The following is a 44,324-nucleotide window of genomic DNA, read 5'->3' on the forward strand; positions in this document are numbered from 1 at the left end:
CTCGATAGCTCAGTTGGTAGAGCAATCGGCTGTTAACCGATCGGTCGTAGGTTCGAGTCCTACTCGAGGAGCCATATTTAGTTTTGGAGAATGATAATTAGGAAGTTCTTCGCTACCGCTCAGAACTAAGCGATTCACACAAGTTCTAGCGTCGCGATGCTCCTAATAGCTTGGTTCTTTGCTTATATCGCGGGATGGAGCAGTTGGTAGCTCGTCGGGCTCATAACCCGAAGGTCGTAGGTTCAAGTCCTACTCCCGCAACCAATTATGGTGGCTGTGGTGAAGTGGTTAACACGCCGGATTGTGGCTCCGGTATTCGAGGGTTCGATCCCCTCCAGTCACCCCATATAAGGAATGTGACACATAGAACATTTAATTTGCGTCATCCTTTAGGATGATGCAAATTTTTGCGTAAGCAAAAAGGTTTAAGACCTAAAATTAGAATGTATTTCAATACGCGGCCCAAACGCCCCCTGTTGTAGTTTCTATCCTACAACAGGGGGCGTTTTGTCATGAGAAGTCAGCCGAGGGTATTGGTTTAAAAAGAATCAGTTATACCTTTGATCAAGAAATACATAGCCGCGTTTTTTCATTGTTTTTATGTACTTTCGAGTATTATTTTTTTCCAGCTTTTTTCGCAAATTACTGACGTGAACCATAACGGTTCGTATATCTCCCAGACTTTCGCTCTGCCATACCTGTTGATAAAGCTCTTCGCATGAAATGGGTTTGCAGGGGTGCTTTAACATATATAGCAAAATATCAAATTCAATTGGAGAGAGCAGAAGCTCCTGCTGGTGTTTGTAAATGATTTTTTTTTCCATATTGACAACAAAATCTCCGGTGGATAATTCCGCTGCAGCAGTATTGAGGGTGCGGCGTTCCAGTTCCACCCGCCGTAGCATGGCTCTGACACGAGCGACCAGCTCCTTGGGATAAAAGGGCTTACGGATATAATCATCCCCGCCAACGGTAAGCGCGCGAAGGACTTGTTCTTCCTCATCAAGGCAACTGACGAACAGAATGGGGCAGGAGCGGGTTTTGCGTATGTGCAGACAAAGCTCAGTTCCGCTTTGATCGGGAAGCATGATATCCAGCAGTATCAAATCAATGTCAGTGCATTCCAGTTGGCGGATAGCCTCGGCTCCGTCAGCGGCAGCGCTTACGCAATAACCGGCATTGCCGAGGTATAGGCTGATAATTTCAACGATATCAGGATCGTCATCGACAACAAGTATAGCATTCGTTTTTACGCCGTTAGCCATGGCAACTGGTTACCACCCTTTCATGATTGTTATTTTTATTGTATCATGTTCATGTTGGTAAAAAAAGGTGGGCATGGGCCGTTTCTTCTGATATGGTATAAACAGTGAAAATGAGAGGAGCAGGAGCATGAAAAAACTGCTGATAATGATAGTCTTGTGCTTGTTGCTTGCCGTCAGTCTGGTCCCGGCATCGGCACTTGCGGCTGTCCAGGAGGTACAAAGCGATAAGATAGAATTGAAACTTTCACTGTTCACCCGTGAGGAGCAGGATTGGATCCGGGCTCAGCAGAACAAGGTATTTTATGTGGGAGTGGCCCAGGATTATATTCCGATTGAATACCTGGATGAACGGGGACGACCGCGCGGTATGGGAGTGGAATTGCTACGCAAGATACATCAGTTGACAGGGTTGAGGTTCAGGCTGTATCAAAACAGCGCGAAAGAAACCTGGGAGGAAATATTACAAAGCACGGTGGAAAAGCGGATAGACATACTTTCTACCGTATCGGTTACCCCGGAGCGTCAGGAATACCTGGAGTTCTCTGTTCCTTATATGGAGACAACTCAGGTTATCGTCGGTGATGTGGATACAAACCGGCTCTTTCGGGATGTTGCCCAGATTGAGGAAAACAGTACATTTGCCGTGCCCAGAGGCTATTGGTTTGTAGACATTATTAAGAAAGATATTCCCCAAGCAGGCATCATCTACGTGGATAATATGGAGGAAGCCCTGGAGTATGTGAGCAAAAAAAAGGCGGATTATACCATCTGTGAAATTCCGGTGTTTACCTATTACAAGGATCAGGGCATGTATCAAGAAATAAAAATAGTAGGTGAACTGAACGAAAAAAATCAAATATTTATTGGAACACGAAAAGATCTTAAAGAATTGATCCCCATTATAAATAAAGTCATACTACATATTAATTATGATGAAATATACGAAGCTTCCATGGTAATTCCGCGGAATGACAGGAAGGAAAGACGGCTTACGGCACTTGTCGTCTTACTGGGGATACTGCTCATCATTGTCATATATTATCTTTGGCGAACCATCCGGAAGCTGGTCCGGTCCAAGCAAGCAGCCGAAGAAGCTAACAATGATAAAACACGGCTAATGACCAATATTGCCCACGATTTGCGAACACCGCTGACGGTGATTCTGGGTTATGCGCAGGCTATGATGGAAGGGCAGGTGCAAAAGGAGGCTGATAAGGAGCGGTATATCCGGAAGATAAGTGAAAAGGTAACATATTTAAGTGCGGTCGTGGATGATTTTTTTCTTTTGGCAAGGCTGGAAGACAATAATCTGGCACTAAGGCAGGAACCGGTCAGACTGGACTGTTTCCTGCGTCAAATTGTCGAAGACGCGGAACTGAAGGCTCAGGCCAAACAAATACAAGTTTCACTGCACGTGGCGGACGGAGCCGCCGTCTTTAAAAATGTCGATGGAGTCAAACTGTATCGGGCTATTGAAAATATTATGACCAATGCGATTGCCTATACTGGGCGAGGGGGGCGGATTGAGGTATCCGCTATACCGACAGTGGAGGGAAAGGTGGAGATTGCAATCAAAGATAATGGGCAAGGCATTGTTCAGGAAGAGCTTCCTCATATTTTTGAACGGTATTATAAAGGCGGGCAGGCCAGAAAAGAGGCAATTGGCCTGGGTCTCTACATTGCACGGGAAATTATACATAGGCATCAGGGTGAAATCAGAGCGGAAAGCGAACTTGGCAGAGGTAGCGTATTTTATGTGGTGCTGTAACAGGACCGCTTAATCTTTAAGATTTCTTTAGGTTTGTTTCGCAAGATCCTTTGTATAATATAAAGATAGGAGTGTATCGTAACCCGTGTAAATGGAATAATCAACCAGATTATTTAGGAACTAAGGATGCATTTACTCATACTCAGGATAGTAGGGCAGTGCAGAGGTGCGGCCTGAGGAGGTATGCGGTTACGCGAAGCGGCGATACTTATTAGAGTGTCGCCTTTTTCATTGCCGTCTTGAAAAACCAAAACGATAAACCTTGTGGGTTGGGGCAGTGCCCCAATGACAGTTTAGGAAGCTTTGTTCTCAGGCATCAAAGGACTTATGGTAAAAGGAGCTATTGGTGCTATTATCGCATTGGCGCAATCGTCCGGGTTTGGTGCAATCGGCATGATTGACGTTCACATCTTTTAAGGAGGAGGATGCTGTGTCTGGTACAAAACCGTCAGAAAAGGATTCTTGTGTAGACATACTGTATAAACTGGCCGTTTCTTTAGCCGGTCAACTGGATTTGGACAAGTTGTTTTCAACCATTGTCAGTATCGGTTGTGAACTGGCAAAGACCTCCCATGTTTTTATCTACGCAGTTGACCGGGAAAAAGAAGTGCTTGAGCTGAGGGCCGGCACCGGTATCTATACCCATTATCAGGGCGTATTGCGCACCAAAGCCGAACCGTCTGTTTCCAGTGTTGTTTGGAATACGGGACAAATGCTGACAGTAAATAATCTGAGTCAATGGGCCGGCCGGGCTCAAGACCGGCCATACGGCTGGGACAGTGTCAAATCGATTTTGGGACTGCCGGTATATGCGGGGCATGAGGTCATTGCTGTCCTGGGGCTGGGTTTTGAGCAGGAAAAGCCGGAGCTTAGTGCTGGAAAAATTGAACTGTTACGCCATTTTGCCGTCCTGGCATCATTGGCGTTAAATAATGCCCGACTGTACGGTGAATTGAAAACACAGCTTTCGGTGCAAAAGCAGATCAACAAAGAGCAGCAGGCCGTTATTGAGCAACAACTTAAGCTGTATCCGCGTGTTATCCAGGAAATAAATTTGGTGGTGAAAAACACACAAGGACTGCTTGGGAATGTATTTAGGGGAGCGGAGCATTCCGGGTTGAATCACCGCCTGCGCCGGACTACACGGCACCATTTGACCGAAAATCGCCTTCAAGCCGACCGGGGGAAGGAGCAGAACCAACGGGTCAGACAGCAGGCGGAACCCCTTACCAGCCGTGAGCAAACCGTTCTTAGCCTGATCGCGGCCGGATTATCCAATCAAGAGATCGCCGCTGAGATGAAAGTTACGGTTAATACGGTTAAAACCCATGTCAGCCGAATTCTGGCAAAACTGGGTGTGAGAAGCCGGGTTCAAGCTTTGGCTAAGGCCAGGGAAACGGGCTTGCTATAGCGGGTGTGTGGCAAGTATATCGGAAATCGAGCGATGATGGCGCATACAAAAAATGCCTCCTTCCTGGTTGCGGAGGTATTTTTTGCCATACAGCAAAAATAACTGGAACCGGAGCACTGCTTAGTTGTTGCGCTGCCGGTATGAATCATAAAGCTGCAGTAAAACCAGGCTCATTTAGCCTGTTCATTGTAAAAAAGATACATTTTATCATTCTTTAGTGTGATGAAAAATTGCCAGCTTTTTGTCATACTGTAAATTATAGCAATAAAATATTTAAACCGGAGGCAGCTATGAAACAACGTATCCTACCAGTTATGGTTATTTTTATCGGATTTTCCCTGGCAAACTGCGCTTATGCCACATCCCTTGACAAGGGTAGTGATGCCGGCGTTATTCTCAATCAAAGCCGGGATTTTTTTCGCCGGCAGGAAATTAATCAGGAGTTGGAGGCGGAAAAAAATCGCCAGCGGGATGGAGCGGAGGTTGAAGACAGGAAGCCGGTTGAGGACAGCGGCGAGGAATTGCATTTTGAGTTAAAAGGCATTGAGTTCACGCCGTCAAAAATCCTGACATCCGAACAACTTACCGCCATCATTGAGCCCTATCTCGGAAAATCCATTTCCCTCAAAGACCTGTATGCCATTGTCGACGCGGTCAATGCCGTGTACCGGGATCAGGGCTATGTCACCTGCCGGGCAGGCTTGCCGCCGCAGACCGTTACCGGCGGCGTGGTCAAAATTGAACTCCTGGAAGGCAGTGTCGGCCAGGTGGAGATACAAAACAACGCCGATACTGCCGAACAATACATCAAAAACCGGCTGCCGCTGACGTCTGGCGACATTGTCAGCCTGCATGAGTTAAACCGGTCACTGCTGTGGTTTAACGGCACCAACGACGTGCAGCTGCGCATCCGGCTCAAGGCAGGCGCTGAACCGGGGACAACCGATTATGTCATTACCGCCTATGAACCGCGGCGCGAGCAAGTTTCCCTGTTTGCCGACAACGCCGGTTCTGAGACCAGCGGCCTGTGGCGTCAAGGCGCAAGCTACAGCAACCGGAGCGTAAGCGGTCAGCGCGATCAACTGGTTTTAGGCTATATGCGCAGTAAGGGAACCGATTCCGGCAGCTTCAGCTACAGCCTGCCTGTCAGCGACAAGGGAACCCGGCTGGGAGTAAGCTACAGCGCCAACAGCGTTAAAATAGTCAAAGGCGCATTACGTGAGCTGGATACGCGCGGCCACTCCAGCTTCTACGGTCTCAGCTTGAGCCAGCCCCTCAGCGTCAGCAAGGAACGCAAGGTGGAAGCAGGCCTGGACTGGAGCCGGCAAAACTCACAGACTGATTTTTTGGGACAGCGTTGGGTGGACGATGATATCGAGCGGTACAATCTCTCGCTGACGGTGACCGATTACGGTCAGCGCCAGGTGTTGTATCAACGGCATAACTACAGTTTCGGTACCTGGCGGGATATCAGCGATGCGGAGAAGCATTACGGGAAATATCAATTCAGCGGCATCGGCCAGATGGTGTATGGCGGCGGACAAATCCTGACAATCAGGCTCAGCGCCCAACTCAGCGGCTCTAATTATTTGCCGTCAGCCGAGCAGTTTTACCTTGGCGGCGTATACAGCGTCCGCGGCTACCGGGAAAATCTCATCGGCGCCGATAACGGTTATTCTTTGAGTCTGGAGTATGCTATACCGGAGCAGCGCAACCGGGAAATCTTTGTGTTTCTGGATGGCGGCCGGGTCAGCGGCGATAACGCTTTTGACGATCATATACTGGCTGCAGCAGGTTGCGGCTACCGGATTAATTTTGACAAAGACCTGTCGGCATCACTGACTCTGGGTCTGCCGCTTAGAAAAAGTATCAATGGCGAGCAGATTAGTAAAACCCGGCTGCATGTGATGATGAACGGACAGTTTAAATAGTACGGGAGAGGAGTGTGCGATATGAAATTTGCAAGAGCATTACTGCGGCTGGAGAAAAGAAAGGAAGCAGCGGAATTACGGCAAACTGAAACCAGGCAACGCCGGTTTTGGAGGAAAACGGCGGCTGTGACGACGGCTTTTACCTTTCTGGCCAATCCGTTGTCGGCGTTGGCAGCGGTTGTGTCGGGAGACGCCATTACGAAGGTTACCCAGAACGGCAACCGTTATGATGTGGAAACCAGCCGCCGCTACGGTCAGAATAATCAAAACGCTGTTAACGTATTCAATGAGTTCGGCCTGAACGCCAATGAAATCGCCAACCTCTACTTCGGCACGAAAGCTGATAACAGCGCCAATAATTTATTTAACTTTGTCAACGCCCGAATCGATGTCAACGGTACGGTCAATGCCATCAAAAACAATAAGATCGGCGGCAACCTGTACTTCCTCAGCAAGGAAGGCATGTTTGTCGGCGGCACGGGCGTCATCAACACCGGCTCGCTGTATGTCATGACACCGGCCGGCATGCTGGGCGATCCGCTGCATCCCGAGTATGGCTATAACTATGAAGCGCTGAAAGGCCAGTTTGCACAAGGGTTCGCGACAGAAGGCACGGAAGCCTATAAACGGGTTGTCGCCGCCAATATCCCACTGAATGCCGATGCTACCATCAGTGTGCTCGGCAAGATCAACGCGGTTAATAATATTGGTTTGTACGCGCCCAAAATCGCCGTTGGCAAAAATCTGCTCGATGCGAATGCCGCTATAGCAACCGGCGCGGCTTTAAAAACAGGTGTTATTGATTTTACGGGGCTGGTCAATACCAACGGTTCGTCCGGCCTGACAGGCTCTGCTTTAACAGCCAGCCGCGATGCGGACAGCGGCGACATTGTCCTGGCGGCCAAGGCCGAGTACGCCAATACCCTGGATCAGGTATTTAATAACCTGGGCAATGTTCTGGGAGTTCCTGATATTAACGTGCCTAAGACGATCACCGCTTCCGTGGAAACCCATGGAACGATAGACGCCGCCCGTCACGCCAGGTTGACGGCTGAAGCGACCAACGGCAACTGGGACCTGGCACAGGAAAAGACCGCAGGCAGTCCCGCGGCGGACGCGGGCAATTTTGCTCAGACTGTGGCGAAAGTAAACGTCGCGGGTGTGATAAAAAGCGGTGGTGACACCGTGTTAAAAGCCGGTGCGAACAATACCTATGTGGATCAGGGAGCGGCTCTGAATACCCTCCTGCCCGCCCTGGGATATGTTACGAGCCCGCTGGGCGCCACTGTCATGATCCTTGGCAGCGAGGCTGACGTCACTATCGGTGCCTCAGGCAGCGTGACAGCGGCTGGCAATGTCGACATCGCCGCCGAGTCCAAGCTGGACGGAACGGCGGGTCTGAGCATGGACGGGCTCCAGCTTGTCAGCATCAGCGGCAAGATCCCTTCAGCCGGCGTAGCTTATGCCAAAACCGAAAATAGAGCCGGTATCACCGTAGATGGCGCGGTAAAATCCACCGCCGGTGATGTCAGTATTGCCGCGACGGCGGAGGAACTGGTCCGTACAACCGGAGCAGTCGCCGCCAAAAAAGCCTTGTTTGTCGGCGATGCTCCCGGTCTGGTCACCGGCATTGCCATTACCGACAGTGAAAATCACGCTGTTGTCAACATTAACAACACCATCGATGCCGCCGGCGACGCAACGGTGACTGCCGACGCGCGCAATACGCTGGTTACCGCCGCTTCGGCGGGAGCCCCTGACGGCAGTATGGCGTCCGCGGCCGTTAATATCCTGTTGCACGACAGCTCGGCCCAGGTCAACGTCAACAAGACAATCACGGCCGGTAACGATCTGACCATCGACGCGACCAATACAATTCTTGAAAACACCGCGACGGCCAGCAACACCCATGGTGCGTCCAAGCTGAAGGCGGAAGTGATGCAAGCCGCCGATATTGGCGGCATTGGCAATGCCGCCAAAGGACTGATTCCGACCCCTATCATGGATTTTTTCGCGAACTTGAAAGGCGATAAGCCGCCGTCCGAACCGTCGCCGCTCGACAATCTGTTTTCAGCCGGGGCGGCTGCCGTCGTAGCTAAGGAGACGAACACAGCCGGTGTCAAAATTGCTAAAACCGCCGGCCTGCAAGCAACCGGCGATCTCAAGCTCAATGCCTCCGTATTGGTAGAGGATACGCACATGAGCTCCAGCGCCAAGACCAGCTCGTATAAGGAAGGCGCTACGAAGGATGTCGCCATTGCCGCCGCTGTGGTCTATGCGGGCATCGATAACAGCGCGACAGTGGAGATTGAAAGCCGTGACGCCAAAAGCGACGCGGTGAAGCTCAGTGGCAAAAATGTCAATATTACCAGCAGCACCCTGATGGAGTACAACCGGGTGGAACGGATGATACGGGATATAGAGCGGAGCGTTGACACCCTGGAAGAGGCCATTGCCGCGGTGAAAAAGATTGATTTAGACCAAATAGCGGAAGATAAAAAGCAGCAATGCCAGGCCCTGATCAGTGAGCTGGAAACGCTGAAGGACAGCCTATCAAGCTGTGCCGGTGCCTATACCGACGATTTTAAACAGGCGGTGAACAATCCTGATTCTGTCACTAAAGACAGTGTGATGGACGAAATCTTCAATACCGCAGCCGTTGGTCTGGGGGTTCTCAATCAGATCACCCAATTGCAGAACAGTTACACAGAACTGCTGAATGTGACCGACCCGGTTGTCGAGCCGTTCGCCAATGTCGTTAGCGGTGCTTTGGACATAGCGAGCAACGCGCTGGCCTTCGCCGAGCCCAATAACTATGCCAACTTTTCCGCCGGAGCCCGCGCCGCCGGCCAGACCGAGGCGTCAATCGCCGGTTCGGTCACCATTACCGACATTGGCCATACCAGCCGTGTCCTGATTGGCCGCAACGCCGAACTGCAAGCGACGAACAAGCTGGAGCTGGCGTCGGAAAACAAAATCGGCGATGTCAACATCACCGGCAAGACCCAGTTCTGGAAACCGGACGCTTCAGGCCCGGGCGTTGGTGTCGGCGGCAGTCTCAACTACCAGGACTTTGACACCAATTCGCTGGTGGCTGTAGCTGAAGGCGCATCGCTAAAAGGCGGTGATATCAAGCTAAGCTCCGACAATGAGATTTTCCATGTGGGCGCGATGCTGTCCGCCGGCAAGAGCGACGGCTCCGCCATTTCCGGCATGGTTTCCTTTACCAATGGAGAAAGCATCAACGTGGTATCGGTCGATGACGAGGCGACTATAACGGCGGTAAAAGATGCGGCTGCAGGTAATCAGGGTGCCGTTCAAATCGCCGCTAACAATAACACCAGCGTAACCAATGCCATTCTGTCCTTCAGCGCTGCCGGCGGCAGCGCCGGCGTAGGCATGGGCGTAGCCGTCAATGACCTGGATGTGCGCAATATTGCCGCTGTTGCCGACAACGACGCCAAAAAAGCCGGCGGCATCGAGGTTGGCGAGCTTTTCGGCAGCAATTGGAGCGATTCGCTGAATGAATCCGGCAAAATTACGGCACATAGCTTTTCCATTGGCGCTGAAACGACCGGCCTGATCAATGCCATCAGCGTGGCTGGCGGCATGACCTCAAGCGGCCAGGATGAACCCAAGGAAGAGCCCGGGTTTTTTGACAAGTTAAAAACGCCAATTACGAAGATAGGAAATCTAAAGGATAAGGCGCTGGGTGGTATCAACCAGGTATCCAACAAGCTGCAGGGCGCTCTGAACAGCTTCAGCGGCAACTCGGCTCAGGGCGGCGGCGCCACCCCGCCGGCAGGAGCGGCAGCCGGCGTGCCATCGTTTAGTGTGGCTGGAGCGGGCAGTGTATCGCTCAACTTTATTGACAGCCAAACCAAGGCTGTGGCCGATGGCGCCAATATCGAGCTGTCCGGCGGTACAGCCAGTATTGAGGCGCGGGATTCCGCCTTTATCGGTGCCTGGAGCGGTGCTGCCGCCATCTCAAACCGCAAGCCGGACCCGAATGCGGGTGGCGGCAGTACAACCAGCGTGGCGTTCGCCGGTGCGGTCGGCGTCAACGATATTACCAGCAATACCGAAGCCCTGCTGGCCAACAGTAAGGTTGACGGAGCCGGCGCTATTGACGTGACGGCTGTCAGTGGCGGCACGCAGGCGGCAGCCGGTATTGCCGCCACGGTGACTAAAAACTCTCAGGGCATGAATAACTCCAACTATCAGGGTGGCGCTGCCGTGTCGGTCAACCTGCTTGAGCGCAGCGTCAATGCTAATATGAATAATGTCGAGGTCAATCAGCAGGCGGCTTCCGGCGGCACGGACATCGATGTGACCGCCTATGCCAGCGATGTGCAGGTTACCGGCGGCGTGAACGCCAATCTGGCCTTAAGCGGCGGCCAGGTGGCCGGCGGTTCGGTGACGGTAGCCGATATTAAAAATACTCTGAACGCCGGTATCAGCGGCGGCAAGTATGCGCATAGTGATGATGTCCAGGTGCAGAGCCTGCTGGCCACTACTCAGGTAACGGCGGCAATTGCTGCCGGTGTGGCAGCCGGCGGCAGCCAGACAAATAATGTATTCAGCGGTGCCGTAGTCTACAATGGACTGCATAACAAAGCTGCCGCCGTTATTGACGGGGCGGAGATCACCGCGAACGGTTCTGTCAATGTTCTGGCGCATGACGCTAAAGCAAATTCACTTGCCGCGAAAAAATACCAGGATAAGCTGGGCAGCTATTCAGATCATCAGCAGACAGCCGCTGCCCGCGGCCTGGATACCGATGGCAGCAGCTACTATAAGGATTTAGACACCAGTGCTGCCGATTCGGCCTTGGATCTCAATAACAACAAGCAAGACGGCAGCATGATTGTGACGGCGGCGCTGACTGTAGCCGGTTCAAGCGACAACGCCGTGGGTGCGGCGGTCAATGTCGGCAATATCAATAATGATTTCGGTGCTTCGATTAAAAATGCGAACATTGCAGCCGAATCCGTCGGTGCGACTGCTAACGCGGATACGCTGACCGTCAGTGCGGTCGGCGGCGTGGCCGCAGGAGCCAAAAACTTTGGCGGTATGGGCAGTGTGTCCTGGCAGACACTGACAAATGACGTGAAAGCGACAATCGAGCAGGGGACGCTGACAGCGGATTCGGTGAAGGTTAACGCCCGCAACGGCGCGCTGGCGGTCAACGCCGCCGGTCAGGTAACTGTCGGCAAAGGTGCCGCCGTTGGTGCGACGCTGGTTTATACCGGCATGGACAATACCACAGGCGCCTATATTAAGGGTAGTCAACTGGCGGCAGCCGATGCCGCGCAGGGGATTGACGTGACCGTCAATGCCGCCGGTACGGCGGCAATCTATGGCGTGGGTGCCAGCGTGGCAGCTTCACCGGACACTGCCGCTATCAGCGGCACAGTAGTCATCAATAGCGGCGGCAACAATACCGAAGCCGCTATCGAAAAAGACGGCGATACGCGCACCACACTGACAAACGCGGACGACATTACCGTCCATGCGGCAGATAAAACGAATGTAATGGCGGTAGTGGCGAATGTGAACGCTGCTGGCAAGGTTGCGGTTGGTGCGGGCGTTGCCTACAACGACATCGGCGGCGCTTCGTCCAATCCCGCTTCAGCCAAGCAAAAGGTTTCGGCGCGTCTCGAGCATGCCGATATTACCACTGTGCCGGATAGTGTGATTAAGGTAACCGCAGATGACCAGTCTAAGCTGCTGACCATGGCTGTCGGCGTTGGCGGTAGCGGCAAGGTCGCGGTGCAGGGTGCGGCGGCTACGGCGCTTGTCAATAAGAGTCTCAGTGCCGCGATGACTGATGTCAATATCGACAAGGATGCCGACGGCGCCGACCGGGCGACGGTCAAGGTCGCAGCCGACAACCAAAGCGATATTACCACCGGCGCTTATGTCGTCGCAGCCGCCGGGACAGCGGCAGTCGGCGCGGGTGTCAGCGTCAGCCGTATCCTGCAGGATACCGAAGCCGAGGTGAGTGGCGGCAAGCAAAATATTGCCGATCTGCTGGTTAGTTCCAAAGCGGCGCCGTCCATTTTCACGGTGGGCGTGGGCGGAGGCGCAGCCGGCACCGCCGGCATTGCCGGTTCCGTGGCTGTCAATACGATTGAAAACAATAACCGGGCCAAAATTAGCGGCGATGCCGTGATTACGGCCCAGAACAATATCGGCCTGCTGGCTGAGAGCGATGAACTGATCAGCAACTACGCGGGCGTGCTGACCATCGGCGGCACTGCGGCTGTTGGCGCGGCCGTCAGCGTCAATGACATTCAGGGCGATACCGTGGCTATGATTGAAGGCAATGGTACGGGCAAAACCAGGATTACGGCTCTGGGCAAAGCCGGTTCTGTCGACACGTACAGCCAAATCAAGGACGACGCAATTGTCGACGCGGTAATCACGGGCGAAACCTTTGATCCGACCGACAACCTAAAAGGGAAACGGCAGAAGGAGAGCAAAACCGGCATTGTTGTCGATGCTTCCGCTGCCCGCAATATCCGTTCCGCTCTGGCTAACCTGTCCGGCGCCGGTAACGTGGCCGCGGCTGTCACCGCCAATGTGAACACGATCGGCGGCAGCACCAAAGCCGGCATCAGCGATACGCTGATCAACGGCGGCTCCGGCTCATCTGCGGGCGGAAACGTCAGCGTCAGAGCCAGCGACTATACCAACAGCACCGGCTTTGTCGGCACAGCGGCCGGCGCCGGCAATGTGGCGGCAGGACTTTCTTCCGATACGAACATCGTTGACCGCGAGACCGTGGCGAAAGTCAGCGGCAGCGACATCAAAGCCGTTGACCTGGAGCTTGCAGCGATTGGAAAACAGGGGATATCCTCCTTTGGCGCCGGCGTAGCTGTGGCCGGACAGGGTGCGGGTATTGCCGGCACGGTGGGAGTGAGCGCCCTCAATGCGCGGACTGCCGCCGAACTGGCGGACAGTACGGTGAAGGCAGGGGACGTGTCCGTCCGGGCCGAGCATCTGGGCCGCGTTAATCTGGGAACAGCGTCTGTCGGCGGCGCGGGCGTCGGGGCGGGTGTTGGCCTGGCGGTCGGCGTGACCAGCGATAAATCGGTCACTGAAGCCCTGGTCAGCAACAGCACAGTGACGAGCTCAGACAATATTGATGTCAGTGCTGACAACACTACTGAACTTAATACTTTAATCACCTCCTTCGGTGTGGCGGGACTGGGGGCCGGTGTGTCCGGCTCGGTATCGGTCAACAATATTGACAGCCAGGTGAAGGCTGGTGTAAACAATGCGTCTCTGACAGCGGCCAACGGTGACATTGATGTGGACGCTGACAATACGATTCGCATCGATGCCAACACCGGCGGTGTAGCCGCCGGCGCGGCAGGTGTCGGCGCCAGCGTCAGTGTCAACACCATCGACAGCCAGGTGGAGGCCATGACAAACAATGCCAGCCTGACTGCAACTAACGGCAATATCGGCATCACTGCCGATGAAACACGCGACATCAGCCAGTTCGCCGTCAACGCGGCGGCAGGTATCGGCGCTCTGTCTGCAAATATCATGGTTACTAACGTTGGTAAGCAGTTGTCCACCGCCGGCGGCAGTGATGATGCAGCCAAAGCGGAAAAAGACGCCGCCGGGCAGGTTGACCGGGCTAATTCGGTTTACGGCAGCGGTGATATTCTGGCAGGTGATTTCGGCGCCAGAAATACCGGCGGCTCTGCTGTAAAGCAGAGTGATCTCGCCGTCAACGCCGGCAAAGGAAAAGACAACGGTTCCATGATCAAGGCCGGGGTCAGCGGCGGTTCACTCACTGCCGGCGGCGACATTGTGGTCAAAGCAACAGAAACTGATGACATCGACATTAACAGCGGTAACATCGCAATCGGCGGCATCAGCGTCAACGCCTCTGTCGGCATTTTGAACGTGCACCGTAACACCCGGGTTGAAATCGATGACGCGGCGCTGACAGCGGCCCGAAATATCCATGCCCAGGCACTGGTACAGGATGGAGGCGCCGGCACCAGGATGAATATGCTTCAGGGTACGGCAGGCGTCTTTGGTGTGAGCGCCGGTTATGCGAAGCTGGCTACTCATGGCTCGGGCAGTGTCGACATCCGTAACAGCAGCCTGCAGGCTAACGGTCAGGACGGCATCACGGTGGAAGCAAAAGATCAGGGCAGCACCGAAATCAACGCTTTGGGCCTGACGGCCGGCCTGGTCGGCGCCGGTGTCATCATTACCGACGCTGCCAACGACAGTAGCGTAGCCGTCAATATTGACAAAAGCAGTTTTACCGCAAAAAATACGAGCGTTACCGCCGACAAAGCCAACTCCGTTACGGCCAACGCCGTCGGCGGCGTGGTCGGCTATACGGGCGCGCTGTCCGGCGTCGTCGCCATGGCTGATGATAAAGGTGTCAGCAGTGTAACCGTGAAGAACGGATCAGAATTTAGCGGCGGCTCGGTGGCGCTGACTGCGCAAAACGCGCCGGCGGTTAAGGCCAATGCCGGCAGTGCGGCTGTTTCTCTCGCCGGGGCGGGCGGTGCTTCTGTGGCTGTCGCCAAGGCGGCCGGCGGCGCCAATCTGCACGTCCTGGGCGCCAACAGCTTCCAAAATGATACAGTCAGCTTTAATGCCGGCATTGGCACCCAGACAGGCAAAGCCACAGCTCAGGCCGATGCGGCCGGTCTGGCGGCAGCCGGTCTCCTCGGCGTCGGTGTCAACAGCAGTTATGCCGGGAGCGCCATGAATGTCGAGGTAACGGTAGATAAGCAGGACTATAAAAACAATACGGTATTGACAATTTCCGGTCATAACGAAACCAAACAAAAGGCAGAGACCAAGGGTCTCACCATTGGCGGCGTGCTGGCTGCCGGCAGCAACAAGGCCGAGACTGTCAGTTCCGGTTTGACGGTGGTTAACGCCAAGGGTGCAACCGCCGGCAGTGTGACGGTGAACGCCTTCGGTACGGCCGACAACACCGCTGTTGCCGGCGGCAGCGGCGGCGGCTTGATCAGCGCGGGGGCAACATTCGCCGACAACACCATGACAAGCGATACTATTGTCAATCTGAGCGGCGACTGGACGGTTGCCGGCAGTCTGTCAGCCAACGCGGTACAGCAGGATAGAGCTAACCTCAACGCCGATTCGGTGCAGGCCGGCTTGGCGGCGATCAACGGCGCGCAAGCTACGAACACGATCGGCAACAAGAGCAAGGGGACCGCGGTTAACGTCCTGGACGGAGCGAAACTGACCGCCGGTGACATCAGCCTGACGGCCAGAAATAATATGACCGTTAATGACCGCTATGCGTATATGGTCGAGGGAGCGGGTTATGGCGGCATTGCCGTTCAGAACGCGACTGCTGAGAATACCATCACTAGAAGCGCGGCAGTCAATGTCGGCAGCGCCGCTCTCACGGCCCGGACCGGCGGCCTGACGCTTGCGGCGCTGACAGAAGGAAACGTCAACAGCAAGGCCAGCATGAAGACCGGCGGCCTGGTCGCTGTTGTTACGGCGAAGAATACCAATACCATGAACGTAGATAATGCGGTGAATCTGGCAGCCGGTTCTCAGACGGAAACCAAGAAATTTGGCGAGAGCGTAACACTGGCGGCCAGCGATTCATTAGACGTCACGGCTGCAGCCATTGCCGACAATGAAGGCGGAGCGGCCGGCGGCAGCGCCGCCAACATGACCAATACCCTCAAGCGGGCCAACACGGTTCAGGTGGCCGGTGCCATTCGCAGCATGGGCGACACCAACCTGTACGCCGGCACCCGGACGGACGGAACCAAGGGTGTGCTGAATCTGGACGTGGCAGCCGAGGCGTATAATAAGAGCGTTATTCCGGTCGCCGTACCCAGCCTCACGAACATAAACAGGCAGCAAAACCGTGTTCTGGTCACCGGCAGCGGTATAGTCGACAGTGTACGGCACATCAATCTGGCCGCCAATCAGGGCAAGGAATATGTGGCGGAAACGACAGCCACCTATACCTGGTATGAAGGTGAGGACACGGAAAAATCGTTTACCGGTACAGCGGCCGGCAAGGACAGCCGGAGCAAGCAGAGCGATAATTACGTCCAGCTCGACGGCAAGCTGACCGCCGGCACGCAGAACAAGCTGACCGTCACCGTTGATGGCAAGGTGGCACCGCCGGGCGGCACAATCAGCGGCGGTGATGTCGGTCTGACTATTACCGTAGACAGCGGCAACGCTGAACAGGATGCGGCGATTCAGGCGCAGATCAAACAAGGCACGCTTGATTACGGCAAGGAATTGTATGCGCGCTATCAAGCGCTAAGTCAGTTGATAACGGAATATGAAGGCAAGATCAATGGCGGCGGCGACGACCTTGCCGCATATGTCGGCTATACGGCGGAACAAACGCGCATTTTCAACCAAATGAAGGATTTAGGACTGGTCAGTAAGGAAACGGTCACGGCGAACGGCCAGACGGTAACAGTGGAAAAGGTCCGGGAGAATTTTACCGTTAATGCAGTGGAATTACCTGACCTGGCGGCTTCCGGCGGCAATATCGTGATCGACGCCGACAATATGACCGGCACCGGCAGTCTGGCGGCACAGGGATCGCCGCAAATCGATATTACCAATAATTCGACCTATTATATGAAGATCAATGATGTGGTCATCGGTGAAAAGGGCGGCGAAATCAAATTCAATAACAACAGTATTACTGCCAATGCCAACGCGTCGATCCAGGCTTTGAACAAAGACCGGACGAAACAGGTGGCTTATGGCGGCGTACATGCCGATGGTCCCAGCGGTGAGGCGGGTATCTCGATTAAGAGCAACTGGAACACTAATCTGAACGTTACTTATATCGATCCTGATGATCATACCAGCGAGACCATATCCGTAAAACCGCTGACAACAATCGAAGTCAACGGTGCGGTCGAGAATATGTACGGACGGGTTACGATTGATAACGCCGGCGGCGACATTCTGATTCAGGGCAAGACAGAAAAAGACAACGCATCGGTGCAGGGCAGGGAAATTGTGCTGTCCGCTGCCAACGGCTCGATCACACAGGGGTATATTGACGGTATCGTCAATATCGGCAGCTCGCCGGAAGCCGACTGGAAGAGCACCTATGAGGGCCTCCGGGCAAAATACCTGGCTGACGGCTATGACCTGACCAATCCAAAGCATGAGGTGCAAACGAACAACACTGCTAAAGGCGGCGGGGGAAGCTGGGTTGCGGGCGACGCAGTATATATCAATGCCGCCAGTATCAATGTGAACGGCACTATTCAAAGTGGTTATGACACCTATCAGGCGACGATTAATCAGGCAGAGCTGAACGCCGCTAAAAACGCCAGCCCGACCGGTTCCAAAGCGGTAGTCATCAACGGTGAGACCCTGATAAAGATCAATAACGGCAACCGCTCGGTCTATGACTCCGTCAGCGGCAAATATATCTATGAAGTGCAGGCATACTACAATCCCCGCACCGGCAAGATTGTCGTCGACGATATTGCGACCAAGGGCGGGCAGGTGCATCTGACCGGCCGCATTGCCAGTACCGGCAACGGCAAGATTACGGCGCTGGACGGCGGTGCAACAATCAATATCGTCAATAACGCCAATGCTGATCTGCAGGTAGGCAATGTCCTGAATAATAATATCGAAGGACTTATTAAGATCACCGATCTGAATACCAATAAGGTGACGGAATATACCCGGACACAAACCAAGGTCAGCGACCTGTTCGGCAAAAATTCTCAAACCAGCGGTGCGTCTTCCACCTACCAGGTCAAGAACGGGCTGCGCTACAACTGGACGGAAGGCTCGGCCACACAAACTGAAAAGACCTATCAGCGCGATATCAAAGCCGGCTTGTGGGGACTGGTGGAGGTCGGTGACTATACGGCATTGGCGGAATACGAAAAGGAATCGAATTTAAAAGCTGAAAAACCCGGCACCAAGCGGGATAAACTTACCGGCGCATTCATTGAGACCGTCCCGGAAGCAGGCAATACCGAATACGCGTTGATCTTTGACAATGTCATTACCAACCAGAGCCGTTCGAAAGTGGAATCGTGGAAGTCTAGCAGCGGTTTTTTGGGCTGGTTCAAATGGAACCACTACCGCTGGTCGGTAAAGACCGGTTCATCGCAGACGTACCTGAACAGTGTTAAAGCCGACAAGGCCATCAATATCGGCTTCATCGGGGAAACCGACGGCAAAATCAATATCACCGGCAAGCAGAACGTCGAACTGATGGGCGATATCCGCAATAACAGCTCTGCTGCTACGATGGAAATCATATCCGGCAAGAACAATGCGTTTGGCGCGATTACCCAGAGTAATGGCACCCTCTTTGGCGACAACATCAGGCTGGGTGCTGACAACGGTATTAACAACATACACATTACCTCGCTGAGCGACACGGTTCGGCTGGATGCGAATAATACCACAACCGGCAATATTGATATCCGCGTTGACGGCGGCTGGCTCAATAACCAGCAGTTTAAGGGCAATATCGATCTGGCGCGGGCCATCAACACCGGCAGCGGCGATGTCAGTCTGACAGCCCGCGGCGATATCACGCAGCAGGGCACAAACCTGACGGTGCAGGGCAATCGCATCGACTTGGCCAGCGACAACGGACAGATTGGCACAGACACCCGGGCGCTTGTCATCCGGGGCGGGCAGAACGCTCACGGCGGCGACAGCCTGTCAGCCAGCGTTAACGTGGCGGCCCAGGGGGACATCAATTTGATTCAGGATCAGGGCAACCTGCGTGTCGGTATCATCGACTCCACCGCAGGTGATGTGACGCTGACAGTCAATGACGGCAGCTTTGTCGACGCGCTGCCGTCCGGCGCGGCGGTCAGCCAGACGGCAGCCGACAAGAAGATTCAGAAATGGAAGGACCTTGGCCTGATCGCGGGCGACGGCGCCTTCACGGAGAAACGGGTACAGCAGGCTGCCGGGTATAAGAGCGGCGTTGAAGCTGATTACCGGACATACCAGGAGCAAAAAGCCTATTACGCCAGCCATGCGGACCAGCAAGCCGGCCCTGCCTATGCGGCGTATCTGGAACTGGATGCGAGATTTCAGGACTTCGCTTCCGCCGATGCGTATCTGGCGGCCGATGCCAAGTATCAGGATATGAGCAGAGCCTTGACCGCCGCCGATTATCAGTGGACGCAAGACCAACTGCTGTACGCGCTGCAGGACGCTATGATCAACAAGGAGGGCGGCAGTACCCAGACCGAAATCAAAGCCGCCAATATCAATGGCAACAATGTTACTCTGACGGCGCATCAGGGAGGCATCGGCATTGATACAGGCGCGGTAACGATCACGGATTTCACGAATGTCGATAATTTGAAACAGTTGGTCAACGCCGACGCCAGCGATGTGACCTGGACGAAAAATGCCGACGGCAAATTTACGTCAGCCACGATCAACGGCAAAAGCCCGCTGGGCGTCCACACCAGAAACAACGGTGTCCTCAACGCTGTCGCCAGTGATAATGTCTATCTGGCCGGCCGCACCGAAGGGCAGGACACTCCGCTCTTCATCGATAAGGTAACGACCGGCGGTAATATCCGTGTGCTGGGTAAAGCCGGTGTCTACAGCGTCAATACCGATCCGGCTTCGCCGAATTTCAACGGCAAGGATTTAATCCTGGAGGGTGGCACCGCTGACATTGGCATGGTTGACAACGCGATCCGGACGGTCTTGTCCGGCCAGCTCACGGCTCGCACCGACGGCTCGGCCTATATCCGTGATTTGTCCGGCGGCGGTTTTACCATCGGCTCTATATATACGGGCCAAAACTTATGGCTGCGTTCAAATGGTTCTATCACCAGCTTCTACAATACGCTTGATCCAAGCGATCCTCTGAACCTGGGGCGCATCACCGCGCAAAACATTGACATTATTTCAGGTGGTGATGTGGGTACGGCTGCGCACGGCCTGCGCATCACCAATTTCGCGGCTGATAAGGCTGATACGGCACAAATCAGTGTCACCGGCAGCAATGTATATCTGGAAGGCACTACCGCCCACGGCGAGGCGGACGGCGTACTTGTTCTGACTGACGTGACTGCTACCGCTGCCGATGGTGTTGTTAGTGCGACTAGCACGGACAATATCGTCCTTGCCGGCGATCTCACGGCAGATCATCAGGTTGTGCTGCAGGCAGGCCGCAAGGTGTCGCCGAATCTAGTTGTTACCCAGGGCGAAGGAGATATCCGGCAGACAGGCGGTACAGTGACAACAGACATTCTCGCTGCAACGGCGGGAACCGGCATTGATATTAGCGCTGCCGGCAATACGATGAACCGTTTGATTGCCGAAAATGACCGGAATGACATCTCTGTTCGCAATTCCGGTGCTAATGGCCTGACTGTTGATGTGAATAAAGCCAACGCCGGCTCGATCGTCATTGAAAATCAAACCGGTATGCTGAAGGTGAATACGGCGCTTGAGGCCACCGGCGCCGACAGCGATATCAGACTCGCCAACCGAAACGGCGGCATTGTGTTTGAGGATGTAACCGCCGACCGGAAAGTTGATATTCAGGTTACGCAAGAGGGCGATATTACCGGCAAGGATGTCAAGGCAGTCAATGATACGCTGACCGTTCATACGGTCAAGGGCGATATTGACCTTGGCAATGTCTACGCCGGCAAGACTGCCGCGGTTGGATCGGATGACGGTTCGGTTACCATGTTCAGCATTGACGGTGAAAACGTTGTGATCCGCGTGAAAAATAAAAACCAGAATCTGCATGTACCCAAGATTACTGCTGCCAAAGATATCATCATCAGCAGCAACGCGATTGATATTGACCAGCTTACCCAGCGCGAGGGCTATGACAATATGCTGCTGTTCCGGCCGCAGGCAGCTGATCCCAATTCGCCGATGGAATACTTTAATATCGGTGAGATCAGTACCCGCAACGGTCTGCAGATTGATCAGCTTTGGGCGAAGCGGGCTGATATGCATGTCGATTCCAACCGTTTTTATATTGACAAACTCAGCATCATCGATGTCGGGCATTTCAGTAATGCTAATACGACGGTCACAGTGTACGGCTCCAGACCGGTTTTCGACAACGCCAATGTCCATTTCTGGTACAATCCGGAGCGGCGTGATCCCTGGATGTATCTGAATTTTATGCGGGATAACCACACTCTGGAGAGCAATGGCGTTCTGCTTCGCGGTGACAATTCCTTTTATACCTACTGGCAGCGTCCCAGCGGTGTGGAAGAAATGACCGACCGGATGCAGCGGCAGATGAGCCGGGACAACTGGCTGCTGCTGCAGTATATGCGCGAACCGGCGTCAGTCTATGGGCATTTCGGGAGGTTTAACCTGCTGGATATCAACCTGAGCGGTTTGCAGCAAACGCGGCCGCTGACCCTGCAACCGGGCAGTGAAGACGGCGAAATTCAACTTAGCTTGTTCTAATTTATGGTCAAATGCCGGCTGCGGAATTTTTCTCAGCCGGCAAATCCTAATCATGAGAAAGAGAGGAAGAAAAATGAACAAACGGGCGCAGGCATTTCAAGAGTATTTGCAGGAAAATAACATCGACTGCTTTAACGCCGAAGACATTAACGATGAATTGAATACCACAGCTTTCCGTTCGCATATGGAGATCGCAGGCCAGAGAATTCCTCTTGTGGTCATCCTGGATGACAGCATTTACGGCATGCTGCGTCTCCAAATCGCGCCAAAGGCACTTAAAGAGACAAATAAACAGGCGATTTTGGAATACATTAATGAATTAAACCGTCAGTACAAGGTTTTTAAGTATTATGTGACAACCGATGGAGATTTGTGCCTGGATTGTTGTGTTTTGTGCGAGGCAGAACAGGCTAATGGATCGATGGTGTATACTATCATGAACGTAATCTTAACGCATTTGGCAGAAGAATATCCTGTCTTAATGCGCAAAGTATGGGCAGAATAAAATTTCAAGGCGGAAACCTATTGTCGAAGATAGGTTTCCGCCTTCTTGCTGGAATGATAGCAATTTGTTTCCCGGGATACTGTAAGTGTGATGTTAGTCACTGCATTTCTCCGCCGGTTATTTTATACTAATGCCAGAAGGTATGCGGCACATAGTATGGATACTGGGAGTTGATAGTATGTTATTTTGGCAATGGTTTTGCACATTAGGAAATAAGGCACCAAGGCAAGAAATATCTTTTTGGCGGGAAAGAAAAAAGGGTGGCAAAGCAGAGCCGGTGTCAGGCGTTGAGATTTGTACCCGCTTGTGTGGGCAAGCCGGCTGCCGCTGTGGTGCTACGATGCGCGGATTACATTGTGTCTGGTCTTATTACCGGGATAAATAAGGTTGGGAAATAGCAGGAAACTAGTATTGCAAATGGAATATGTACCTTATGGCAAACAATGCTATAAGGAGGCGGAAGATATGCAAAGCGCAGGCAGTGAAAAGCGTGTTTATTTTCTCGATAATTTGCGCTCATTTATAGTGCTGCTGGTGGTAGTATTCCATGCGGCTATGGCTTACATGCCTCATGCTCCGTGGTGGTGGTATGTTCTTGACTCGCAGCGGCATGCTTTCTTTAATTGGTTTGTGCTAGGGAATGATGTGTTTATAATGCCTGTTATGTTTTTTATTGCCGGGTATTTTGCCATTAAGTCGTTAGCTAAACGTAGTGTAGCTGAATTTGTCCGCGATAAAGTCATCCGGTTAATGATTCCCTGGGTCATCGGTGTTGTTTTTCTAGCTCCTGCAGTTACTTATTTTATTTATGTTACCCGCTCTCAGACGCCGCCAGCATATTTGTATTACTGGTTTAATTTGTTTTTTGGCAGTTCCTATCAGCAGGCGCATTACTGGTTCTTAGGAGCATTGACATTGTTTTGTCTGGTATTGGCTCTGATTTACAGCCGTGGCTGGATAAAGGCCACACCGCTTAAAGCCGCCAAGCCATCAGCCGCTTTTTTAGCATTATTTGTGCTTGGGGGTAGCGCCGGATTCTTTGCCATGAATACGGTGGTCAATGATTATGACTGGGTAAACGTTAAATACATTTTGATGATTCAGCCTACGAGATTTGTTTTGTACGTCCTGTATTTTATGCTGGGCATATATGCTTGCCGCCGTCAATGGTTTACTGCCGATGGCTATAGTCCCTGTCCGGTACGTTGGCCAGTGGCAGCAATAGTTGCCGGTGGGCTGTTTTTCGGCGGTAAAGTTGTGCTGGCAAACAATATGGCTTTACCAGGCTTGGCAGCAAATGCTTTTTTACACACCCTATTTTGTTTATGTGCTGTATTTGCACTCCTAGCTGTCTTTCAACGCTGGGTAAATAGCGGGAACTACCTCTGGCGGCGTTTGGCCGTTAATTCATATGCCATCTATTTTATCCATCAATTTCCGGTTTTTTCTCTAAATTATGCTTTACTTAATTTGCATACCGGCCCATTTGTAAAGTTTTTTCTGTCAGCCGGTCTGGCGGTAATCCTCAGCTATCTTATCTCCGAACTATTGCTAAGGCGAATTCCCGCCTTTGGCGGCAATGTCAGGCAGGATAGTAAGATTTCGTCTCCGAGATATTGACATTGCCTGAGTGTACTGATATTATAGACATATTCGAATAATGTTTTTCCGATAGAGGTGCGGCAGACCAAGAGTAAGTATCGAGAGCTGGCAGCAATGATGATACTGAAAGGGGCTGACCGCCGAAGTGAAAGTTTTGGCCGGGAACTTTTGCTGGTCTTGCATTTAAGAAATGCCTGACTGTCACCTGAATGTTTCAGGTGGAGTGCTATCTTGCACAGCTGACAAGAACAATGTCGTCTCTTTAGGCAGTTTGCGGGATTTAGCGCAGGCTGCCTTTTATGTCTTAACAGAGATTCTTAGGAACAGGCTAAGAGCAACATCGGTTTTCACCGTTGCCAAAGGCTTGGTGCAAAACCGTGTTTTCTTTATACTTTATTTATTGAAGGGTAGGCGAAACAATTGGCTGAAAAAAAATTACCGTTTACAAAAGAACAATTATCGGAAGTGATTAAGCAATATCCCACACCGTTTCACATTTATGATGAGGAGGCCATCAGGCAGAATGTCCGCACGCTGATAAAGGCGTTTGCCTGGGCGCCTGAATTTAAGGAATATTTTGCTGTAAAAGCTACTCCTAATCCTTATATCCTAAAAGTGCTGCGGGAAGAGGGGCTGGGGGCTGACTGCAGCTCACTGCCTGAACTCATTTTAGCGGAAAAGGCTGGAATGAAGGGTGAGGAGATTATATTAACTTCCAACGATACGCCGGCGACTGAGTTTAAAAAAGCACGCGAACTTGGCGCAATCATTAACCTTGATGATATTAGTCACATCGACTATTTAGATAAACATGCCGGTATTCCGGAAATGATTTCTTTCCGTTATAATCCCGGCCCGTTGCGTGAGGGTGGCAACTCCATCATTGGTAATCCCGAAGAATCCAAATATGGTTTAACCCGCAAGCAGCTCATGGATGCTTATCGCGTTATGAAGGCCCGGGGGGTAAAACGTTTTGGTATTCACACCATGATTATTTCCAATGAGCTGGATCCGCAATTTTTTATTGAAACTGCCAATATGATGTTTGACCTTATTCTTGAAATTCACCGTACCTTGGATATTAAGATCGAATTTGTTAACTTCGGTGGCGGTATCGGTATTCCTTACAAGCCTGAGCAGGAGCCTGTTGATCTTTTTGCCGTCAGCCAAGGTATTAAAAAGGCATATGAAACAAAAATCGCCGCCAATGGTCTGGCGCCGCTTAAAATTGCTATGGAATGCGGTCGGATGATTACCGGTCCTTACGGCTATCTGGTATCAACTGTTCTTCATAAAAAAGAAATTTATAAAAACTATGTCGGCTTGGATGCTTGTATGGCTAACCTGATGCGTCCTGCTTTATACGGAGCCTATCATCATATTACTGTGATGGGTAAGGAAGATTGGCCGGCAGGCTATATTTATGATGTTACCGGCTCACTGTGCGAGAATAATGACAAGTTTGCCGTTAACCGCAAGCTGCCGATGATTGACATTGGTGATGTCGTGGTTATCCATGATGCCGGGGCGCATGGTCATGCTATGGGCTTTAATTATAATGGCAAACTGCGTTCTGCAGAACTTATGCTGAAACAGGATGGCAGTGTAGAAATTATTCGTCGGGCTGAAACCATTGAGGATTATTTCGCTACCCTGGATTTTGCGGCATTGGAAAAATAGGAATTTATCTGACAAACTTCACTTGGCTATTGCCGGGTGAAGTTTTGTTTAAGCCTGTGTTGGCGGGGAGCATACTGTTACTATCCTTGGAGGTGATTGGTTTGGAACGTTTGTACACAGCAGTAGCTAGGCTTGAGAAGGAACTAGCTATATCTGCCATTTTACTGCAGGACATAGCTTCACGGTTTCAAGAAGCTATGTCCGAGGGATTGGCTGGCAGGTCCGGTTCTCTCAAGATGCTGCCGTCCTTTATCGGCAGTCCTACGGGTCAGGAACAGGGGCAGGTTATTGCCGTTGATTTTGGCGGGACTAATGTGCGTGTGTTGCTGGTTGAACTGGTTGGAACAGGCCGGAGCCGTATTGTTGCGAGACGCGCTTTTCCCCTCAAAGACAAGCTGGGCCATTATGACTATACGGCTGTGTCAGCGTCCGGGCCTGAGCTATTTGACTTTATCGCCGGCAAGATTAGTGAGATCGTATCAGACAGTGGTATATATCCGCTGGGATATACATTTTCTTTTCCCTGCCGTCAACAAGGGGTAGATAAAGCTGTATTGATCAATTGGACCAAAGAAATCAAGACAGCCGGAGTGGAAGGCCGGGATGTGGGGCAAATGCTGCAGGCTGCGTTAGAAAATAGGGGACTGGAGCGGGTTAGATTACAAGCTGTTATTAATGATACTACCGGTACGTTACTCACTGGGGCTTATAGTGATCCCGCCACTACGATTGGCGCTATTTGCGGTACCGGACACAATAGTTGTTATTTGGAGTCCTGCCATCCGCTGACCAAGCGTCCGATGATTGTTAATATGGAGTCAGGCAATTTTGACGGGGTGCAGCAAACAAAATATGATATTCTTTTGGACCAGGCCAGCGAAAAGCCGGGCGCCCAGCGATTGGAAAAAATGGTTTCAGGCCAGTATTTAGGGGAACTGGTGCGGCTTATTGTCGGTTCGCTCGCGGCAGATGGACATATTTCCAGCGGCTCTGAGAGATTGTCGGTTCCTTATTCACTGCCTACTGAGGATATTTCCGCAATACTTGGTGATACATCACCAGAGCTGGAGGTTGTAGCTGCTGTTGCAGCCGCCCGCTGGGGGATTACCCAGTTAAAGGTAAGTGGGTACAAGGCAATTCAGACGATTGCCAGGTTGGTGGCGATGCGTTCCGCCCGTTTAGTGACAGCCACCTGGGCAGGAATATTGACTAAAATCGACCCCGGTCTCGTCCGCCAGCATACGATTGCCGTTGATGGGGCTTTGTACGAAAAAATGCCTGGATATGCCGAGCAATTGGCTAATACCATGGTGGAGATGTTTGGCGACAAAGCCAAGCAAATTACTATCAGGCTTAGTAAAGACGGCTCAGGTATCGGCGCCGCCATTGCGGCCGCAACTGTATATAAGGGAAAGTATTGCAATGAGAGATAGGGTGTTATTGAAACATAAAAAAGTTACTTGCTGATGTTGACAATATTCGATTCGCGTAATATAATAGTCAAGTAGCAAGTTCACATGACTCCGTAGCTCAGCTGGATAGAGCGTTTGACTACGAATCAAAAGGTCGCAGGTTCGAATCCTGCCGGGGTCGCCATTAAGGATATAGATATGTCGCAGGTTAATAGCCTGCGACATTTTTTAATTTATATAACTGTCCCTTATGTTGCTCCTTGGTACGTTTTTAAAATTCTTTTTCCAGTCTGGAACATTATGCTATAATAAGCGTAACAGGCTGTCGGGGAACGGTTGGCTCCTTCCTTCCAGGAAGGGGGTGGTATGGTGTCAACATTTGAGGCAATGTACTTAATGGTCGCATTCGCAACACTTGTTGTGCTCATCATAAAACAGAAATAACCGCTCCCACGCCATGGTTTGCGGTTATTTCTCAATAACGTAATCCGGGCTAACCGTTCGGTTAGACAGTCTGTTGGACTGGCGTGTGTCGAGCACGTCAGTCCTTTTCTTATATTATACCCATAGATTGTAAAATATGCAATCAGTCAATAAAAAATCCTGGTCTGTCCGTCTCGCTTGACTTGCAATTCATTCAGAAAGGGCTATATTAGCAATAGGTGGAAATTAAAGAGTCGCCGTAACCTGAAAGTGTTGGAGCACTTCCAGGCTCGCGCAGGTGCCAGAACACCTACACGTAACAGCTTAGCTGTCCACGACGACATTTCTATTATACAATGACGCTCGCTGAAGTACAAGCGAGGTGCGGGTATAGTAGGGTGTTGGCATGAGAGCAGGCTGTGCGACTTGACGCAGCAGATGATTCAGCCTATTCCTGATCCCATCAACGGAAAGGCAAAGTTCGCGTACATATTTTACTGACAGCTTTTCTGTTGACAGCCGGTTTTGTTCCGGTTTATTGGGTTTGGGCTTTAGCAAACGACGAAGCAAAGCGCATGTGTAGGGTTAAAAACCTCGCATGCGCTTTTTAATTTCCCCCTATAAAAAGCAATGGCAGGGCCGGTCAAGCAGAAGGGGCTTGCTGCAGCTTGCGATAGGGGGTATAGATTTGTCCGGTGAAAGGGAAAGTTCACGCATTCTGACTGTCTACTATACATACCTCAATCAGGGGAAAGACAGGCGGCCGCTTATCCGGCTGCAGGGTAAATGGCTCCAGGACCTTGGTTTTTCAAGCGGGGCAAAAATCGAAGTAACCGAAAGTAATGGCGGTCTGTTCATTAAAGCCCGGCGGCGAGAAGCGGGAGAAGACAGTCATGATGGCCATTGAACAGATTAGGAAAAAGATAAAACGTGGTAAAGGGCTATGGGGCCGTCTGGTGACCAGCCCTGACGGCTCTGAATGGATATGGATGCAACTGACACCGGCTGCGCTGAAATATTACCAGGAACGGGTGACCTGTTACGGCTTCATCCCAGATGAAGGAATCGGGGCTTTAGGTGCGGCAATGACCGTATTCAGGAAAAGACGGTACTAGGCCTCCACGCCGCCGGTCTTCTCATGGTATCACACCGGTCAAGGCTGCGCCTGCTCCGCTTTCGCTGCGCCCCTCCGGGTGACGGCGGCGGGAGAGCCGCTGCTGACGAACGGAGGTGCAGCGGTATGTGGGACGAGATCGTAAGAGGGTGGCGGGTGGAGGCCGCACTGTGGGTTTGCTACTGGAACGCACTGGACCGGAAGGACCAGGCGAGTGTCCGGTACTGTGCCGATCACAGCTTGCTGCTGTCGGTGTTCTGGCTGGTGGTGCTGGCCGGCGGGGTATTGACGCTGGGGATGGTTGTTCAGTTTTTGCAGGGAGGCTGCCGGTGAATGCCGGCGGCTTTTTTTTATGGCAGTAATCTACAATTTATTCTTTTAAAGGACTTATAAATCTCTAGGTTCCTCTAATAAAGGAATATTATGGTATAATTAATCATAAATCTATTAGGTTTAGAGGAGCCTTACATGGTGAAGAATTAACTTTTATGACTAAAAATTAAAAGTCAGAGAGGCGGTAGTTAAAGTGGAATTAGAAAATCGTTTTAAAAATGTTATCCAAGACATGGATGAGCATTGTTTTGTACTGGAATTATCCACTCTAAGCAATCCGCTGAGAAGTTTGAGAGGTGAGGCTAATGCTGAGAAAAACAATAAAATTGTAGATTTACTTCAATACGAATTGGATGCTTTAGAGTTATATACACGAAGCTTTGTTATAAATCCACAGACATATAAACGGCGAATGCCCGATTTTATTGATGAATATTCACAAGAAAAGCTGGACTATTATGCAGAACGATTTTCAAAAAGTTTAAATCCACAATTGAAGAGCCGGTATGGCGATATATTGCTTGACTATCAAGGTGAAAAGAAGTTTAAAAATAAGTATGATATTTTTTGTAATCTAGTTCCGGCCTTATTGCAAGTTGCCAGACTGGCAACGAAAGAAAAGCGTGATGAATACCTTTACGCAATTGATCAATTATCTAGGGCTACCGAACTTTGTTTGCGCTATAAAAAAGAAGATTTGCTTAAACAATCTATCGAAGAAATAGCAGACTTTTTATCTGGAATAGGCTCAATCTATTCCTACCGATGGGTTATTGAGCCTTCAGATATTTTGCTTAAAGTTATGGATAATAGCAAAATGAACTTAATGATTGATAGGGAAATAACACAGTTAGCCTTAAAAAAATTAGATGAAGCGCGTGATTTTTGGTTAAAAGAAAAAAATCTCCAATTGCATCGCTGGGTGTGTTCCTGTTTGGTTGCCTGGAACAAGAAATTACAGCAGCCGATAAATGATCTGAATTTGGAGATTGGTTTGTCGTTTGAACTAGAAGCAGAGCATCAGCAAGGAAGAGTGGAAAAAACAGAAGGTGTCAAAGCTGGTTTTTTGCAAATGGCCCTCCGCCACTATCTCAACGTTGGCGCAACCAACAAAGTCAATGAATTGAAAGTTAAGTTAAAAAAAGCATATTTGGCGGAACAAGAAAATGAATTTAAAGCGGTTATGACACCTATGACTATACCGGAAGAGTTTCGGCAGCATATAGAACGAGTTCTCACTTGGTATCGAGAATTGGGAAGTGTAGAGAGAATATTAGAAGCTCTTGCACGTGACCCAAATTTAATTATTGATGTCTCTGAGTTATATTTAAATATCGAAGAAACTTTTAAAGAATTTATATTAGGGGCAAGAATACCTACTTCGGTTATAGCAGATGGTAGGAGGATCGCTCAAGCAACGGAGTATGAGGAACAGAAAGAACTGGAATTTAAGCGAAAGTACTGCTGGCGCTTAGAATTACAATCCATATTTCTTTTAATGCCGATTTTTGGCATCATGAAAGCAAAAGGCTTATCTGCGGGCTCATTGCTTCAGAAATACCTTGATTGGGATTTTTATGAACCGAAACGAGAAAACCTGATTAGAACCGGTTTTGAAAGATTTTTGGCAGAGGACTATATTAGTGCATTACATATTTTGATTCCACAATTCGAAGCATGTTTACGTGATATGTTTTTTGCAATTAATATTCCGACCACGGTTATTAAAGAGGGCGAGTTCCAGCATGAACAGGTTTTTGGGGAATTCTTAAGCCGGCCAGAAGTGAAGGAAACGCTAGGGATTGATATTCATAAGTACATAGAGACTGTCATGGTAGCACAAACCGGTTGGAACATAAGAAATGATATTGCCCATGGGCTAGCTTCATCAGTTATATTTACTCTTAAGTACGCTATGATTATCCTGCAGTTGTTTTGTATGCTCTTTAATTTCAAATTGGTTAAAGCTGATTTGGGTGAGAACAGTTAAGGCATTTTTAGGAAATGGAGAGTCCGACGGTATGAGAATGACAGAGTATGGTGTGAACATTCCTGATGATTTATTGAAGCAACTGGAAGAAGAGCAGGTAGTGTTGTTTCTTGGAGCTGGGATCTCTAAACTTGCCCCTTCAAATTTACCGGACTTCGTAAAACTAACAAAAGACATTTGTAAAGAAGCAGGTGTGCCTTTTTCAAATAAGCTGTCGCTAGACTACAATTTAAGTAAAGTTGTGAAAGCAGGCTATGATGTACACCAGCAAGTACTTGAAAAAATAAATCCACCAGATTCTAAGCCGAATGAATGGCATGAAAATCTCCTTCGTTGGTTTGGAAGCGACAATAGCGTGCGAATTGTTACAACAAATTTTGACCCCCATCTTAGTACTGTTGCTAAGCAATTAGGTTGGACAGTACCGGAGTATGTTGCTCCTGCCGTACCTTTAGGAGATAGGTTTCAGGGCATCGTATATTTACATGGCCGGGTTGATAATAAAGAAAGTATCGTTGTGACTGGTGAGGATTTCGGCAAAGCTTATTTGAATTATGCCTGGGCAGCACGATTTCTTCAAGCTATGTTTGCAAAATACACTGTCTTATTCATCGGCTATAGTAATCGCGATCCGTTGGTCCGTTATCTTACCAGCGGGTTATCGGTGTGTGCCAATAAACACTATGCCTTTACAGGAAACGATGCTCGCCGCGAATGGGACGAACTGGACATTGTACCCATATTATTTGAGCAATCTGGTAGCGAAAAATATAAAGCCATGTTGTATGTGGCTAAGGATATTGCTCAGCAATATTGCATGAGCGAATTGGAGCATGAAGTCCGCATGCGGGACCTTCTGACAACAAAGAAAGAAACATTGCTTACTCCTCAAGACCAGGACTATTTGTTAAGGAGTTTGTCAAAAGTAAATCGACAAAAACATTTTTGCCGTTACGCTGCGGGTGAATTATGGTTTGAATGGGCAATTAAGCATATTAAAGAAGTGCAATTGTTATTTGATCCTTTTACTAAGACTGAAGATTCCTCTAAGGAGTACATTACATGGATAGCTGGGCCATGCTTTGAAAATGCAAATAACTTGGTATTGCAGGAGCTTGCCAAACAAAAACTTAGCTATGGCTTATGGTACGAGATTGGTTGGGCCATTTGCTACCGAGAAATAGATTTTTCTACTGGGCGACTGGTTGCTTGGATTTATGTATTGCTGAGAGATGCAACACTGCCTGCGCATTGGGAAACATTGCAGAACATGTTAATGGATAAAAAAGTACCTACCCCTAGTTATTTGGAGTGGGCGATTTTTTCTCGGCTAATCAAACCAATGATTCAATTTAATAGAAATATATATACTGAAGAAGGCGAAAAAGAAAGGCCAGTGCTTGCGTCAATTGCTATCCGGTCAAATGATCCGAAAGAATTGTGTGAGTATTGGCAGAGAGTATTACGGAACCGATTGCCAGACATTCACGATCAAGTACAAAGCCTAGTTACCGCGTATCTAACGGAAGCTTATTATATGTTGATTGAGCAGGGTGGATGGTCACGCGAACTCGACGAAGTTTCTTGTAGGAGAGAGACCATTGTCAAAAAAATAAGCGATGATAATTTTACTCATATTAGGCCAATGGACCCACTGCTTGATGCTGCGGTTGATTTGATCCAATGGTATGCTGAGAATCACCAGGCATACTTAGAGCAGTTGATTGTCGCGTGGAATGATTCAAAAATACCGATGTTACAGCGTCTGTCGCTTTATGCAGTTTCCCTAGCCAACTGGAGTGAAGATAAAAAGTACCAATGGCTACTCCACAAACAAATATTGCATTGGACTGTTTTCTATAGGGAGTCATATCAATTACTTGGTTCAATTTTTATAAACTTGTCACCGGCAATAAAAGAAGAGGCGATCAGCACCTTATTACAGCTAGTATATCATGATCCAGATGATGGAAAATTAAATCATAATCGCAGCCTACGAACGTATTACTTATTAAAAAGTATGGCGGAGAAACATAGCGAAAGTAGACAGTTAGCTGCAGCAGTAGAGACCATTAAAACATTGTTAGAAGATGCTGGTATTGAATATCAAACAACAGATTCAGATAAAGAAACAGTAACAATAGATATTTCCGCACTTTTAGAAGGTAATGTTATATCGGCTTTACAGTGGTACGATGAGATTGCTCAACCTAATGATTTCTTTAACAAAAACAGCAATAAGGAAAAGTTCGAAATAGCTTTTAGGGAAAAAGTTGCAAAAGAGTTGGTGTGGGCAATATCTATCGCAGATATTCTTTGGCAGCAAGACAATAAGAATGCCCACCATTTAAGTAGAACCCTTTTGGGTATTTTGGGTGATGCAGAGTTAACCCATGAGCAACAGGAGTTATTATTCAAAAAAATACAGAACATTGTAATGCTAGAGCATTTAGGTAATGCAGTTGCTTCATTTCTAAAAAGCAGGTCTAAGAGGGGATTTGATGAGTACACGCATCAGGTAGTCGATGAACTACTAAATTGTGTTGATTACACATTATCTTGGGCTATAGCTGTTCCGTTTGGGAAAGATCCTTCACGACGCTGGTTAGATGCGGCAATTAATCATCCAGTAAGTGATCTTACCCTGGTGTTATTAGAAGTTCTCAGTACCCAAGGAAAAGATGAAAAATATATCGTTGCTGTTACAGAACGGTTATCAAAGTTGCTAGACGACAATAGAAACATAGCACAAATTACAGAAGTGATTTGTGCTAGTCAAGCCCACTTTTTATATGCAATGGCGCCAGACTGGGCAATAACGAAGATATTACCTCTTTTTGATTGGTGTAAATCAATAGAACAGGCGGAGCGTGCATGGGATGGCTTTTTATTTTGGGGGCAAATTTCTCGAAAACTTATCGCCCCGTTGTTGCGGCATTTTGTTACTTCCGTAGATTTCATAGACCAGATTGATGCAGAGCGATATTGTGAGTATTTGGCTTGGCTTACCATGAGCCGGTATATAGAAAAACCATTAGCAGCAAAAGCATTAGGGAAGGTAATACTGAAACTCAATGATCAACAGAGGGCGAGATATTTTAGTTATATACGTTTATCGGGTATAAAAGATAAGCGTTATAGTCACTGGGTATGGAATAATATATTGTTACCTTTGTTAGATATGCGAAGTCGCATGATCATAGAGTTAACAGCAGGAGAACTCTTAGCAATGCTGCGGTGGATAGTTGAATTTACGGATTATAGTGCTCAGTTAATTGAGAAAATTATTGGCTTTTCAACAAATAAAATTAAAGAATGCTACCAGCTTAATCGTTTTGAAAGAGTTGACATTTGTGAGAAATATCCGGAGGATGCGGCAAAGTTATGGATTTGGTTAGCGAATAGTCTCACAACAGGCGAATTATCCAATGGTATATATGGCAAAATTGCTGAGAAGTTATTAGGTGATAAAAATATATCGGATAAGTCCAAACAGCAGTTGAAAGAAGCGCTCAGTAGATTAGGATTATCTGTAACCTGAAGTAGTGGGGCGAGTAAAGGTTAACTAACTAATGGACTACTAGGGAAAGGAGTGGAAATATGAAAAGAATACAGATATTCGCTGCTGGCAAGAAAGATACCTTTGACAATGTTTTTACTTTAATAAGGAGTGTTGATGAAATATATCAACAGGAAATGTGGAAACAGATTTCAGGTTCAAAGAGCTTGAAGTTGTTTGAAGCATACCTTACTGATGACAGGTTTGCAGTCTTTATTGATACTATTGAGACAAAAGGAGAATACAGTATTGATATTGGTGAGGTGCCAAAGTTAATTAAATTCGGCCAGTTTCGAAAGAGACCAGAGGTATTTTTGCCACATATACCGGCTTCTTCTACAGGAAGCGAATGGTGGCCGGGAACATTGAACCATGGTTTTTCTTTAAAACAATGGTATCGTAACGGCTTTAAAGTATTGACGGCTAATGAGGAAGCTTTGGACAAGTTGTTTACGTTTATTAGAAGTCGTACAGGCATCACCATTGAAAAGCTCCAAGATTTTTTAGGGTGCATGATTTCTCTGTCCTCTTCTTTTGATACACAACCTAGAATTTGTTATAATCCCGATAACGGTAAAATAGTGTTCTATTTGCCGGATGGTGTGGCGCCAAGTAAACGTAGAGTAGTCATCGAAGCCTGGGAAGGCAAGGAATGTTGTTATAAGCAAATGATTGATCTGACAGAGGAAAAAGACTGGGTAGCTATTGATATACCATTTAAATCGGTGCAACTAGGATATGAACTATATGAGAAAAATCAGGATGAAAACTGGGTAATTATTGCCGCTAATCGGAATTATCTAATGCGAAGAATACAAATCGACATGGGCCTTGTGGTGGGGAAGTTGAACGTGAAAAAAGAAGCTGACGAGGAAGAACTAGATATCGTTGTGCGCGATAATACTATAAACATAGGACATGAAGACGGTGAACAGCCCTGGATGGACGCAGAACAAACGCGGTATAAAATCAATCGTGGACAGGAACTCAGATCTCTGGGGAGTATATTTACTCGTTTTGCCGAAAAAACCAGCAAAGAAAAACTGCGGCAAATTATTAATGATCATATATATAAAAACGCTGTCAAAGAACTGTGGATTTGGGATCCTTATATTGATATATCAATTCTGTCTCCATTACTTGTACTAGGTTTAACAAATCCTAGTCTTGACGTAAGGCTATTATTAAGTGAATGCTCAGGTGAAAGGCTTAACCCTGCAGATGAGGCATCTTCTAGTAGCAATGCTCCTTCAACAGGGCGTGGTGGGCAAATTGAAGACATATTGGACACAATGACACGATGCAGCGCCATTTACAAGAAGCTTCATACGCGAGAGGCAGGGATGCAGAGACTCAAGGAGACAAAAAACTTTAGTGTACGTAACTGGTTTCGTTCAGGCAAGCATGCATTCCATGACCGCTTTATTATTACTGAGAACGCAGTTTGGCAAATCGGCAGTTCACTCAAAGATTTAGGTGATTACCATAGTACAGTTTATCGGTTGGAAGGTGATATTGCCGATGCTATTCGTGGTGAGTTTGAAAGGGCTTGGAACGGAAACTTTGATCCGATGAATCCGGATGGGATGGAAGTATTTCCAGAACTGCACTGGATTAAGCGGAAGGAGGGGACGGTGAATGTCTGAACCACTACAGCAAGAACGGCAAAATCGAGCTGAAATCCTCGCGGAACAGGTGCTAAGCCTGGTAGAGGAATTCCAGTGTATAGGAGAAAGAGAGTATGAAACCATTTGGCGAAAGGAACGTTACCGGGAATGTACTGACTTTGTTTCAGGGTATGAGACGTATCATTTATATCAGCCGCCTACGCTATTATTTGAAACAGAGCGGGTACTATCCGAGCGTCTTATGCAATGTCTTGATGCCTTACTAGAAAGTGATATTGCCGTATTTGGACGTGTATGTCATCAGTCGGGTAGCACCACCTGGCCACTCAGGATTATTGACCGTTTTGGATATAAGCATTGGGATGATAAGGGATATAGTGACATAGTAGAATTGATGGGCTTGCTTCATCCAGGTCAGCAAGGAGTATTAATGGCTCATGTCTGGGACAGGTTGACAGATGGTACAGAGACAAAAGACAGATATTTATTAAACAACCTCTGGGCAAGGCTTCCGATTGCGACTACGTTAACGATATCAGCCCTAATCATATCTGATATGATACCTGGAGCATTCTTGTCTAGCTTTAGTAATAATGCGCGATGGCAAGAAAGACAGGTGCGAATCCACTGGGTATTGGATTGGTTGGTTTCCTGGATGCAAATAGTTAGGCCTTCAGCAGATGACGTTGTCGGCAAGTTTGTGGATTATCTATATACTCCGGTCAATAAAGAGCCGCTATGGGCCGGATATATACTGGCAAAAAAGCTAGAGGAAAATCCCGATCCGGTTATACGCCAAATCTCAGAGAAAGTTCAGCTTTATTTGATGAACCTGTATCCGACATATTGGGTTACTGATTCAGGCGGTTTACATTTCTGCGGTAGTCTGACTGTCGAGCTAATAGAGGAAACGGCATTAGCTGCGGCAAAACTTCCGCAAAGCGAGTTGACTGCTATCTTTGAGCATGCTGATATTCCTTCTCCGCAAAGACTGTGGCGGCTAAGGGACGTACATGATTATCAGACATATTTTAATGATGTCCGGAAAGCGTTGTTTCATGAGTTGCTGAAAATTAGTGTTTTAAACAGAGTAGATGAGACATGCAGGCGGGGTTATATAGATAAAGTTCTCTTTGCGCTTATACAATATGGTCGTCAGGCGCGTTATGAGCATCTTTCTTACGACGATAAAGTATTATGGAGAACGCTGTTCAAAGAGATTAGCTTGTTTTTAGTTATTCTAAATGAAGATAAGCAACAAGAATTTGTCAACGCATTTACTTTGTATATTGATGATTTATGGCTATTAATTGAACTAGAAAGAAATATGCAAGAGGCAGGCTTGGCAATCAAAAACAACAGAATACTATCAAAGCAGGTAAGCAAGCGACAATACCTATTAAATAATTTAGAGTTAACTGAAGTAGGCGAATTACTTTACAGCATTGGCGAATATCAGTTAGCCATTCAACTTTTAGATATGGTGGATCTATGTGAATTCGACGGATGGCAAATTGCATATTGGAAGAGGAATAAAGCACTTTGTCATATTCAATGTGCGATGCTTTCTCAAGATAATGCCGGCCAAATTAATGAATTACGAAGTGCCTCAAGCATTCTTCAAAAAGCATATCAACAAGAACATAGTGCAAGTAAAAATAGGTACACACCACTTTTGCTTCACGTTATTGGAATGCTCTTTGACCGAGATGCGTTTGAATCAACTCGGTTAGCTCATATTTTTCAGTCATTGCGTACACTTGAAAACATGTCCCAAGAGCATTGGATTGCAAATGCTGTTACTTTGTTGCGTTTAGCTAAAGCCGATGACCAGAGAACGTCTTCTTGGTATCAGGAATTAGACATGTTATGTAAAAATAGAGGAATTCATAAAGATATTAATTTTACACAAAATTTACTTATGGCTTGGTATTTTACGAACAGGGCTAATCGAGCTTTAACATTTGAGGAAAAGGCAGTACTTAGTGCGTGTTGGGAGAAGGAGACGCAAGAGAAACAGTGGTTACCATACCAGTTGGTCAGTTATATTGAAGGACATACAAAATAGCTATTTACTGCAGTACTCGTCGATACGTTACTCCGTATATCATGTGGATTTGCAACAAAGAAATGGTGGGAGTCCCGAAATACAATGTATATAGGTAATGCTTACCCATGTTTTAAACACGTGGGTAATTTTTTTAATTTTTTACCCGCGTTATATTGATATGGGAAGGTATTACCCATATAATGGAATGAAAGGGGGCGATACGATGCAAGATAGCATGTTAAAATCTTTACCGCCTGATATTGACCTTGAGACTAAGAAAGTTTTAAAACAGCTGGCCAGATCCCACAGAGCACTGGCGGAGTTAAAAGGCTTTGCCGACACGATGCCTAATAAGAATATTCTGCTCAATGCAGTGACCATCAATGAGGCGAAGGATAGTTCCGAAATAGAAAATATCATAACCACTCACGATGAACTGTTTAAGGCTATGTCCCAAGCAAATTATCATAACCCTGCGGCCAAGGAAGTTGTAAACTATCGGACGGCTCTCTGGAAAGGGTATGAACTCGTCAAAGCAAAAAAGATGATGACCACGAATATGATTGTTGAAATCCAACAAGACATTGAGAAAAATCGGGCCGGTATCAGAAAGTTACCCGGAACGGTTTTGCAAAACCAGACGACGGGTGAAGTGATTTATACACCACCCAGTAGTGAACAAGAAATTCTTGCACTCATGTCAAACCTGGAAAGATATATCAATGATGATTATGATGCGATTGACCCGTTGATCAAACTGGCAGTCATTCATTACCAGTTTGAATCGATTCACCCATTTTATGATGGGAATGGACGCACCGGGAGAATTATAAACGTTTTATACCTGGTTCTTAAAGAACTGTTAGACAGTCCCATTCTATATCTTAGTAAATACATCATACGCAACAAAAGCGCCTATTATCGGCTGCTACAGGAAGTACGGACAAAAGAGGCTTGGGAGGAATGGGTTCTTTTTATCCTGGATGGCATTGAGCAAACCGCCGAAGAGACATTGTTATTGGTGAAAAAAATTAATGCAGTGGTGGACAAGACCGCGGAAGACATAAAAAATAAGCTGCCAAGGGTTTATTCAAAAGAACTGGTGGAACTGTTATTTTATGAGTTTTATACCAAAACGGCTTACATGGAAGCAGGTCTCGGTGTCTCACGCAAGACAGCGGCCGGTTATTTGTCGGCGCTAGAAGAAGCTGGTTTCCTTGTATCGCAGAAAATTGGCAAGGAGCGAATTTATCTCAACAAGCAATTGTTTGAAGTGGTTCAGGCGGCAGGGTCCTGAAGAACGCTCAGGTAATTTTGCAATTCGGAATGATGGACTGTAGTACTGGATAAAAATTCTCAATTTACTTGAGATATAAACAGAGATGGCAGAAAAAGATACAGGAGACGTTCTTAGCTTTGCAACTCTTATTTATATGATAGTTGATAGGTAACACTTATTCCTTCTGCCCGTCAAGTTATAAAAATACTTGGACTAAAGGACATAAGCACATGGATGAAACCAAATATTTAATCTTGATTAGAGGACAAGATGAAACTTCAAATGTTTTATCGTATACCCGTCATGGTACAAAAGTGAATGTCATGTTTAAAAGCTTAAAGTCGTTTCCATATAGCCGCCAAAACGTAGTGATTGAAGAAAACCCAGCAGTGACCAGTATCATAGATCAAGTGGTATATTACAACAATATTCCTTTATCCGGCGTAAAGCAAATATTACAGTTTAACGGAAGAGTAAAAGTGATATTTGAGAAACGGAAAAGTAAAGTATGTAATTCAGACGCTATACGGGTAGATGGTAATTGTTTAAATCATGATGCTACGCAAGATATTTTAAAGTATTGGAAGGAAATAGCACAGTACACCAAAATCGACGGTGCCGAAAATGAATTCTTGCAACGCGAATATAATCGCTTAACCTTTATAAGCCCTGAAAGTGTGTTAGGCTGTTATCTAACTAAAAAGCCTTTACAATGTTTGAATCATGATACTAATGATGTAATCTTTCCTTTCAGTTTTAATTTGAGCCAAAAGCAAGCGTTGGAAAACGCCTTACGAGCGAATGTCTCAGTCATTGAAGGTCCCCCTGGGACAGGAAAAACGCAAAGCATCTTAAATATCATTGCGAATCTTGCCATTATGCAGGGCAAGTCGGTGGCGGTGGTGTCAGGCAATAACGCAGCTGTACAGAACGTTAAAGATAAGCTGGAAAAAGAGCAGTATGGTTTTTTGCTGGCTTTTCTCGGCAATAAGAAAAATCGAGAGGCTTTCTTTGAGAAGCTGCCCCTGTATGATGTGACCGATTGGAAAAGCGAGATTGAGGAAAGTGTATTACTTGAGAAGATTAGTAGTTTGAATGGCAGAATCAATTATTTGTTGAATTTAAATAATGAGCAGGCGAAAGTTCAACAAGAATTAGCGGCTTATTATATGGAGAGACAACACTTCAATCGATACTATGACAATCAAGATATTGAAGGAATTAAACGATTGTTGTTTTATCGTAAAACGCCGGAACGGGTTATATCTTTTTTATCCGATCATTATTTTGCAACGGAAGAACACAAATCCCACAAGCTTACATACAGATTAAAATTGTTGATAAAATATGGCTTTACTGATTTTAAGAAACTAAAAGAGAATGAAATTGCTATTATTTTAAACTTACAAAAAGAGTATTACAATTTAAAAATAGCAGGTCTTGAGCAGCGCAAGAAGGCCTTAGCGCAAGAATTGGCTAATGCGGAGTTTGAGCAGTTGCTGGCTCAGCACAAGGAATATTCGACAAGCTTATTCAAACAGAAATTATATGGTCGCTATCATGATAAAAAAGTTGAACAATTTACGGGTACTTCTTATAAGGGGCATTTCGATAAATTCATTGAACGGTTTCCTGTTGTACTCAGTACTACTTACTCTTTACGTAATTGCGTACCTGATAACTATCTATTTGACTATCTAATTGTTGATGAATCATCACAGGTTGATCTGTTGTCAGGGGCGTTAGCCTTGTCCTGCTGTAAACGTGCAATTATTGTAGGCGATACAAAACAATTACCGCATATTGTGGATGAGAAGATAAAGGAAAAAATACAAACAGCCAATATGGAAAATATTTATGACTATTTTCAGCACAATATTCTTTCTTCCATGCTTGCTCTCTACCCGGAATTGCCCAGAGTTATTCTCAAAGAGCATTACCGGTGTCATCCTAAAATCATTGGGTTTTGTAACCAGAAATATTACCGTGGTGCATTGATTCCATTTACGCGGGAAGATACAAATGACACTCCGTTTATTTTCTATCGTACTGTTAAGGGAAACCATATGCGGGAAGTGACAAAAGGAGAAAGCCGGGGGAAATACAATCAACGGGAACTGGATGTTATCGAAGAAATTTTACAAAATCCTCATATTGTTACAAAAGATATTACTGAGATTGGTTTTACCACGCCTTACAGAAACCAGGCGGACAGGGCGGGAAAGGCTTATGATAATGGTATGGAATGCGATACCGTACATAAATATCAAGGCAGAGAGAAGAAACTTATGATTATGTCGACAGTTCTGGATAATACTTTTCCCGGTAAGAAGGGACTTGCTTTTGTGGATGATCCTTGTAAAATAAACGTTGCTGTTTCAAGAGCACAAGATCAGTTTATATTGGTAACCGATCACTCGTTTTTTGAAAAAGCGGGAAAAGAAGTAAGTGATCTGATTCGCTACATCGAATACCATACATTAGATGAACATCTAATTGAGAGTGAAGTGGTTTCTGTATTCGATTTACTGTACAAGGAGTATTCATGTAAATTGATGGCATTCAAAAAGCGTTTGCCCAATATTTCAAAGTATCAATCGGAAAACATAATGTGGCAATTGCTGGACGACATTATTAGCGAAGACAAATATAATTGTTTTGAGTTTACCATGCAAGTATTGTTGCGGAACCTACTTAAAAATGACGATAAGCTAACGCCGGAAGAAGTACGCTATGTAAATCATAATGCTTCTGTAGATTTTGTAGTTTATTACAAGCTGAATAGGAAGCCGGTGTTGATAATCGAAGTTGATGGCTTTGCCTTTCATGAAAACAATCCGGCGCAATTGGCGAGAGATGCATTGAAAAATAGTATTTTAGATAAACATGACCTGCGTCTTTTACGGCTTGCGACAAATGGCAGTAGAGAAGAATTCAAAATAAAGAATGAGATAGAACAAGTACTGAATGTTATCCTAGACGGTTAGGTTAAAAAATAAGACCCGCCCAAAAAAGGTATGGCGGGTATCTTGGTAGAATTTATGATTTTATTTATCTGACTAACGTACAGCATTGTCGCTGAAAAGTTCTGTAACGGTCTGTGACGAAATATAACGACTTTCCATATCCGTGGCGTTTTGAAGCGTAATATGGAGCCTTTGCGCGACTACGAATCAAAAGATAGCAGGTTCGAATCCTACGGGATCGCCATTAGGGATATAGCTATGTCGCAGGTTAATAGCCGGCGGCATAGCTATATTTATGTAACCTTCGCTTATGTTGTTCCTTGCGGGTTCAAAAAAATAAAGTTTATAAATAGAGGGAGCAGCCTACAACCAAGCTAAAGACAGTTGTTTGATACCCAAAACGATTTCTTCCTCTGATAGACTGCTATATCCTATCAGAACCATATTATTCGAGTAGCTTTGTACGTTCATCCAATAATCAGATACCGGGTAAACTTTCACATCCACTTTTTGGGCCGATTCGATTAGTTCCTTTTCTGACATTCCATTCTTGACTTCCAATAGAATATGCAGACCGGCGTTTTTTCCATATATTTTTACATGCTCGCCCAGTTGCTCGCTAATGGTACTGATGAGAATATCATGTTTTCTTTTATTAGATACAGATATTTTATTAAGAAGTCTGTTCCAGTGTCCTTGCTGGATAAAATAATACATTACTTTCTGCTCAAGCCAAGGAATAGAACAATGGTAATTTGCAAAATTGGCATGGTATTTATCCAGCAATTCTTCCGGTAAAACAACAAACCCCATTCGTAAGCCGGGAGCAAGTGCCTTGGAAAAACTGTTTATATAAATAACACGGTCTTTTTTATCAAGTGAATAGATAGAAGGAATGGGTCTGCTATTATAGCGCAGCTCGCTGTCATAATCGTCTTCAATAATGTAAGTATGATTGGTATCGGCCCATTCTAAAAGCTGGAGCCTTTTATTGATAGGCATTACAATACCGGTCGGAAACTGATGTGAAGGAGTGGTGTAGAGCATTTTGGCGTTGGAGTTTTGTAATTGATCCAGATGAATGCCATCGCTCTGTAGCCCAATAGGAACAACCTGAAAGTTATGGTTTATTAAAATTTCTCTGGCACTATCGTAGCAGGGTTCTTCCACAGCGGCAATGTTTATATCTTGCATTAGTAATTGACAAACTAAGCGCAAGGCTGACATAGCCCCAGAGCAAAGAATGATTTGCTCCGGTTTGCAAACCACACCTCTTGATTCAGCAAGATAGTTCATAATCTGTATCCTAAGCTCCCAATCTCCCTTTTTTTCGTTATAAGCAGTTATGCGGACAATATCATCGGACAATAATACCTGATTCAGTAATTTACGCCAGATACGGAGCGGAAAGTTTGAAAAATCCAGTCTGCCATACTGAAAATTGTACCGTACTATATGAGCTGTCTCTTGTCTATATGCCTGCTCCTGAGAAATCGTTTGTTCAAAATCAGTACGGTTTGAGTACAGATTAATACCATTTTTCGCCTCTACCTTCTGTACTTTATAACCACTGCCCATCCTGGCCTCTACATATCCTTCTGAGCAAAGCTGCTGATAGGCACTTTCAACAGTGTTTCTTGCAACCAGCAGTGTTTTTGCCAGTATTCTTATTGGTGGAAGTACGTTTCCTTCACCCAACTCGCCAGATACTATTCTATTTTTAAATTGATTATAAATTTGCATATACAATGGTGTATCCGAGTTTTTATCTAACAGTAGCATCTATTCACCTCTAAATTGTACCCATTAATATATAAATAATTGGCACTTTTGATAGAAGCAATTATAACGTATAATGCATACCAAAGTAAACAATTAGAGGAGCATTCCTGTAACGAACAAAAAAGAGTTTTGAACAAAAAAGTACCTCCTGTTAGAATACAGGGTGTAAGGCT

General features: G+C 47.5%; 21 protein-coding genes, 3 tRNA genes and 1 riboswitch. Of the genes, 22 read left to right on the forward strand and 2 right to left on the reverse strand.

Annotated features, from left to right (window positions below; all coding sequences use genetic code 11):
* The first annotated feature begins 188 nt into the window (after positions 1-188).
* Together GT1_RS19080 and GT1_RS19085 are read left to right on the forward strand one after the other, a co-directional pair.
* Positions 189-264 (forward strand) — tRNA-Met (locus GT1_RS19080).
* Between the two features lie 6 nt (positions 265-270).
* A tRNA-His gene (locus GT1_RS19085) sits at positions 271-346 on the forward strand.
* 202 nt (positions 347-548) lie between these two features.
* On the opposite strand, the gene GT1_RS19090 is transcribed toward GT1_RS19085, so the two are convergent.
* Complete coding sequence (locus GT1_RS19090; protein ID WP_188400048.1) at positions 549-1,265, reverse strand: response regulator transcription factor; 717 nt, start codon at positions 1,263-1,265, stop codon at positions 549-551.
* Between the two features lie 127 nt (positions 1,266-1,392).
* On the opposite strand from GT1_RS19090, the gene GT1_RS19095 reads away from it, so the two are divergent.
* From GT1_RS19095 to GT1_RS19185, 20 genes are all read left to right on the forward strand, one after another.
* Complete coding sequence (locus GT1_RS19095; protein WP_188400049.1) at positions 1,393-3,033, forward strand: ATP-binding protein; 1,641 nt, start codon at positions 1,393-1,395, stop codon at positions 3,031-3,033.
* 430 nt (positions 3,034-3,463) lie between these two features.
* Positions 3,464-4,444, forward strand: coding sequence for a LuxR C-terminal-related transcriptional regulator (locus GT1_RS22665; RefSeq protein WP_304626427.1), 981 nt, complete (start codon positions 3,464-3,466; stop codon positions 4,442-4,444).
* 290 nt (positions 4,445-4,734) lie between these two features.
* A complete protein-coding gene (locus GT1_RS19105; RefSeq protein WP_188400050.1) occupies positions 4,735-6,375 on the forward strand; it encodes a ShlB/FhaC/HecB family hemolysin secretion/activation protein in 1,641 nt (546 codons plus the stop codon).
* A gap of 21 nt (positions 6,376-6,396) precedes the next feature.
* Complete coding sequence (locus GT1_RS19110; protein ID WP_188400051.1) at positions 6,397-21,828, forward strand: leukotoxin LktA family filamentous adhesin; 15,432 nt, start codon at positions 6,397-6,399, stop codon at positions 21,826-21,828.
* A 52-nt stretch (positions 21,829-21,880) separates the two neighbouring features.
* The gene (locus tag GT1_RS19115) at positions 21,881-22,333 is read left to right on the forward strand and encodes a YbjN domain-containing protein (protein ID WP_223226377.1); all 453 of its coding nucleotides are present in this window, start codon (positions 21,881-21,883) and stop codon (positions 22,331-22,333) included.
* A 142-nt stretch (positions 22,334-22,475) separates the two neighbouring features.
* Positions 22,476-22,718, forward strand: coding sequence for a hypothetical protein (locus tag GT1_RS19120; protein WP_223226378.1), 243 nt, complete (start codon positions 22,476-22,478; stop codon positions 22,716-22,718).
* 80 nt (positions 22,719-22,798) lie between these two features.
* Positions 22,799-23,953: an acyltransferase family protein gene (locus GT1_RS19125; RefSeq protein ID WP_188400053.1), complete on the forward strand. Its 1,155-nt coding sequence runs from the start codon at positions 22,799-22,801 to the stop codon at positions 23,951-23,953.
* A 44-nt stretch (positions 23,954-23,997) separates the two neighbouring features.
* A riboswitch (Lysine riboswitch) is annotated at positions 23,998-24,172 on the forward strand.
* A gap of 183 nt (positions 24,173-24,355) precedes the next feature.
* Positions 24,356-25,615 (forward strand): diaminopimelate decarboxylase, encoded by a 1,260-nt coding sequence (lysA, locus tag GT1_RS19130; protein ID WP_188400054.1) that lies wholly within the window; start codon positions 24,356-24,358, stop codon positions 25,613-25,615.
* A gap of 101 nt (positions 25,616-25,716) precedes the next feature.
* Entirely contained in the window at positions 25,717-27,048 is a 1,332-nt protein-coding gene (locus GT1_RS19135; protein WP_188400055.1) for a hexokinase, read from the forward strand.
* An 86-nt stretch (positions 27,049-27,134) separates the two neighbouring features.
* Positions 27,135-27,211 (forward strand) — tRNA-Arg (locus tag GT1_RS19140).
* 212 nt (positions 27,212-27,423) lie between these two features.
* The gene (locus GT1_RS22810) at positions 27,424-27,471 is read left to right on the forward strand and encodes a hypothetical protein (RefSeq protein ID WP_376742013.1); all 48 of its coding nucleotides are present in this window, start codon (positions 27,424-27,426) and stop codon (positions 27,469-27,471) included.
* 667 nt (positions 27,472-28,138) lie between these two features.
* Positions 28,139-28,357: a SymE family type I addiction module toxin gene (locus GT1_RS19145; RefSeq protein ID WP_223226379.1), complete on the forward strand. Its 219-nt coding sequence runs from the start codon at positions 28,139-28,141 to the stop codon at positions 28,355-28,357.
* Positions 28,344-28,565, forward strand: a complete 222-nt coding sequence (locus GT1_RS19150) for a hypothetical protein (protein ID WP_188400056.1) — start codon at positions 28,344-28,346, stop codon at positions 28,563-28,565. Before GT1_RS19145 ends, GT1_RS19150 begins: the two co-directional genes overlap by 14 nt.
* Positions 28,566-28,588: 23 nt before the next feature.
* Positions 28,589-28,897 carry a hypothetical protein gene (locus tag GT1_RS19155; protein ID WP_188400057.1) on the forward strand — a complete coding sequence of 103 codons (309 nt, stop codon included), beginning with the start codon at positions 28,589-28,591 and terminating at the stop codon, positions 28,895-28,897.
* A 193-nt stretch (positions 28,898-29,090) separates the two neighbouring features.
* Positions 29,091-30,887, forward strand: coding sequence for a DUF4209 domain-containing protein (locus GT1_RS19160; RefSeq protein ID WP_188400058.1), 1,797 nt, complete (start codon positions 29,091-29,093; stop codon positions 30,885-30,887).
* A 31-nt stretch (positions 30,888-30,918) separates the two neighbouring features.
* Positions 30,919-34,428, forward strand: a complete 3,510-nt coding sequence (locus tag GT1_RS19165; protein WP_188400059.1) for an SIR2 family protein — start codon at positions 30,919-30,921, stop codon at positions 34,426-34,428.
* A gap of 59 nt (positions 34,429-34,487) precedes the next feature.
* Positions 34,488-36,092 (forward strand): VPA1262 family N-terminal domain-containing protein, encoded by a 1,605-nt coding sequence (locus tag GT1_RS19170; protein WP_188400060.1) that lies wholly within the window; start codon positions 34,488-34,490, stop codon positions 36,090-36,092.
* Positions 36,085-38,142 (forward strand): hypothetical protein, encoded by a 2,058-nt coding sequence (locus GT1_RS19175; RefSeq protein ID WP_188400061.1) that lies wholly within the window; start codon positions 36,085-36,087, stop codon positions 38,140-38,142. Before GT1_RS19170 ends, GT1_RS19175 begins: the two co-directional genes overlap by 8 nt.
* A gap of 205 nt (positions 38,143-38,347) precedes the next feature.
* The gene (locus tag GT1_RS19180) at positions 38,348-39,421 is read left to right on the forward strand and encodes a Fic family protein (protein ID WP_188400062.1); all 1,074 of its coding nucleotides are present in this window, start codon (positions 38,348-38,350) and stop codon (positions 39,419-39,421) included.
* A 212-nt stretch (positions 39,422-39,633) separates the two neighbouring features.
* On the forward strand, positions 39,634-42,390 hold the full coding sequence (locus GT1_RS19185) for an AAA domain-containing protein (protein ID WP_188400063.1): 2,757 nt from the start codon (positions 39,634-39,636) through the stop codon (positions 42,388-42,390).
* Between the two features lie 342 nt (positions 42,391-42,732).
* Here the strand turns inward: GT1_RS19185 and GT1_RS19190 are convergent, their stop codons facing one another.
* Complete coding sequence (locus tag GT1_RS19190; RefSeq protein WP_188400064.1) at positions 42,733-44,151, reverse strand: PLP-dependent aminotransferase family protein; 1,419 nt, start codon at positions 44,149-44,151, stop codon at positions 42,733-42,735.
* Positions 44,152-44,324 lie beyond the last annotated feature (173 nt).

This window comes from Sporomusa sp. GT1, assembly GCF_014634905.1.
GTDB lineage: Bacteria > Bacillota > Negativicutes > Sporomusales > Sporomusaceae > Sporomusa > Sporomusa sphaeroides.

What these genes read in the sequence shown, in the direction of transcription:
- GT1_RS19110 (WP_188400051.1), top strand. Translation starts at nt 6,397, where the DNA reads ATGAAATTTGCAAGAGCATTACTGCGGCTGGAGAAAAGAAAGGAAGCA.
- GT1_RS19095 (WP_188400049.1), top strand. Translation starts at nt 1,393, where the DNA reads ATGAAAAAACTGCTGATAATGATAGTCTTGTGCTTGTTGCTTGCCGTC.
- GT1_RS19190 (WP_188400064.1), bottom strand. Translation starts at nt 44,151, where the DNA reads ATGCTACTGTTAGATAAAAACTCGGATACACCATTGTATATGCAAATT.
- GT1_RS19125 (WP_188400053.1), top strand. Translation starts at nt 22,799, where the DNA reads ATGCAAAGCGCAGGCAGTGAAAAGCGTGTTTATTTTCTCGATAATTTG.
- GT1_RS19185 (WP_188400063.1), top strand. Translation starts at nt 39,634, where the DNA reads ATGGATGAAACCAAATATTTAATCTTGATTAGAGGACAAGATGAAACT.
- GT1_RS19155 (WP_188400057.1), top strand. Translation starts at nt 28,589, where the DNA reads ATGGTATCACACCGGTCAAGGCTGCGCCTGCTCCGCTTTCGCTGCGCC.
- GT1_RS19175 (WP_188400061.1), top strand. Translation starts at nt 36,085, where the DNA reads ATGTCTGAACCACTACAGCAAGAACGGCAAAATCGAGCTGAAATCCTC.
- GT1_RS19120 (WP_223226378.1), top strand. Translation starts at nt 22,476, where the DNA reads ATGCGGCACATAGTATGGATACTGGGAGTTGATAGTATGTTATTTTGG.
- GT1_RS19180 (WP_188400062.1), top strand. Translation starts at nt 38,348, where the DNA reads ATGCAAGATAGCATGTTAAAATCTTTACCGCCTGATATTGACCTTGAG.
- GT1_RS19115 (WP_223226377.1), top strand. Translation starts at nt 21,881, where the DNA reads ATGAGAAAGAGAGGAAGAAAAATGAACAAACGGGCGCAGGCATTTCAA.
- GT1_RS19105 (WP_188400050.1), top strand. Translation starts at nt 4,735, where the DNA reads ATGAAACAACGTATCCTACCAGTTATGGTTATTTTTATCGGATTTTCC.
- GT1_RS19150 (WP_188400056.1), top strand. Translation starts at nt 28,344, where the DNA reads ATGATGGCCATTGAACAGATTAGGAAAAAGATAAAACGTGGTAAAGGG.
- GT1_RS19165 (WP_188400059.1), top strand. Translation starts at nt 30,919, where the DNA reads ATGAGAATGACAGAGTATGGTGTGAACATTCCTGATGATTTATTGAAG.
- GT1_RS19170 (WP_188400060.1), top strand. Translation starts at nt 34,488, where the DNA reads ATGAAAAGAATACAGATATTCGCTGCTGGCAAGAAAGATACCTTTGAC.
- GT1_RS19090 (WP_188400048.1), bottom strand. Translation starts at nt 1,265, where the DNA reads ATGGCTAACGGCGTAAAAACGAATGCTATACTTGTTGTCGATGACGAT.